This window comes from Lysinibacillus sp. COL-1 (genome assembly GCF_059814265.1).
In genome coordinates, this window is sequence record NZ_JCAWSJ010000004.1 from 2,417,076 (window position 1) to 2,474,746 (window position 57,671).

52 protein-coding genes, 2 pseudogenes and 1 riboswitch (1 of these 55 only partly in view) are annotated in these 57,671 nt (G+C 37.2%); of the genes and pseudogenes, 18 read left to right on the forward strand and 36 right to left on the reverse strand.

All coding sequences use genetic code 11. The features are described from left to right. Nucleotides 1-141, reverse strand: the 5' portion of a protein-coding gene (locus tag AC6BKE_RS20395; RefSeq protein WP_329808646.1) for a hypothetical protein. Its footprint begins 57 nt before the window's first position; 141 of the gene's 198 nt are visible here — the first part of the coding sequence; its start codon is at nt 139-141; its stop codon lies beyond the left edge, outside the window. 282 nt (nt 142-423) lie between these two features. Between AC6BKE_RS20395 and AC6BKE_RS20400 the strand changes: the two genes are divergently transcribed. The 4 genes from AC6BKE_RS20400 to AC6BKE_RS20415 all read left to right on the forward strand — a co-directional run bounded on the left by AC6BKE_RS20400 (nt 424) and on the right by AC6BKE_RS20415 (nt 3,960). Further along, the gene (locus AC6BKE_RS20400; RefSeq protein WP_340811328.1) at nt 424-1,617 is read left to right on the forward strand and encodes a Ger(x)C family spore germination protein; all 1,194 of its coding nucleotides are present in this window, start codon (nt 424-426) and stop codon (nt 1,615-1,617) included. A 306-nt stretch (nt 1,618-1,923) separates the two neighbouring features. Beyond that, nucleotides 1,924-2,790: an AraC family transcriptional regulator gene (locus AC6BKE_RS20405; RefSeq protein ID WP_036117097.1), complete on the forward strand. Its 867-nt coding sequence runs from the start codon at nt 1,924-1,926 to the stop codon at nt 2,788-2,790. A 15-nt stretch (nt 2,791-2,805) separates the two neighbouring features. After that, nucleotides 2,806-3,387, forward strand: a complete 582-nt coding sequence (locus AC6BKE_RS20410) for a GNAT family N-acetyltransferase (RefSeq protein ID WP_036117099.1) — start codon at nt 2,806-2,808, stop codon at nt 3,385-3,387. A gap of 141 nt (nt 3,388-3,528) precedes the next feature. Continuing rightward, complete coding sequence (locus AC6BKE_RS20415; protein ID WP_036117101.1) at nt 3,529-3,960, forward strand: hypothetical protein; 432 nt, start codon at nt 3,529-3,531, stop codon at nt 3,958-3,960. Between the two features lie 97 nt (nt 3,961-4,057). On the opposite strand, the gene AC6BKE_RS20420 is transcribed toward AC6BKE_RS20415, so the two are convergent. Continuing rightward, the gene (locus AC6BKE_RS20420; protein ID WP_340811331.1) at nt 4,058-4,903 is read right to left on the reverse strand and encodes an alpha/beta fold hydrolase; all 846 of its coding nucleotides are present in this window, start codon (nt 4,901-4,903) and stop codon (nt 4,058-4,060) included. Nucleotides 4,904-5,494: 591 nt separating this feature from the next. On the opposite strand from AC6BKE_RS20420, the gene AC6BKE_RS20425 reads away from it, so the two are divergent. Continuing rightward, nucleotides 5,495-5,980 carry a tetratricopeptide repeat protein gene (locus AC6BKE_RS20425; RefSeq protein ID WP_058843653.1) on the forward strand — a complete coding sequence of 162 codons (486 nt, stop codon included), beginning with the start codon at nt 5,495-5,497 and terminating at the stop codon, nt 5,978-5,980. Nucleotides 5,981-6,013: 33 nt separating this feature from the next. On the opposite strand, the gene AC6BKE_RS20430 is transcribed toward AC6BKE_RS20425, so the two are convergent. The 5 genes from AC6BKE_RS20430 to AC6BKE_RS20450 form a co-directional block, all read right to left on the reverse strand. After that, nucleotides 6,014-6,232: a DUF3955 domain-containing protein gene (locus AC6BKE_RS20430; RefSeq protein WP_036117114.1), complete on the reverse strand. Its 219-nt coding sequence runs from the start codon at nt 6,230-6,232 to the stop codon at nt 6,014-6,016. A 350-nt stretch (nt 6,233-6,582) separates the two neighbouring features. Next, a complete protein-coding gene (locus AC6BKE_RS20435) occupies nt 6,583-7,626 on the reverse strand; it encodes a phosphotransferase family protein (RefSeq protein ID WP_330493274.1) in 1,044 nt (347 codons plus the stop codon). A 12-nt stretch (nt 7,627-7,638) separates the two neighbouring features. Beyond that, nucleotides 7,639-8,415 carry an SDR family oxidoreductase gene (locus AC6BKE_RS20440; protein ID WP_036117118.1) on the reverse strand — a complete coding sequence of 259 codons (777 nt, stop codon included), beginning with the start codon at nt 8,413-8,415 and terminating at the stop codon, nt 7,639-7,641. Next, entirely contained in the window at nt 8,412-9,647 is a 1,236-nt protein-coding gene (locus AC6BKE_RS20445) for an acyl-CoA dehydrogenase family protein (protein ID WP_271910085.1), read from the reverse strand. The genes AC6BKE_RS20440 and AC6BKE_RS20445 overlap by 4 nt, the downstream gene beginning before the upstream one ends. A gap of 684 nt (nt 9,648-10,331) precedes the next feature. After that, on the reverse strand, nt 10,332-11,225 hold the full coding sequence (locus tag AC6BKE_RS20450; RefSeq protein WP_101966727.1) for a LysR family transcriptional regulator: 894 nt from the start codon (nt 11,223-11,225) through the stop codon (nt 10,332-10,334). Between the two features lie 140 nt (nt 11,226-11,365). On the opposite strand from AC6BKE_RS20450, the gene hutG reads away from it, so the two are divergent. Together hutG and gltS are read left to right on the forward strand one after the other, a co-directional pair. Further along, nucleotides 11,366-12,331 (forward strand): formimidoylglutamase, encoded by a 966-nt coding sequence (gene hutG / locus AC6BKE_RS20455; protein WP_101966728.1) that lies wholly within the window; start codon nt 11,366-11,368, stop codon nt 12,329-12,331. Then, nucleotides 12,328-13,512: a sodium/glutamate symporter gene (gene gltS, locus AC6BKE_RS20460; RefSeq protein WP_058843652.1), complete on the forward strand. Its 1,185-nt coding sequence runs from the start codon at nt 12,328-12,330 to the stop codon at nt 13,510-13,512. The genes hutG and gltS overlap by 4 nt, the downstream gene beginning before the upstream one ends. Nucleotides 13,513-13,563: 51 nt before the next feature. Here the strand turns inward: gltS and AC6BKE_RS20465 are convergent, their stop codons facing one another. From AC6BKE_RS20465 to AC6BKE_RS20480, 4 genes and pseudogenes are all read right to left on the reverse strand, one after another. Beyond that, complete coding sequence (locus AC6BKE_RS20465) at nt 13,564-14,826, reverse strand: polysaccharide deacetylase family protein (RefSeq protein WP_499857877.1); 1,263 nt, start codon at nt 14,824-14,826, stop codon at nt 13,564-13,566. A gap of 474 nt (nt 14,827-15,300) precedes the next feature. Beyond that, nucleotides 15,301-16,137 (reverse strand): D-alanyl-D-alanine carboxypeptidase family protein, encoded by an 837-nt coding sequence (locus AC6BKE_RS20470; protein WP_499857878.1) that lies wholly within the window; start codon nt 16,135-16,137, stop codon nt 15,301-15,303. 88 nt (nt 16,138-16,225) lie between these two features. Continuing rightward, a pseudogene (locus AC6BKE_RS20475) lies at nt 16,226-16,489 on the reverse strand (histidine phosphatase family protein); the annotation flags it as partial. Between the two features lie 188 nt (nt 16,490-16,677). Then, nucleotides 16,678-18,366: an AAA family ATPase gene (locus tag AC6BKE_RS20480; protein WP_089932690.1), complete on the reverse strand. Its 1,689-nt coding sequence runs from the start codon at nt 18,364-18,366 to the stop codon at nt 16,678-16,680. A 93-nt stretch (nt 18,367-18,459) separates the two neighbouring features. Here AC6BKE_RS20480 and AC6BKE_RS20485 point away from each other — a divergent pair, with 93 nt between their 5' ends. Next, a complete protein-coding gene (locus AC6BKE_RS20485; RefSeq protein WP_036117138.1) occupies nt 18,460-18,891 on the forward strand; it encodes a hypothetical protein in 432 nt (143 codons plus the stop codon). Nucleotides 18,892-18,924: 33 nt separating this feature from the next. Here the strand turns inward: AC6BKE_RS20485 and AC6BKE_RS20490 are convergent, their stop codons facing one another. The 4 genes from AC6BKE_RS20490 to AC6BKE_RS20505 all read right to left on the reverse strand — a co-directional run bounded on the left by AC6BKE_RS20490 (nt 18,925) and on the right by AC6BKE_RS20505 (nt 21,811). Then, nucleotides 18,925-19,851: a helix-turn-helix transcriptional regulator gene (locus tag AC6BKE_RS20490; protein ID WP_499857880.1), complete on the reverse strand. Its 927-nt coding sequence runs from the start codon at nt 19,849-19,851 to the stop codon at nt 18,925-18,927. Nucleotides 19,852-20,558: 707 nt separating this feature from the next. Beyond that, the gene (locus AC6BKE_RS20495) at nt 20,559-20,873 is read right to left on the reverse strand and encodes a YbjQ family protein (RefSeq protein ID WP_036117142.1); all 315 of its coding nucleotides are present in this window, start codon (nt 20,871-20,873) and stop codon (nt 20,559-20,561) included. Between the two features lie 2 nt (nt 20,874-20,875). Continuing rightward, entirely contained in the window at nt 20,876-21,364 is a 489-nt protein-coding gene (locus AC6BKE_RS20500; protein WP_330493271.1) for a nucleoside 2-deoxyribosyltransferase, read from the reverse strand. A 12-nt stretch (nt 21,365-21,376) separates the two neighbouring features. Further along, nucleotides 21,377-21,811, reverse strand: a complete 435-nt coding sequence (locus AC6BKE_RS20505; RefSeq protein WP_499857882.1) for a GNAT family N-acetyltransferase — start codon at nt 21,809-21,811, stop codon at nt 21,377-21,379. Between the two features lie 192 nt (nt 21,812-22,003). Here AC6BKE_RS20505 and AC6BKE_RS20510 point away from each other — a divergent pair, with 192 nt between their 5' ends. Together AC6BKE_RS20510 and AC6BKE_RS20515 are read left to right on the forward strand one after the other, a co-directional pair. Then, nucleotides 22,004-23,170 carry an immunity 26/phosphotriesterase HocA family protein gene (locus AC6BKE_RS20510; protein WP_499857883.1) on the forward strand — a complete coding sequence of 389 codons (1,167 nt, stop codon included), beginning with the start codon at nt 22,004-22,006 and terminating at the stop codon, nt 23,168-23,170. Nucleotides 23,171-23,283: 113 nt separating this feature from the next. Further along, entirely contained in the window at nt 23,284-24,318 is a 1,035-nt protein-coding gene (locus AC6BKE_RS20515; RefSeq protein ID WP_089932684.1) for a YdcF family protein, read from the forward strand. 61 nt (nt 24,319-24,379) lie between these two features. On the opposite strand, the gene AC6BKE_RS20520 is transcribed toward AC6BKE_RS20515, so the two are convergent. The 9 genes from AC6BKE_RS20520 to AC6BKE_RS20560 all read right to left on the reverse strand — a co-directional run bounded on the left by AC6BKE_RS20520 (nt 24,380) and on the right by AC6BKE_RS20560 (nt 33,127). Beyond that, nucleotides 24,380-24,847: a hypothetical protein gene (locus tag AC6BKE_RS20520; RefSeq protein ID WP_036116918.1), complete on the reverse strand. Its 468-nt coding sequence runs from the start codon at nt 24,845-24,847 to the stop codon at nt 24,380-24,382. A gap of 19 nt (nt 24,848-24,866) precedes the next feature. After that, nucleotides 24,867-25,334 (reverse strand): DUF4259 domain-containing protein, encoded by a 468-nt coding sequence (locus AC6BKE_RS20525; RefSeq protein ID WP_036116920.1) that lies wholly within the window; start codon nt 25,332-25,334, stop codon nt 24,867-24,869. A gap of 223 nt (nt 25,335-25,557) precedes the next feature. Beyond that, a complete protein-coding gene (locus tag AC6BKE_RS20530) occupies nt 25,558-26,358 on the reverse strand; it encodes a hypothetical protein (RefSeq protein WP_036116923.1) in 801 nt (266 codons plus the stop codon). Between the two features lie 13 nt (nt 26,359-26,371). Next, on the reverse strand, nt 26,372-27,076 hold the full coding sequence (locus tag AC6BKE_RS20535; protein WP_036116926.1) for a DUF4274 domain-containing protein: 705 nt from the start codon (nt 27,074-27,076) through the stop codon (nt 26,372-26,374). A 15-nt stretch (nt 27,077-27,091) separates the two neighbouring features. Next, a complete protein-coding gene (locus AC6BKE_RS20540) occupies nt 27,092-28,753 on the reverse strand; it encodes a DUF6138 family protein (RefSeq protein WP_499857885.1) in 1,662 nt (553 codons plus the stop codon). Between the two features lie 68 nt (nt 28,754-28,821). Beyond that, nucleotides 28,822-29,883 carry a suppressor of fused domain protein gene (locus tag AC6BKE_RS20545; RefSeq protein WP_036116930.1) on the reverse strand — a complete coding sequence of 354 codons (1,062 nt, stop codon included), beginning with the start codon at nt 29,881-29,883 and terminating at the stop codon, nt 28,822-28,824. Nucleotides 29,884-30,160: 277 nt separating this feature from the next. Beyond that, complete coding sequence (locus tag AC6BKE_RS20550; RefSeq protein WP_036116978.1) at nt 30,161-30,709, reverse strand: hypothetical protein; 549 nt, start codon at nt 30,707-30,709, stop codon at nt 30,161-30,163. Nucleotides 30,710-31,498: 789 nt separating this feature from the next. After that, complete coding sequence (locus AC6BKE_RS20555; protein ID WP_342543931.1) at nt 31,499-32,026, reverse strand: hypothetical protein; 528 nt, start codon at nt 32,024-32,026, stop codon at nt 31,499-31,501. A 915-nt stretch (nt 32,027-32,941) separates the two neighbouring features. Further along, entirely contained in the window at nt 32,942-33,127 is a 186-nt protein-coding gene (locus AC6BKE_RS20560) for a hypothetical protein (RefSeq protein WP_051891556.1), read from the reverse strand. Nucleotides 33,128-33,455: 328 nt separating this feature from the next. Here AC6BKE_RS20560 and AC6BKE_RS20565 point away from each other — a divergent pair, with 328 nt between their 5' ends. After that, nucleotides 33,456-33,917, forward strand: coding sequence for a MarR family transcriptional regulator (locus AC6BKE_RS20565; RefSeq protein WP_340809130.1), 462 nt, complete (start codon nt 33,456-33,458; stop codon nt 33,915-33,917). Nucleotides 33,918-33,938: 21 nt separating this feature from the next. Further along, nucleotides 33,939-35,120 carry an MFS transporter gene (locus tag AC6BKE_RS20570; RefSeq protein WP_340809131.1) on the forward strand — a complete coding sequence of 394 codons (1,182 nt, stop codon included), beginning with the start codon at nt 33,939-33,941 and terminating at the stop codon, nt 35,118-35,120. Nucleotides 35,121-35,457: 337 nt separating this feature from the next. On the opposite strand, the gene AC6BKE_RS20575 is transcribed toward AC6BKE_RS20570, so the two are convergent. Both AC6BKE_RS20575 and AC6BKE_RS20580 read right to left on the reverse strand, forming a co-directional pair. Continuing rightward, on the reverse strand, nt 35,458-37,230 hold the full coding sequence (locus AC6BKE_RS20575) for an oleate hydratase (RefSeq protein WP_036116942.1): 1,773 nt from the start codon (nt 37,228-37,230) through the stop codon (nt 35,458-35,460). 1,138 nt (nt 37,231-38,368) lie between these two features. Then, nucleotides 38,369-38,842 carry a peptide-methionine (S)-S-oxide reductase gene (locus tag AC6BKE_RS20580; RefSeq protein ID WP_036116946.1) on the reverse strand — a complete coding sequence of 158 codons (474 nt, stop codon included), beginning with the start codon at nt 38,840-38,842 and terminating at the stop codon, nt 38,369-38,371. Between the two features lie 760 nt (nt 38,843-39,602). Here AC6BKE_RS20580 and AC6BKE_RS20585 point away from each other — a divergent pair. Continuing rightward, a complete protein-coding gene (locus AC6BKE_RS20585; RefSeq protein ID WP_271910102.1) occupies nt 39,603-39,821 on the forward strand; it encodes a hypothetical protein in 219 nt (72 codons plus the stop codon). A gap of 719 nt (nt 39,822-40,540) precedes the next feature. Then, complete coding sequence (locus AC6BKE_RS20590) at nt 40,541-41,017, forward strand: GNAT family N-acetyltransferase (RefSeq protein WP_271910103.1); 477 nt, start codon at nt 40,541-40,543, stop codon at nt 41,015-41,017. Between the two features lie 214 nt (nt 41,018-41,231). On the opposite strand, the gene AC6BKE_RS20595 is transcribed toward AC6BKE_RS20590, so the two are convergent. Continuing rightward, on the reverse strand, nt 41,232-41,495 hold the full coding sequence (locus AC6BKE_RS20595; protein WP_170829824.1) for a P-loop NTPase family protein: 264 nt from the start codon (nt 41,493-41,495) through the stop codon (nt 41,232-41,234). Between the two features lie 563 nt (nt 41,496-42,058). On the opposite strand from AC6BKE_RS20595, the pseudogene AC6BKE_RS20600 reads away from it, so the two are divergent. Continuing rightward, nucleotides 42,059-42,649 (forward strand): annotated as a pseudogene (locus tag AC6BKE_RS20600) (phosphotransferase enzyme family protein); the annotation flags it as partial. 163 nt (nt 42,650-42,812) lie between these two features. Here the strand turns inward: AC6BKE_RS20600 and AC6BKE_RS20605 are convergent. The 5 genes from AC6BKE_RS20605 to AC6BKE_RS20625 form a co-directional block, all read right to left on the reverse strand. Beyond that, nucleotides 42,813-43,163: a YhjD family protein gene (locus tag AC6BKE_RS20605; RefSeq protein ID WP_499857890.1), complete on the reverse strand. Its 351-nt coding sequence runs from the start codon at nt 43,161-43,163 to the stop codon at nt 42,813-42,815. Further along, a complete protein-coding gene (locus AC6BKE_RS20610; RefSeq protein WP_089932669.1) occupies nt 43,156-43,488 on the reverse strand; it encodes a YolD-like family protein in 333 nt (110 codons plus the stop codon). Before AC6BKE_RS20610 ends, AC6BKE_RS20605 begins: the two co-directional genes overlap by 8 nt. Before the next feature lie 13 nt (nt 43,489-43,501). Beyond that, nucleotides 43,502-44,761, reverse strand: a complete 1,260-nt coding sequence (locus tag AC6BKE_RS20615) for a Y-family DNA polymerase (RefSeq protein ID WP_499857892.1) — start codon at nt 44,759-44,761, stop codon at nt 43,502-43,504. Beyond that, the gene (locus tag AC6BKE_RS20620; RefSeq protein WP_036129126.1) at nt 44,758-44,979 is read right to left on the reverse strand and encodes a transcriptional regulator; all 222 of its coding nucleotides are present in this window, start codon (nt 44,977-44,979) and stop codon (nt 44,758-44,760) included. Before AC6BKE_RS20620 ends, AC6BKE_RS20615 begins: the two co-directional genes overlap by 4 nt. A gap of 491 nt (nt 44,980-45,470) precedes the next feature. Beyond that, nucleotides 45,471-49,688 carry a S8 family serine peptidase gene (locus AC6BKE_RS20625; protein WP_499857895.1) on the reverse strand — a complete coding sequence of 1,406 codons (4,218 nt, stop codon included), beginning with the start codon at nt 49,686-49,688 and terminating at the stop codon, nt 45,471-45,473. 1,039 nt (nt 49,689-50,727) lie between these two features. Between AC6BKE_RS20625 and AC6BKE_RS20630 the strand changes: the two genes are divergently transcribed. Then, nucleotides 50,728-51,390 (forward strand): cupin domain-containing protein, encoded by a 663-nt coding sequence (locus tag AC6BKE_RS20630; protein WP_340809825.1) that lies wholly within the window; start codon nt 50,728-50,730, stop codon nt 51,388-51,390. Between the two features lie 95 nt (nt 51,391-51,485). Beyond that, nucleotides 51,486-51,962, forward strand: coding sequence for a DUF3231 family protein (locus AC6BKE_RS20635; RefSeq protein ID WP_058844181.1), 477 nt, complete (start codon nt 51,486-51,488; stop codon nt 51,960-51,962). A gap of 45 nt (nt 51,963-52,007) precedes the next feature. On the opposite strand, the gene AC6BKE_RS20640 is transcribed toward AC6BKE_RS20635, so the two are convergent. Both AC6BKE_RS20640 and AC6BKE_RS20645 read right to left on the reverse strand, forming a co-directional pair. Continuing rightward, nucleotides 52,008-54,614, reverse strand: a complete 2,607-nt coding sequence (locus AC6BKE_RS20640; RefSeq protein ID WP_340809136.1) for a cation-translocating P-type ATPase — start codon at nt 54,612-54,614, stop codon at nt 52,008-52,010. Between the two features lie 231 nt (nt 54,615-54,845). Then, nucleotides 54,846-56,036: an MFS transporter gene (locus tag AC6BKE_RS20645; RefSeq protein ID WP_036129111.1), complete on the reverse strand. Its 1,191-nt coding sequence runs from the start codon at nt 56,034-56,036 to the stop codon at nt 54,846-54,848. A gap of 74 nt (nt 56,037-56,110) precedes the next feature. Further along, nucleotides 56,111-56,210: riboswitch (purine riboswitch) on the reverse strand. Between the two features lie 160 nt (nt 56,211-56,370). On the opposite strand from AC6BKE_RS20645, the gene AC6BKE_RS20650 reads away from it, so the two are divergent. Then, nucleotides 56,371-56,574: a hypothetical protein gene (locus tag AC6BKE_RS20650; protein WP_036129108.1), complete on the forward strand. Its 204-nt coding sequence runs from the start codon at nt 56,371-56,373 to the stop codon at nt 56,572-56,574. A 34-nt stretch (nt 56,575-56,608) separates the two neighbouring features. Here the strand turns inward: AC6BKE_RS20650 and lepB are convergent, their stop codons facing one another. Next, nucleotides 56,609-57,169 (reverse strand): signal peptidase I, encoded by a 561-nt coding sequence (gene lepB / locus AC6BKE_RS20655; protein WP_036129105.1) that lies wholly within the window; start codon nt 57,167-57,169, stop codon nt 56,609-56,611. Between the two features lie 233 nt (nt 57,170-57,402). After that, nucleotides 57,403-57,513 (reverse strand): hypothetical protein, encoded by a 111-nt coding sequence (locus AC6BKE_RS20660; protein ID WP_036129103.1) that lies wholly within the window; start codon nt 57,511-57,513, stop codon nt 57,403-57,405. Nucleotides 57,514-57,671: the final 158 nt, after the last annotated feature.

The following is a 57,671-nucleotide window of genomic DNA, read 5'->3' on the forward strand; positions in this document are numbered from 1 at the left end:
AGGGTCCACTAAAAATTGATAGGTCTCTTCGATTTTATGCAACATGAAATTAAAATATTTACCGACCCCAAAATGTATCTCTGGAAAACGTAATGGCTGGTGTTCCTTCGCTTTTACTAAACAAATGACGGTATTTTTCATGATAGCTGCCCCGTCTTCTATTATATAGAAGCTTAAATGACAATATGTCTTCATACCATTTTGCCGATATTTAGGGTTCTTTTATTAGGATAAAAATGATTTCTACACCTATTTCTACTTCCTTGATTGACATTTCCTCCATTTCCCCGCTTTTATACATACAGGTTCCCTTTCCATACTTTACTTTCCTCCAAAAAGAATCTCGTCGATATCGATTATTTTGCATGGCTTTTGCTTATCCTTAATAGTATCGGAAATGACTTAGCCCTTTTCCTAGAGGAGGTGCCCATCATCAAACACACACTATTTTTCATCCTACTGCTTAGCGTGATTCTTTTGCTAGGTGGCTGTTGGAATAAACGAGAGTTAAATGAATTAGCCATTGTTACGGCTGTTGGGGTCGATAAATCAGACGAGCTTGTTGAAATCTCCGTTCAAATCGTTAACCCTAGTCAAGTAGCCTCGAACAAAGCAACCAGCTTTCAAGTTCCTGTTTTCACCTATCACGCAAAGGGAAAATCCTTATTTGATGCCATTCGAAAATTAACAACGCTAACGCCAAGGAAGCCTTATTATGCACATGCTCAGATCATTATTATTGGAGAGGAAATGGCTAAAGAAGGAATGAATAGCATTTTGGATTTATTTCAAAGAGATGCTGAGGGTCGGAGCGAATTTAACATTATCGTTACCCAAGAATCGACTGCACAAGAAATTTTAAGTGTTTTAACACCGCTAGAGGATGTTCCTGCCAGTAAAATGTTTAAATCCTTAAAGGTTTCAGAAGCTGCATGGGGAACGACAGAATCTGTAATTTTAGATGATTTAGTCCAATCTTTAGGTGGTATTGATCATAGTGCCGTATTACCTTCTATTCAAATACTCGGAGATGCGGATATTGGAAAATCTATTAGCAATATAGAAAAAATTGAGAGCCCTGTACAATTACAATATGGTGGAATGGCCGTTTTTAAAAATTATAAGCTAATTGGCTTTTTAACCGAACAAGAAAGCAGAGATTATAATTTTTTAAACAATCATATAAAAAGTACGTTTGAAAATATTGCCTGCCCAGAGCAAGGAAAAATATCGACAGAAATTATCAACTCTTCAACAAAAGTGACGGGCCATTTTCAAAATGACAGCCCTTCCATTACGATTCAACTTGATATTGACCAAAACATAGCTGAGGTAGGTTGTCATCTGGATTTAACGAAACCTGAAACTATCGATACATTAAATAAAGAGACGAGTAGACAAATTAAAGAGAGCTTAGAACGCACGCTTCATACGATCCAAAAAACCTATCAAGCCGACATTTTAAAATTTAGTGAAGTGCTACACCGAGAGGACTACCATGCATGGAATCGAATAAAAAAAGACTGGCCAACCCTTTATCCCGAGCTAACTGTTCGTATTAAGGTCGATGTTCATACAAAAGGAATCGGGACTGCTACAAAATTAAAACTAAATTAAGCAACCAAAAATGACCAGACTCTTTTTCAGAGTGCTGGTCATTTCCATTAACAGCCGCTTCAAATGTAATGAGTGACGTTTCTTGATTAGGTTGTTTTAAGATACGTGTAATTCGCTGAACATATTATGCCAAAGAAAAATGGGAACATAGAGCTAACTATCATTATCTTGTAAATTTGAATTGAACGTTTAATTCAATATTTCTATTGATTTCATGTTGATGACCATTTAATGTACAAATTAGCACAAATTATCAAAAAATACTTTCGCTGAAACAGTACTATTAAGTCGAGAAAGGATGATGGTATGGATTATTTTGAAAGAATACAAAACGCCATAGAGTTTATTGAGGACAATCTACAGGAAAAGTTAACGATCACAGCTATTTCTTCCCAATCTTACTTTTCTGCATTTCATTTCCAACGACTTTTTCAAGCTATTACAGGATTTTCGGTACAGCAGTATATTCGCAACAGAAGGCTTTCTGAAGCGGCCTCTCTATTAGTAACTACTCCCAAGAACATACTGGAAATTGCGATCAACTTTCAATATGGTTCTCAAGAGGCGTTTACACGAGCATTCGTTCAATATTTTGGCGTCACACCTGCTAAGTACCGAAAAGAAGCCAACTCCATACCACTTCTAACCAAAATGAACTTTTTGGATTATAAACTGGAAGGAGAACTCCCTATGCAGCGACCAGAAATACTTCAATTACCTAAAAAATGTATCACTGGCTATGAATACAAAACGTCCTTACAAAACGATCAGTATTATGCAGACATCCCAAGCTTTTATTTAGATTTTGGCCAACAGCAGTATTATGAGCGAATCTCACATAAGGTAGCCCCTAATATGGCATATGGCATTTCTACAGGTTTTCAAGAGGATGGTCAATTTTCCTTTATTGTAGGAGAGGAAGTTCATTGCTTTGAGGAGCAATTAGAGAAAGGCTTCGTTCACCTTGAAATTCCTGCTGGTAAATATGCGGAATTCACATTGAATAGCACTGCGGAAGGAATTCAAAATACAAGACGTTACATTTACGGAGTATGGCTACCAAACTCTAATTATGAGCGAGATGCAGGCCCTGATTTTGAAATAACCGATGTCATGCAATCTATCTATCCACATGATATGAAGATGACAATATACATTCCCATTAAAGAATAAAAAGGAGCAACATCAATGATTATTGAAAAAGTATTTAAACAATTCCCAATCTTACATTCAACAACTTTGGAATTAAAAAAAATAGAAGAATCCCATTTACAAGAATTATTTGCCATTTATGATAATGACAAAGTATTTGAGTACTGCGGAATCATCCCAAAACACAACTTACAAACTGTTCAAAAAATGATTGCTCATTTTGAACGAGATTATTCGAAGAAAAGCAGAATTAAATGGGGTATTTTCGAAAAATCACAAAGTGAAAAACTAGTAGGTATTATCGAAGCAATGGACTTTAATCAAAAAGTAGATATGGTAACAATTGGTTACTATTTAGCTGAGACATCTTGGGGCAAAGGCATCGCTACAGAGGCAGTCGAAATCATTGTGAAATTTTTATTAGAGGATGTAAATGTTAATCGAATTCAAGCTGAGGTCATGCCGTTAAATGAGCCTTCGAAAAAAGTCCTGCTAAAAAATGGCTTTTTAAAAGAGGGTCTATTGAGACAAGCTTCATTATGGTCTGGTAAAGGAGTTGTCGATTTAGAAATATATAGTTTATTGCAAGGCGATTGCAAACATGATCTGCAAAGCTAGACTCTACTTGTGAGTCTAGTCTTTTCTTTTATTCTACAAACAATTGGACATTTTACCATCTCCCAAATGCTCTTTGACATAGATTAGAAATAGGTGCCTCGTGCTAGCAAGACATTCAAACCATAAAGGAGCGTTTAAGGAATGGATGAAAACAGATCTTTAACACGAATGAATTGGGAGTTTAATAATTATCATAAGTTTGCTAAATGCTATTGTGCCTCAAAGAATTTTTGCTCAGGTTACTATTCTGACATCGATCATCATGTGGATGAGGAAGAGTCATATACAATCAAATACTATAATAGCCCCCAATATGAAAAAACATATAAGAAGAAGGAGCAAGCCAAAAAGCAGTGTGACAGTTGTATTTGCCATCATTTAGAATATTTTAAACTTGGAACTTTAGTCGATGTATACCTCTCGAACGGCTGTCAATTTTTAAGTATTTACTTTATCTATCTTGATTCGCAAAGTTGCTGTGGGTATTTCCTTCAAATAGATGATCAAGCCGTTCCTGTGATGATTGACTGTCGACAAATTGATGCGATACGCAAAGCTTGTTCTGCAAGCTAATACTTTGGCTCTTCCCTTTTGGGAGTAGCCTTTTTTATGGTTAAAGAAAGGAAAAAGGCTGGTTATTTGCTATAAAAGCATCACCAGCCAAAAATAACTATCCTTCGTTTATCCATGCAATTAATTGTTCATCAAAATATTCAGGTTCTTCCAGCATAGGATTATGACCACTTTTTTCAAAAATAACTTTCTTTACATGAGGAGTACACTCCATTGCATCCCATAATGATACAGGCGCAACTAAATAATCATACCTACCTAGACCGACAAAAATCGGCATGTTTAAGTGATATATTTGCTGTAAAAGGTTCTGCTCAGCAAAAGCTACACCCCAAAGATAATCAATGATTTCCATATTTGGATACACGCCATCCCATGTAGAGGTAGCGTTGAATGTGTAATCATAAAAGCTATGTGCACCCATCCGAATACACATATGAACAAAACGTCGTTCAGGTTCTCTCTTTAGATCCTGTTCCAATAAAGCAATATCCTGCTGAAATTGATGTTTACGCTTCGCACTTGCATATGCCTCAAAATAAGACAAACTTTGTTGCTGTCTCTTTTGGCTATTCGTTGTTGCTGTATTTAATAGGATCATTTTTTGAACATGCTGAGGGTAGGCTTTGGCATACGCCACCGCCATAAATGCATGCCCCGAATGCCCTGCAATAATTAAGTCATCTAGCTTTAGGATTTGTCTTGCATGCTCTATATCCTCCACTATTTTATCCAATGTATAATCAGCTTGTTTAAATGCACGAGTTGGCTTGCCAAATCCTCGATGATCTAAAAAAATAAGCTGAAAATGTTGGGAAAAGTTTTCAGAGAACAAACGCGGATAATAAACACTGCTACCCACCACCAAAATCGGCTGACCTTGCCCTTTTATACAATAATTTAATTCAAATCCATCACAAATTATTTTTTGATAAGTCATCATCTTAATCCTCTTTTCTTGTTTTGTTTAATCACTTCCTTTCCTCTTGATGTTCCCGTGTCTTTTCCATTGAACGCTCTAGCATTCTATCACCTCATGAATGTTACTATGACATAAACAATACCATTCCTACAGGTTTCTAGCAATTCGAGATCATGTATAATAAACAAAAGGATCAGCATTCCTTAGTAGGCACTCCAGCTAGCCAAGAAGATCAGCAGCAACCTCATGTACAATTTCATGCTGATTATGTAACATTCATTGAAATATTTGGGGGTGCCTATGCTGGAATAGCAGTTCATGCTTTTTCTAATGGCTCTAGTATTGGAAACGAAACCTTTGTCGATTTAACTAACCCTGGATTTTCGTCACCAATACAAAGATGTTCTATCTCCAAACATTCTAGACACTAGCTATGTCTTTTCAATGGATGGTGAGGGCAATCCCATTTTTATCGATTCATCAGGTAAGGTTTTCATTTGTTATCATGATTCGGGAGAAATGAGGCTATTAGTAGATTCATTCGAATTGTTGATTGAAGATTATTTTCGCGAATGGTAATTTATTATAAAATATAACGAGAGGGTTAATAATATGGATAAACAAATAGCACATCTTATCACATTGAGAAAAAACGGACAGCTTGAGGAAGCAAATCAATTGATGGTGGGACTAGTCAAGGAACATCCTGAAAATGCTTACTATCAATTTCAATGTGCCTGGACCTTTGATTCTTTAGGAAAAGAAAAGGAGGCAGTCCCCCATTATGAAAAAGCGATTAAATTAGGACTGGAACCAGATGTTTTAATAGATGCTTATCTTGGTTTAGGTAGCACTTATCGGACATTAGGGCAATATGAGCAAGCCGAACAAATCTTTATACAAGCCATTCACGAATTCCCTGAAGCCGAGCATGTCAAGGTCTTCTATGCCATGACACTTTACAATCTTGGCAACCATGTAAAATCGATGGAGACATTACTTCAGACATTATTACGTACAACCAATCATCAGGGCATTCAAGATTATAAAAAAGCTATTCACTATTACAGCGATAAACTTGATCAAATATGGTCGTAAAAAACAGGCTCCTATTTAGGGCCTGTTTTAGCATTATTTTGCGACATTCATATTTTTTATTTTTGAAAAAAGGGCCATAAATAAGAATGTCAGTATGCCACTAAAGAAAAATAGATAGCTTAATGGAATGAAAAAGAAATTCTTCTCCACGATCGTTCCATCCGCTAATATTTCATCACCAATAATCCCCTTTATAAATAAACATAAAACCCCAAGTACCATTGGAATTGTAGCTAGTAAATATTTTTTCATTGTTGCTTCCTCCATCTATTTGTTTAAATTTGTATTTGATCAATTATCAAACACCTATTCACTATTGTTATAATAGCTTTATACACATTCTAAGTCAACAATTATTTATCGATAAACAATAAAATATTGTTGTTTTATATAAAATCCTTTTTTTCGCAAAAAGAAGGCATATGTGATAAAATAAGAACATACATTCCATCTCTCTTAATTTTTTTACGTGTGTTGTTTTGGCTATTAAGAAGGGTTGGTGCGAGTAGCTATAAATAATTATATTTTATAATGTCGGATAATCTGTTATTGAGAGCAATAAAAAAACAGTTACTTAGTAAAAAGTAACCGTTTTTTAGAATTTATATCGATTTAGAAGCCTGTTGTATGAGTGCAGCGACCATTTTATCCAACTGAGCAAAGCGGTCGTCCTGTGTTTGCCCCTTAGCATAACGATAATAAATTTGCTGACAAATAACGGCTAATTTGAAATAAGCAAATGTACAGTAATAATGAATAGTCGAAACATCTCGCCCACTTTTCTCCGCATATCGTTCAATAAACTGTTGTCGCGTATAAAAGCCTGGTAAAATGGTTACTGGTGGTTCTCCCAGTGCATATAACAACATTTTCGGGTCATCCGCATGCATCCAGTAGCTCATTGCTACACCGACATCGGCTAATGGGTCCCCTACCGTCGTCATTTCCCAATCAAAAAGGCCAATCATTTCGGCATAGTCCTCAGAAAACATCGCATTATTTAATTTATAGTCATAATGAATAATGGTTGCCTCATTATTGGAAGGAATATGATTTTTTAACCACTCTGTCAAAATAGCTACTTCCGCATGCTCTGCTGTTTTGGCCTTTTCATAGCGCTCTATCCAGCCATGAACTTGTCGTTCCATAAATCCATCAGGCTTCACCATATCCTTTAACGCTGTGTCTTGGTAGGGAATGGCATGAAGCGCCACTAAAGAGTCTACCATCATTTCGGACAACTGACGGGCTAGCTCCTCTGTTGGCTCTGTCCCATTTGGAAAATGCGTATCGAGAACAATACCTTTTTTGCGCTCCATTAAAAAGAAGTCGCTACCAATAACATCTCGATCCTCTACATAGACATATGGCTTTGGAACCGCTGTTAAAAACGGATGCAATGCTGATAAAATTGTAAATTCACGCTTCATATCATGTGCTTTCTTGGCTACTGGTCCAAGCGGTGGACGACGAAGAACGACTTCGAAATCAGCTATTTTTAAACAATACGTTAAATTGGAATGCCCTGCACTAAATTGCGAAATTTCAAGTTCACCCTGTGGTAGCTCAGGAAAATAGCTTGCCAAAAAGGCATGTAATTTGTCCACATCTAAACGCTCACTTGCCCTTACTTGCATCGTATCCATTTTATTCCCTCCCTAAATGATAGAGCTCATGCCCCCATCTACAACAATGACATCACCTGTTACATAGTCTGAAGCTGGTGCTGCTAAAAATAACGCCACACCTTTCAAATCATTTTCTGAGCCTAAACGTTTTAACGGTGTAACGTCCATCAAATAGTCCTGTCCTCGTTCAATTAAAACATTGGACATTTTCGTTGGGAAAAATCCAGGTGCTATCGCATTGACATTGACACCGTGTGGTCCCCATTTAACAGCTAAATCCTTCGTTAAGGTTATAACGGCCCCTTTACTCGCATTATAGGCAATGGTATCCATAAAGGCGGGAAGTGTGCCCCCAAGTCCTGCGATGGAAGCAATATTAATAATTTTGCCGCTTTTCTGCTCCAGCATAATTTTGCCCACTGCTTGGCTCATCAAAAAGGTCCCGTTGACATTGACATCAAATACTTTTTGCCAGGCTTCATAGGGCATATCAATGGCAGGTGTCCCCCATGAAGCACCACTATTATTGACTAAAATATCTATTTTACCGAATGTAGTAATCGTTTTAGCCACCACATTAGCAATATCCTCTGGTTTTGTGACATCACAGGCTAGTGCTAATGTTTGAACACCTAGCTTTTCAAGTGCTATGGCAATCTCCTCACACGCTTCCACTTTTCTTGAGCATAAGACGACATTGGCCCCAGCCTCTGCAAATCCTTGAGCAATTTGCGCTCCGAGTCCCCGTCCCCCACCTGTCACTATCGCTGTTTTACCTTTTAAGCTAAATAACTCTAGGACCGTCATTTCATCAGCTCCTCTTGTTTTTTCGCATGCTTTTTCAATTCTAATTTAGCAATGGTATTACGATGTACTTCATCAGGACCATCTGCTAAACGTAATGTTCGTGAGTTTGCCCATTGTGCAGCAAGCGTCGTATCTGGCCCAACACCAGCCGCACCAAATGCTTGGATGGCTCGGTCAATAACCCTTAGTGCCATATTTGGTGCCACTACCTTAATCATAGCAATTTCAGCTTTAGCCTCTTTATTGCCTACTGTGTCCATCATATAGGCCGCTTTCAATGTTAAAAGTCTTGCTTGCTCAATATCCATACGAGATTCAGCAATACGCTCACGCATTACTCCTTGATCTGCCAACGGTCGATGAAACGCCTGTCGCTCCTGAACACGCACACACATTTCCTCCAATGCGCGCTCCGCAGCACCGATGAGACGCATACAGTGATGAATTCTTCCCGGTCCTAGTCGACCTTGAGCAATGGCAAACCCTTTTCCTTCTCCCCATAAAATATTGTCCACTGGTACACGTACATTGGTAAAGGTAACTTCACCATGTCCTTCTGGTGCATGATCGTAGCCAAAAGCAGTCAGCATACGCTCTACTTTTACCCCTGGTGTATCCATCGGTACGAGAATCATAGACTGTTGCTCATGGATAGGGGCATTTGTATCCTTATGTTTACCCATAAAAATGGCCACTTTACAGCGAGGATCCCCAGCACCTGTCGTCCACCATTTATGGCCATTTAAAATGTATTCATCGCCATCTCGCTCAATGCTCGCCTCTATATTGGTAGCATCACTAGATGCAACAGCGGGCTCCGTCATCGCAAAGCATGACCGTATTTCTCCTCGTAACAATGGTTCAAGCCATTGCTTTTTTTGTTGTGCTGAGCCATAACGTACAAGCACTTCCATATTTCCAGTATCTGGTGCATTACAATTAAACACTTCTGGTGCCAGTAGTGAACGTCCCATAATTTCACATAAAGGGGCGTATTCTAAATTGCTTAATCCTGCTCCATATTCACTATCTGGCAAAAATAAATTCCACAATCCCGCCTGTTGTGCCTTCTGTTTCAATTCCTCCATAATGGGTGGAATCGCTCCCCAACGATCCTCCATAGCCTCTACCTGCGCTGCATAAACAGCCTCATTTGGATAAATGTATTGCTCCATAAAATTCGTTAGCTTGTCCTGTAACTTCACAACTTTTTCACTATAAGAAAAATTCATTGGAAGATACCCCCTTTGCTTGAACTTTAAAAATGAATGAAAATTCATTTTCATCGTGTTGAAAAACAAAACCATCCATAGCATTTTTGTGAAAGGTGAAAATGGATTTCCGTTGCAGGCTACTTGCTTTCCTGTCGGCGAGCGCCGAGCCGCTTCCGCTCCGTTTAGAGGCTCGCCTGTCTCACTATCCCCCTTCCACTCCAATTCATATAAATGTTTCTTTTTAGCAAGGTTTTCAACTAAAGTGAAGTTATTCACTACCCTTTATGGAGATGTGTTGTCACTTACCACTTCTTCACATTGAAAATAAAGGGCTCTTTTGTTCACTACGGCTCGTATGAAAGAGAAGGAAAAGACACTTTTACCACATGGTTGATTGGATTGGAGTGGAGTGGAGCTAGCGTCACTAACGTCACAGGTGAGACCCTAGAGAGAACGCAGTGAGTGAAGCGGCTCATCGGACGCCCCCCTGGAAAGGACGCTGGCGGAACGGAAATCACCCCCTCGCCTTGCCAAAAAGTCTTTTTCTGCTATTGCCATGATCTTATTTCAACAACATAAAATGAATGAATATTCATTTTCATTCTTACATTAAATGTTACCGCTATTTTTCTAGTAAAGCAATGTTCTATTATGAATTTTCTAATAAAACAGAAAAAACATGACTTAAGGATTGCTTGCAAGTTATAGCATCTTATTTTCAAAAGAATGCAAAATATCTTTCAATAATTGTCGGATAGCCAATGGTAAATGACGATTTTTTAAAGATACTAAATAAACATTGCGACTTAAATTTGCACCTTCAATCTCTTTTTTTACAATGGTTTTGGCTGTTGGTCCTTGCAAATAGTTTTCAGGTAATATCGTTATCCCTAACTGTTCACGCACTAGTGAGACAGCCGTTTCAAAACGTTCGATTTCAAATTGTATGTTGATGTTTTTCCCAGCCTTTTCAAACATCGTTAAAATATCGTGTCTTGTTTGAAAGCCCTCGGTACTAATAATAAATGGCTCTTCACTAATATCCGAGATGGTTAAAGTCTCTTTCCTGGCTAACGGATGGTGTAAGGGTAACACTGCAACCAACCTCTCTTCATATAAGGTTTGGACTTCCAACTCTGGATCATCCATTAACTGATTCGTTATGATTAAATGGGTTTTATAGCTTTTTAACGATTTCTTCACACGTTTACTGCCTAAAATATCGACTAAATGAATCTTCATTTGTGGATAATCCTTTTTATAGTTAGCGATTACTTTAGGCAACCAATGCTTGATCGATTCCATAACACCAATGGTGATGTCCCTCGTGCCATGAACAATGACTTCATCCATTTCAATTTTCAATACTTCCATATTTTTCACAATAACTTTTGCCCGTTCAAAAAGTAGCTCTCCAGCTTCTGTTAATTGCAGATTTCTAGTATTTCTCTCCAATAAGGGGGAACCAATCTCTTGTTCTAATTTTTTGATAGCATTACTTAAGGAAGGCTGCGAAATATGCAGTCTTTCTGCGGCTTTCGAGAAATTCCTTTGTTCTGAAACAGCAATAAAATAGTGTAGTTGTTTAATATCCACTTATATAATCCTCCTTCATTTATAGTTAAAAGCTATAAGTTAATATTAATTATATATTAGTAATTATAATTATGTGAATATATAATGAATTACAACAATACTTTTTCTACAATAATTTTAACAATGGGGTGAATAGGATTATGTACACACTGACAGATCAAAAACAATGGAAAGGCCGTATAGATTCAACGACAAATACAAGCAGTTTTCGTTTACATCAACAAGTAAAAAGATTAGCGATTAATGATGTAAGCGCTTCAGATAAGAAAAGGGCTGCACTCGTTGGTTTTATTTGCGATGAAGGGGTACGTCGAAATCAAGGTCGTCTAGGAGCAGCCAATGGACCGAACGCACTACGGGAAGGACTAGCTAGTTTACCGTGGACATTTGAAGATGATCAACAAATCATTGATGTTGGCAACATCGTTTGTCTTAATCATAATTTAGAGGAAGCGCAGCGTGAGCTTGGTGAAATTGTCGGAACAGTATTGCAAAAAAAATGTCCATGTATTGTGCTTGGCGGCGGTCATGAAACACTTTATGGCCATTATTTAGGTGTTCGCTCAGCATTATCAAAGGATGCTAAAATCGGCATTATTAATATAGATGCTCATTTTGATTTACGACCATACGATGAACAGCCTTCTTCTGGTACTATGTTCCGTCAAATTTTAGAACAGGATCCATATGCTGATTATTTTGTTGTCGGTATTCAACGCTATGGCAATACAAGAGAACTATTCGAAAAAGCGGATGAATTACAGGTAAAGTATGTGTTTGAAGATCACATGACAGTAGCCAACCAACAGCAATTATTGGATGAGCTACAACACTATATGGATCAACATGATTATGTTCTTTTAACCTTATGTATGGATGTCTTGAATGCAGCGTTTGCTCCAGGTGTAAGTGCACCTTCACCGTTTGGGCTTGACCCATCAACGGTACGCACGATCCTACAAAAAGTCACTGCACATCCTCATACACATTCATTTGATGTTTGTGAGGTCAATCCGTTATTAGATGAAAATGGACGAACGGTTAAATTAGGTGCTTATTTTGTGTATGAAGCACTGAACAACTTACTTAGGGGGCAAGGCTCATGATCGAAATTAATCAAATAACAACGGTGTTTTTAGCCGTCGCACTCTTTGCATTGGGAAGCTTTCTTATTAATAAAATTGGATTTTTAAAGCGATTTTGTATTCCAGCTCCAGTGGTAGGTGGTTTATTGTTCGCTGCTCTCGCTACCATCTTAAAAACAACTGGTGTTCTAGAAATATCGCTCGATACGTCCTTGCAAAGCTTATTTATGATTACGTTCTTCACAACGATAGGCTTAGGGGCAAGCTTTAAATTAGTGAGACTCGGAGGAAAATTATTAGTTATTTATTGGCTAGCCTGTGGCTTCCTTGCTTTAATGCAAAATGTCATTGGGGTATCACTTGCCTCCCTCATGGGGATTCATCCTTTAATCGGAATGATGGCTGGTGCTGTTTCCATGGAAGGTGGTCATGGGGCTGCTGCCGCATTTGGACAAACATTAGAAGATTTGGGCATTTCCTCAGCCATGACGATTGGGGCTGCTGCCGCAACTTGTGGTCTAGTTGCTGGTGGATTAATTGGTGGTCCGATTGTCAAATATTTAGTCGGTAAATACAATTTAACACCTGATGAACAAGAAGCTGAAGCAGTCGAATATGAAAATAAACACGAACAAATTACATCTGACTCGTTCTTTACACAAGTCTTATTGATTACGTTCAGCATGGCTGTCGGCACATATGTTGGGACATTATTCTCAGAAGCAACAGGCTTCGTCCTACCAGGCTATGTAGGCGCAATGTTTGTGGCTGTATTAGTACGTAATATTATGGATAAAGTTAAACCTCAAGCAATTAATATGAAAAGCATTTCATTAATTGGGGATGTAACATTAGGCGTGTTCCTTTCAATGGCATTAATGAGTATCAAATTATGGGAAATTGCTGATTTAGCGCTACCATTATTCATCATCGTTTTTGTGCAAGTATTCTTTATTGTCGTATTTAGTATCTTCGTTTTGTTTAAGCTACTCGGCAAAAACTACGATGCAGCTGTGATGGTAGCTGGTTTTGCAGGACATGGTTTAGGGGCAACGCCAAATGCTATGGCAAATATGTCAGCTGTTGTGCAACGCTTCGGACCTTCTCAAAAAGCCTTTCTTGTTGTACCAATTGTCGGCGCCTTTTTAATCGACGTGTTTGGGATTCCTATTATTATTACAACCATTAATTTATTTAAATAAAAGGAGCTGTGCAGTGGTCTCTAGAAGACAATTGCACAGCTTTTCTATTATTTATTGTAATATCTCACTCACTGTAACAAATTCATAGCCTTGTTTCTGTAAATAAAGAATGACATTTTCTAAACCATTCGCTGTCGTTTGATGAATATCATGCATTAAAATGATACTGCCATCTTTTACAGAGGCTTTCACATACGCTAAAATTTTATCCGCATTATGATGTTTCCAATCTAGTGTATCAATCGACCATAAAATCGAAGGGATCGTCATGAACGAGCGCACTTGATCATTTGTCGCCCCATACGGTGGACGGAAAACGGTTGGGTATTGGCCAATGGCTGTATAAATCGCATTACTTGTGCCATTGACTTCTTGTTTAACCTCCGCTATGGATAAAGCCGTTAATTTTTTGTGATTCAAGGTATGGTTGCCAATTTCATGCCCAGCCTCATAGACTTGCTTGACGATAGCAGCATTTCTTGACACATTTTTTCCTACCATAAAGAATGTAGCCTTCGCATCGTATTTATTTAAAGTCGCCAATATTTGCGGTGTTACCTTGGCGTTAGGCCCATCATCAAATGTTAAAGCTACACGTTTTTTAGCACCCTTCACTACTGGCACACCTTTATTATACACTTTATTATCGGTTAGCTGAATATTGGCTAGCTCAGAAGCTTTGACATACCCTTTTTGGTCGCCCGCTTCTACATAGGCCCAGCCTGCAAGCGTTATGTAATACTGGACAGCTGTATTATTGGCAAGTGTACCAAGAACTTCTCCATGCGGGCTAGCAGTTAAACGTAATTCAGCACCAGCCACAGCGTTGATTCGTTTCTTCGTTGGAACAGGTTTTTTTAAAGCATTTGTTGCCACATATCCTATATCCTGCCCATATTGGACGAAAGACCAGCCTCCAGGTGCTGTGCCATACACATAAATCATGCGTCCTTCATAAAGCGATCCTGCCTGCTGTGCATTTTGGCTTGGCGCAGTAAATAGCGTCGCACCACCCTTTTGAATGACTAAATAGCCGACAGATTTCAACTTGACTAAAACATCAGATGGCACAAAGCCTGCCTGCTCTAGCGTTTGAATATGTGTCCACCCTTTGCTTGCTTGCGTCACTGTGACAAAATGCCCCTTCGCCAGTTCCCCCATCTCATTGCTAGTTGTGGAAGGCTTTTCATAAATGACCGTATCCTTCATCACTTTTTGAATTACCACTGGCCCTTCAGCACTTGCTGACAATTGCCCAGCAAATAAACACATCATCAATGTCAACACGATTGCATAGGGTAAAAATTTTGTCATTGTTCTTCACCGTCCTTAGATGTCTTCCCATGTCATTTGCTAAAAAAATGCTAAGAATTAACTATCATTATAGAGTAACCATTCAGACCAGAAAATAGTAGTAATCGACTAGATTCCATCTTCCAAGACCCTTCACATCTGTATAATATTAACCTTACTACATTTCTCCTTCCCTTTTTTCTATAAAACTATGCGTAGATTATGATAATGACATGTTGAGCCCTCCTTTTTGTGGAGTGATTGAGTGGCTCGCTCCTATTTTGGAGCGAATTCCCCAGAGCTTCCCCAACCATGAGAGCATCTTCCCCGCATCAATAAGCAAAGGGCTACAAAAAGTAATCGTTTTGCTTGATCCAGGAGAGACTTCCCTCAAAAATGGATTACCTAGCACCATCACAAAACAAGAAATGTCTCCCTTTCAAATAAGACGTTGGAAACGATGAAAAAGTTGAGATGTTTTCATCTTTTTTCCACTTACAGGGCATCATAGGCAGTTAAAGCATCTTCGATATGAGGGGGTGGCGTCCAAACATAGGTCGGGGCATTGGTTGTAATGAAAAGAAATGATTTTCCTTCTTTTTCGATAATGGACGCCAGACAGAGCCCTGCTTCTGGTGTATATCCTGTTTTCCCTCCTAGTATGGGGCCATCTACACTAGGCACTTTTGTAAACAACGAGTTTGTGATAATTAATTCATTAGGCACATGGGTTGTATAGCTTTTCGAGGTAAATATTTGATAAAAGATAGGGTTTTCTAACGCGTAGCGTAGAAGCTTACTGATATCCCGCACGCTAGATACATGTGCCTCATCATGTAGGCCACTGGTATTAACAAAATGTGTATCATGCATGCCTAATTCCTGCGCCTTGTTATTCATCAAAGTGACGAATTTGTCCTCACTGCCTGCGATAGCATCTGCAAGAGTTCCTGTTGCATCGGCACCTGAGGCAAGGAGTGTGCCATATAATAAATCCTCCATTGTAACAAAGTCTCCTGCTTGAAAGCCTGCCATCGAAGCATTTTGGGCCGTATAGTTGGCAATCGTTTGAGGTTCTACAATTGTTTGCCTTTGTAAATCCTCTGTCATCTCTATGGCAACGATGGCTGTCATAATCTTGGTTAAGGAAGCTGGATAAATAATAGCATCTGCATTTTTTTCGTATAATACTTCGCCTTGTTCATTGAGCAATAAAGCATTATGACTATGTAATGATGGCAGTTCTAGCTGAGCGCGTTCATATATTTTGTTTGTATAATAAAATAAGAAAACCACGATACAAATACAACAACATAACATCCATTTTTTCATAAAAAAACGCCTCCTACACATTATAATAGGTGGCATTTCTGAATATTCCTTGAGAACAATGTGATGAACTCAAATATCTTTATATGTACTAATCATCTTCGATATTAGAACAAATTCTTGAGATTTCTTTATTGGTTAACTTGAATAATACATCTTGAGAAACCTCTAACTTGAGTGCCTCTTCTTTATTAAGTCCTGCATAGACACCCTGTAAAATTCGGCCAGTCGGACCATGCGAGACAGTAATCACTTTTGGGAATTGTTGAATCCCGTCAAGCCAAGATGTTAGTCTGCGCACAACAGTCTCATCACTTTCTCCATCCGGTGCACGAAAATACCAATTAAAGGCATCCGTGTTCGTTAACGATAGCGTATATTTTGTATTATATTACCATATCAAGCATAACTCATTAACTTTTATTGTTTTTATGGACATTTATATGATTATTTACTGTAACATGAATCGTTATTATCCGTGGTAAAATACAAGCACACACTAAAATAATGGCAAACCATTTTTTCATTCGTCTACTCCTTATCTTAAAAAGTGTTATCAAATAGCTTTTCTGATAGGCCCTGTAAAATATCTTGCTCCTCAAAAGTCATCAATTCTTCTTTCGAGATTGTTGCCTGTTGAATCAATCGGTTTGATTGGATCGTCACCAATTTTTCAAACAGGTTTCGAATATAGCGACCATTCGAGAAATTAGGAATTGTTTCAATTGGCATTTGGCGTAGCTGCACTTTCATATGTTGGGCAAATGCTTCTCCGAATTGATAATCATTCGTTTGACAAAGCATAGCAAAAATAGCAAAGAGTTCATCGGTGCTAAAATTATCGAACTGGACAAAATGATTAAAGCGAGATTTAAAGCCTGGATTCGCTTGTAAAAACTCCTCCATAAGCTCTGTATACCCAGCAACGATAATTACTAAGTCATCACGTAGATCCTCCATTGCTTTTAATAAACTGTCAATCGCTTCCTTACCAAATGCATCCTGTTTATCATGAATTAATGAGTAGGCTTCATCAATAAAGAGAACCCCACCCTTTGCTTTGTTAACAACTTCCTGAACCTTGAGTGCTGTTTGCCCTACATATCCAGCGACCAATCCTGCGCGATCTGTTTCAACAAAATGTCCGCTTGATAACACGCCAAGATGCTTGTAGATTTGGCCAATAATGCGTGCCACTGTTGTTTTACCTGTCCCTGGATTGCCTGAGAAAACAAGATGATACGTAATTGGAAAGCTTGTTAATCCATGATCGACACGCAGGCTTTGGATTTTAATGAAGTTTATTAAATTATGTAATTCTTTTTTTGCGTTCGGCAATCCTACAAGACTGTCCAATTGCTTTTGTAGTTTAGTAATCTCCTGTTCGATTTCAGGTGTAATGCGCAATCGTTCATCATTGATAAATTCACCACTGTAAATGATTTTGCCATCTTCATTAAAATAATCGCCTCGTCCATGTTTTTTGCCATGAACCAATTCCCCTCTATAGGAAGCCTGTCCATTGGCATAATAAAGCGTTCCATGCCCTGTCATCTTATCTTCTTTAAACTGTCCTTCCGCTTCCAGCATACCCTGCCTAGAAAAAACTTTCCCTTTGCCATGTTTCAGATCTTCAAAGAAATGACCCTCATAGTGGCATGTTGTGACACCACGGGCAAGCTCTTCAGCCGTTGGTGATTCTGTCGGATAATAGAGCTTACCAGCCCCTTGCATATGATGCCAAATAAAATCACCCTCATATTGTAAAAACCCATTTGGATAATACTGCTTGCCTTTTCCTTTTTTCATGCCATGTACAAAATCACCCTCATACTGTGGCTGATTTAAATGAGGATATTGTGCCCGCAATGCTTGATAAGGAGCCGTCACATCCTCTTCATAATATAAGATGCCATAGCCATCCATTAAATCATTGCGAAAATGACCCTCATAATGCTTTTGACCATCCTTATATAAAATGCCATGACCCTGTTTTTTATTTTGAATGAATTCTCCCTGATAAATAAGTTGCCCTTTTAAATACATGATGCCATTGCCTTGCTTCATATGATTGACGAATTCCCCCTCGAATAAGAGCTCGCCATCTTGATCAAAAAGCATGCCTTTCCCATCATAGATATCATGGCCAAAATCATTTTTTTTGACGCCGCCTCGATACATAATAGTTCTATCTGGATAAAATAGTTCTTTTTCTGCATAATTATATGTCATTTTATTGCCTTCCTTTATCATTTCAGTATATGCTCAATTATAGCGTGGAAAAGAATACATATGTGCGAATTTTTAGAATTTAAGGAGACGAGTATGAAAAAAAGATACAAACTACTTCTAGGCATTTTACTACCATTACTTATTCTGTATATCTCAACGATGCTACTAACAAGGGACACCGATTTTACAACAGAGGTAACAGAGCGTCTCGATTTGAAGGAAATTCATGAAATTGAAGTCATTCGTTCTTCGGATGAAAAAACGATCATGCTTACAAATAAAGCAGAAATCGACCAAATAATGCAGCCATTAAAAGACCTGCCATTAAAAAAAGTATGGTTTGCTAAATCCGATTTTAAAGAAGCTTATTGGCTGACGTTATCGATCAATGATGACAGGGAAATCGGTTTACGTATAGATGATAATCACCATTTATTCGTTTATTTATATGAAGAAAATTATATGAAAGATTACAAGCTCAATCATGATGTCGATTTGACATTCATTGAACAACTTTTTCAGTAATAGTAAAACCCGTGCTTAAAATTGCGCGGGTTTTTAAATACAATGATAATTTTGCTGCATTGCCTGTATAGTTTCTATCATCTCTTCTCTCAGCTCGATTGGCTCCAATATCTCTAGATCTGCTCCCTGACTTAAAAACCACATATTGATGTCGTTTCCAAACACATTTGCTTCAAATAAGTAGGCATGATCATTTTGCGATACGAGCTTGGCTGTCGGAAATCGATTGAAAACAGTTTGGGGGTACTTTCCTCTATAGAGAAATCGTATAGGCTCACTAACATCAATCAATGGCTGATCCTTGTGGAGCTCACCTATTTGAAATGTTTTATCCTGTTCACGAAGATGCTGAATACGATCCATTCGGTAAACAGTTGGACTATCTTGATTATCTGCTAGAACATAAAAATAGGGTGCTGAAAAGATCACAGCTAGAGGCTTCACCATCTTTTCGGTGGAGATACTTTCTCCCTCAGCTACATAATCAATTGTCATGACCTTGTTCTTTTGAATGGCTTCTGAAATGCTCCAAATGAATGGTACTAAGGATTGGTTATGTTGTACATCTACCTCTACCGATTTTTCCTTTAATAGTATTTGAGCATCCTGATTTGCTGCCACAATAGAAATAAGCTTCTCCAACAGTTCATTCATCTCAGTCTTACTAAATGCTCTTGATTGAATTAGTATTTTAATAATAACTAATACTTGTTCTTTAGATAAACGATGATGATCTGTTTGTATTAGTTTATATACTTTTTCTGTACGGACATATTGTAAGCGGCAATTGAGTTTAACCTTTCTCAGATATGTACGAATTTCGTCGATATCCCGTTGTATGGTTTTTTCACCAACCTGATGTGTCAATGCTTCCTGCTTCTTGTTGATTCCTTGGCCATCCATCAATCGATCAAATATCGAAAGAACACGATAGCCTTTGCTTTGTTGTGAATCTACCATATATCCCACTCTTTCTTCTATCATGCCCAACAGATTCTAAGTTGGGCATCATTAACCTTTACTACCATAACCATTATACCTTATCTGTATAATAGGTATTATACGCATCTTATAATAAAACATCATTAAAGCAGCACAATAGACTGTATTTCTAACATAATTAACTAAAATTTTACAATAAATTCGATAAACGCAGCATTTTTGCAATAAAATAAAGTAAAGCCATTGATTTCCGCTACAGGCGCAGTCAAGCTATTTCCCTCCGCTTCGCTTTCGCACAGAAAACATCCTCTCAGTCCAGAATCTCAACTTCCGCTTCTCCCGCAGAAGTCAGCGCTCTTCATTCCATCAGCTTCTAGATAAAGAACTCCAACTACATATGTTGATGAAAAGCAAGCGTTTGAGGTGACCAAGCCTATTATAATGTACAGAAAGTAAGAACTCATTCAACTTCCTATTTGGGAATTCTATGTGAAGGAAGCTGAACATTTACGATAGTTCTATAACATCAAACAAATCAAAGAAACCATTGAGCATGGTTTTACGGATGCGATGGGTAACTTTAAGTGGTCTAAAAAAATGTTCATGCAAGCGCTCCTTTGGTAATAGTTTACCAAATATTGAATATGAAAGAGAGAAAAAAATGACAAAAGCCATCGAGAGCATATCAAACTTCTCGATGGCTTCTATCCCCCAGTCTGAAACTGTTATTTAAATCTCACAGCCGTTCCATATACCAACACTTCTGATGTGCCATCCATTACAGATGAAGTCGCATAACGGACACCCACAATGGCATCTGCTCCCATTTGTTGGGCTTCCTCTATCATTGCCTGTGTGGCGATTTCACGAGAACGCACAAGCATCTCAGCATACTCTTTCATCTCGCCACCCACAATATTACGAAGACCAGCTATCATGTCTCGACCGATGTTTCTTGATTGAACAGAATTTCCTCGCACTAGTCCTAAAGTGTCGATAATGTCTTTTCCTGCTATCACGTCTGATGTAGCTAACAGCATGATTATGCCTCCTCGTTGTTCAATTTTTGTACGGCTTCCACAGCCTCTTCAATGGAAGACGTTATAACGCCATTACGTTTAATTAACCCCACAACAAATAGATTACGATAAACGAACTGATTCTCTAGCCCATCTCGGATTAGCGCCTCTATTTTTTGCATATTGTCTCGTCCTTGCTGACGAACATCTGTCAGTACACCAATAATAGGACGATTCAGCATAGAGAACGCACCAATTTCAGCGGCCACACCTGAATCAATTTCAACCCCATCCAATACAGCTATCAATACATCACTATTTTGCAGCATTTCTAAATCTGCGTGGGCAATGGCTAAGCTATCTGCATAGGCTGATTTATCATTGATAGCATCGTTTTCCTGTGGTACGTATAAAGCGATGTCTGGCACGGCCTCCCGAATAGCTGCTGCCAATTGCTCATTGACGAAGCGATCTCCTAAAGAAAATAATCCGTTTGCTAAATATGCTTTCATGTTTAAAACTCCTTAATCGAATGTTTTTTCAAATATAATTTTATGTCTTCCTTTTTCATCAAGAAATGTTGAAACCATATCAAAGCCATGTTTGAGATTGGTAATGAGCATGGCTTTGCGTGTATTTCTACCATATGTACGAACTTTTTGAAATCCTACTTCCTGAATAGCCGCATGCTGCGCCTTCATTAATTGACTAGCAATACCTCGCTCCCGCATTGTCACATGAACACCACCCAACCAACTATAAAAAACACCATCTGGATGTGGATAGCCCAGTTTAAAGCCGAATAGCGCCTCATCTTCAACTGCCAATAAACAAAGAAGACCTTCTTTCTTTTCTAGCTTTTCGACTGGCAGTTTGGCACCGTCAAAGACGTGAGCATGAATTTCCTGTAATGCCTCAAGCCAAGCATAGGGTATGCCTTCAATCGTCAAAATATGCATGTTCATCACCTCTGTCTGTCATTATAACAGTTCTATAGCCTGATGAAAAAGGCGGCCTTCTGCTCCGAAAGCAATCGTTGCTATCACATAAAAGCAACTATTTTAACCATTTTTCACCCATCCTATTTTCGTCATCCGTCAAATTCAGTATACTTGACCCACATAACAAACATACGTAAGGAGGAAGTCTTATTGACATTATTTACTAGTTGGCTAACAAATTCACTACGCCCTTATTTCGGTCTACATATGCTAGAAAATCATTGGGACACACATCAAATTCGAGAAGATTACTTTATTTGCTTCGAGGGGGATGTGATTAAAAAAAGAATTTTCGTTAATGAGCATAGCTACCAGGAAGCTGATGTGGACATTTTAACACGTAATCGTGAAATGATTGTCCCACAAACCGCACGTGGAAAGGAAAAGAAATTAAATTACACAACGATTTCTGCCGTGAAAGCAACAGGTGTTATTTTTTCTGCTGGTCTAGGCAATGAACACCAGCCATCAAGCTATATTACAGCTCGCAATGCAAAAACATATTATCAGCTTCCGCTTACAGGTTTTGAGCATTTAACGACTAAGTCGGCGATCATGGATTGGCTACTGCAATTTCCGACTCAGCTTCCTACAGATTACGCAGACAAGCTAAAAAAGCTGACAAAGATGAAAAGTTTACGTTATAAGGCTATACCAGGCGATATTTTTCGTGTAGAGATTGATCTATTCGTCAACGGCTATGTGCTGGTTATTGGCGATTTACGGCAAATGCAAAAAGATCAGTTATTTGCAGAAGATAGTATTTGGCATAATGTGATGACTATGCCTTTATTTATTCGCCCTTATCTGTTGACCACGACAGAGCGTTTGCCTTCTCTTGAGGAAATTACCGCTGCTCCATTAGCTTCCCAAACACAAATCGTCATGGACGACTATTTTATGAGGGGCTGCTATGAAAAACTTGGTCATAAAACGTTAACAGAAGACGATATTTTATTCCCTCTAGGTTACGGACAGACTCTCCACTATGGGAAGGAGCCTCGTTACCGTCTTTCATGGGGCACAGGAACGATTAGCAAGCCAGCATCTATCACTACATTTCAAACAGGCAATCGTTTTACAAACCATGGTGTCTCTGCAGGCGTTGCAACTGATTGGTTGAAATCAGAGGAAGAAAATGTATCTAGATCACTGGCTCATCCGTACTATCATAAAGAACATCAACAGGCATTCGCTGAATTTGGCTTACCAGCAGATATTACTTATGATGAATTTAATCGTCAAACTGGCGGATTAACGCGTCATGAATATCTTCATTATCTCCATAAATCCGAAAATCGCTCACACAAAAAATAGAGGTAGTATCGTCAGGCTCCCTCTTGTCATTTTGTCGATGGTTGATTTCGCCCAATTATGACTTATAATATAAAGATATCATCAACCACTCCATCACTAGAGGTGCATTTTGTATGTATTTTGGCATTATTCCACTCATTCTTTTTGTCATTTTTCTCATTTCTTATTTAAAAGACCCAAGAAAAATGATCAATGGACTATTATTTAATCTATTTATTTGTTCTTTTCTGTTATTCTGCGTCATCGCATCTTTAGCATCTGACCATTACTTTTTAAGGCTCATTGTTATTATCCCTTTTATTGCCCTATTTATCTTGATTCCTTTTGGCATTCTTGCCTTAATGTTTGGTTTATTTTTAAATGCGAGAGTATTGATGAAGCGAGAAGGTCGACGTTTGGCCAATTCTTTAACATTACTGGTCGCCATAGGCATATTGCTATTTATCCTATTACCAATTATCTATCCAGCGAGTGTGTTTTCAATCCACCTCCAACCGATCTTCGGTGGGATCTCGCTGATCACGTTTTATTTCTTTATCCATTTATCTAATTTTTTGTCCGCCTATTTTCTTTATCAATTCAATCGACCAAAGCTGAATCAAGATTTTATCATCGTGCTAGGAAGTGGCTTGATCAATGACAAAGTACCGCCGCTGTTAGCTAGTAGAATTCAAAAAGCAATGGATTTCTACCATAAGCAAGCAGCTGTTACTACGCCACCGACCATTATTTTCTCTGGTGGACAAGGTCCTGACGAGAATCTACCTGAAGCTGAAGCAATGCAACGATATGCGATTGAAAAAGGCATTCCAATTGAGCATACTTTACAGGAGAACCGCTCTGTCAATACCTATCAAAATATGTTATTTTCTAAACAACTGATGGATGATCGGAAACAAGGTAAGGACTATAACAGTATTTTTACGACGAATAACTTCCACCTATTTCGCGCTGGTATTTATGCAAGACTTGCGGGCTTGAATAGTCAAGGCATAGGATCAAAGACAGCCTTTTATTATTGGCCAAATGCCATGATTCGTGAGTATGTGGCGATTGTTGTGATGGGACGAAAACGACATATGAAAATGATTGGACCTATTGTTGGCATTTCCATCATCTTATCTTTATTTAGTTTTTTCTTTGTATAATGTCTTTCATATGGATTCGCGCACTTTCTATAGGAAGTGTCACGAATCCTTTTATGATTGGTCACACCATATAGTTCTTCATTTTTTGCTCAAATACCGTCTCGTAGTAGTATTTACGAGGATAGCTTTGTTCCTGCAGTACCTGATAGAGAATAGATTGACCTTCCTCGTAGCGAATGCCCTCATCACAATTGTCAAATAGTTTCCGAGATAACTGTCTTACTAGACAAACATCCTTCGCTGCCACCCTCCAACCAAATCGAATTAAATCCTGCTGATCTAGTGGATCACGATAAGTATCAAGTACAATACAGGCATGCGGCAGATGCTTATTAGCAAATACTAAAACATGCCCTGTATGAATGGACTGATCAAAAAAACGTTCGTAAATTTCTTTTATTGGCACTTGGATATTAAGCACATCCATAATGGCTTGCAATGTTGGCTGAGGAATATAATGATCATTTTCCTCATCTGGATAGTCAAGCAATTCCATGATGGAAGCCATTATCCAAAAATCATAGGTCACTTCCAATGACCTCCCTTTTTTATTGCTGCAAACAGCTGATTTCTTGTTCAATCCTTTGTATAAGATAGGCTAGATTCGACTGCCATTCTAACCAACTCTCGGACTCTCTCCATAGTTCTGTCATTTCTCTCCCTCCATGCTGATCAGGCTTTTCATCTTGAATGTCCTTTAGATACTGTAAAATAAATGTCAAAGAGTCTTCATTTGCTGTCCAGTGCACTTGTACATTCTTACTTTCGTAACCATAAATTTGACCTGTATCAAGATATTGGCAATAAAGCTCTGCCAGTGCCATAGCGCTAATATCGTAGAAAAAATCGATATCCTCAAAGTTGTCTCCAAAAAAGCCTTTATTTTTCATCATCTGGACAATGCTCCACAAGGTAATCTGACTCGATTCTTTGTGATGCTTCATAAAATCTTGTAAAAAGCCCACTACATCCAAACCTTCGTCACTTTCCAATGCTTTGTATCCCCATGCACCCATTTCCCTACACTTCTCCCTTCATCTATCTAATTAAAGCTTTTCGCAACCATTTGTATTTAAAATTAGCACACCATCAGCGCACATTACTAGGGGGCGTCTCCCAATGAACATGTCAACAGCAAACGATCAAATTAGAAGCATGCTAGAGCTCGTTCCATATGGTTGCGCTATCAGGATTGTCTAACAGAATATTGTCTTATGAGTTGGCGTAGCTAGTCCAAATTTACAGATAGGAGCCAAAGTAAAACTGCATCTTATCTTGCGAATAGCCATCTTGTCCTCTCCAGGTAGCCATTGACATAAAATCCGTTCCACGTCCACGCTCCTTGCGATAATCATCCTGTGATACTAGTAAACCAGCATAGCCCCAGATTTCCATCACAGCATCTCGTTCATATTGATTGGACTTAAATACATCCTTCCAGCGCTTCTCAAGCTGTCTAGCTGCATCCGTCTCATTACAGGATTCTATTGCCGCTATCATCTGTTTTACTATCATTATATCTTCCTCACACACCGTAAACGTCTCTTGTTCTTTCACTAAACATTCTAAATCTAGCAAACAATATAAGAGCCAATTGAGACGAACACCTCCCCACTTCATTCGTTCAAAATTAAGCACATTTAAATCTTCATTTACATATTCTTCATTTGACATGATTTTCTGCTCATTACAGTACCCACAGCCACTATAGGATACTAATGTAACAGGTCGCTCATGATACGTGTGGATTAGTAGGTCATGGGTAAGAGCCCAGCTGGATAAGGCACTGCGCAAATATACTTTACGCGTCGATAAGCTATGCAAAAATGCTGTCACCACAAGCTCCTTTGTTACACCTTCTTCATGAAGATGTCGTAACCTCTGTACACATTCATCATGAGTAATGGTTAATCGGTCAAACATCAAGCCCTTACTTTTGGCATACTGAAAATCTTCTTCTGTATAAGTATATCCGCCTGACCGCCATCTACCTGATTGCCAATAGGTTTGCATTAAAATTTTTTTTGCTTTCTGATCCATTGCACATTCCTCACTATCTATCACAGAATTTCAACTTTTCCTGTAGTATTTCTGCCATCTCTTTCCATGGTCGTTTCCAATAGGAGCTCGCTAGTTCTTCTTCTGTTTGTTCTAGCCAATACTCGCCTTCCATCAGTTCAAACATGTCCATCATGGTTATAGGTGCACATACTGGATTGGCTAACGCTGCAAGCATGGGCTCTGGTCCATCATCCCAATTATAGCCATTCACAATGGCATGCAAAATGACAGCTGATGACACCTTACTTATTTCATGGCACATTGTATCAAGGGATTCCTCATATAAAATGGACTCCACTTGCAGCTGTTCTGCTGCCTGCAAGGTCAGTCGAATGGCTCCAGGCGTATCCAGCAATAAATCCGCAATCCCTCTATGGTCTCTTGCTGCATACCAAGCTGTAGCGGTAATCCCCTCAGGCGCCTGTAAATCTACACCCTCAGCAAGTAGTAATGAAAGTACCTCTGCTTGCTTAAATTTTACAGCCTTTTTAAGCGCCGTATCACCTAGCTTATCTCGTACCTCTAAATCAATATTTTGTGCCAATAGCAGCTTGATTGCTTCAAGTGGCATTCGATTTGTTAGGAAAAGCATTAACGGCGTTCTCCCACGTACATCCCGCTCATTGACATCCAGCTTGCTTACCGCCTCTCGCACGCGCTCAATATCCTTAGTTTTACACACCTTCGCCCATTCCATTTAACTGCCCTCCTTTCATAAATCCATCCATTGCAATAATTTCTGCAGCTCATTTTTCATCGGTGCTTCTTCTTGCTTTAGACGTTGTGCGATCTTCTTGGAACTACCAAATATTCGATATAAAATAAATGCACGCTGGTAGTCTTCTTTTTTCTCCAGTTCTTGCACAAGTGCCGTAAGTAAGTCTAACCCCTTGATGTCCATGCCCTTTAATGGCTTAGCCGATTCACTCCCACCTAATAGAATAGCTACGAACACAGGCATCACCTCCACTGCTAGGCCATGTACCTCCTGAAAAGCCTCGGCATAAGCATCCTGCACAGATTGATGCTCTGTATCCACTAGTGCCATGTAATGTTCAACGAGCGGGAAATAAGCCTTACTATAAAGACCTAAACCAAAGACCGCATAGGTGCCAGGCATCGCTGATTTTTCGCTCGGCTCGACATCCTGATACCATGCAAATTCCTCCATAGCAATCTGTGCATAATCCGCTACTAACGGAAAAAGGCTAGGATATTCAAGGCAATTGGCAAAAAACTGATGGAGCTTTGACTTGGCTAACTTTTTAACAGGAAGGTAATTTTTCACTTTGCTCTTGAAGGTTAGCTTATAGCCCTTTGGAAAACCTTCCTGCAACAGTTGAATGATATAATGAAGCGCTTCACGATAAGCCGCTTCCTCTTCAACTATTACTCGTATATCAATTGTTTGTAAAACATCATTTGCTTGCCCTTGGAACATCTCACGCTTCCGCATACTTTCAAAACGACCGCTTCCTTTTTGCAAATAATCAACAGCTTGCTGTGAGCCCAGCTGTTTGGCAAGCTCAAGATACTCTAAACGGGTAGCTGGCTCTTTTTGACCAATTTTCAATGCTACATAAAGAAAGAAATTTAGCCTTTCCTGCTCCAGTTGCTGTACCATATCCTCAGTTTTCAGCACCCACTCTTGGATATAATCCCCTGTTTGTTCAAAATAGTACGGTAAAAATTGTTTCTCTGCCCAGTGCTTAAACGCCATTGTATAATAATAAACCCATTGGTCTAGACGCTCTTTATTGGCACGATGTTTTACTTCTAGTTGACAAATAAGTGGTTCGATTTCACTGGCTGACTGATGAAAAAAATGCGGATTGACTAAATACTGTGCAAAGAAAAATTCATCATGATCACTTGGTCGTATAGGTAGCTCAGCCATTACCTTTGTTTCAATAAATGTGGCCAGCTTCTCTTTCACTAACGCTAGCTTATGATCATGGAGAAGCTTTTTCTGATAGCTAAGCATCGTCCCGTCATGCTCAAATTCAAGGACTACTTGAAAATGGTAATCAAAAAATCGGAAACCATATTGCTCGGATTGAAACAACGTCTCCATTTTTGTACAGAGAGCCGAAAAAAGCTCCTCTATCTGATTTACTTTGGTAAACTCCTGTATGTATGGACCTGCTTCTACCCTATAGGCACTATCACTCCAACTAAATGGCTCATAGACATCAATAAAGATATTGCCATTAGGACTTTTCCCTTTTTTCCAGGCAACTTTTAAATAATGAAAGACACCTGCTTGTAATTTACTTTGTTCTTTTAAGTCCATTATCCGTTTACTTTCTTGTTGATAAACAGCTGTGAGTTGTTCCCACACAGCTGCTAGAAAATGTTCTACACACTGTTGCAATGTCTCACCCTCCCTTTCTACTTTTAGAGAAAAATCTCCCGCTAAAAAGCCTTAGCGAGAGATCAATCTTATCCGATTGTTTTCACAACCGCTCCTTCTTGATTTTTAATATGTGTTTTCAAAATTTGAAAGCTTACACCTGCTAAAGAAGACACAGTGAATTGGCTTTCTTGTGGCACTAGCTTTTGACTTAATTCTTCTACCGCTGCCCTGTTCAATGAAATGGTAATTTCCTGTCCATCCTCACGATAGCCAACTTGGGAATCCGCTTTAAATTGGATTGTTATTTGTTGTCCGACTAAGCTTAGGTTTTTATCTTTTAAAATACGCCCACGTAGTAATTTACTAATGACCTCTGCCTGTTTCGCCCCGAGTTGAATAACATTGGACTGTTTGTTAAACCAACCTTTTTTCCCAATCTCCCAAGCGAGCTGGTCTACAAAAAGAAAACCCGTATTGGAGCCATCTTCCTCCATTCCGTGCTCAACTGCTGCGACAACTTCTTGATTTTGCAGGAGAGAATTACGTGTTAAATCCGTAATATAGCTTGGTATTTGCTCAATACCAGCCTCTAGCACCCCAAGTGTATTCCACGTCTGCATCGCTTCTAGCTCATCCTCTGAAATACCAACCATTTGAATAAACTCCATTTTTCCATTTGGTGTATTTATTTCAGCAAGCTGTGGATCATATGTGAAGGCGAGTGCGGTTAATTGCGTGTCAGCATCAAGACAGATGGGTCCATTTGCATCTAAATAATCCCCTGCTCTAAAAACATTGCCACTATTAAAGACATATCTGCCCATATTTTGCAGTAAATTTAAAGCCCAAGCAGGTGGCTCCTCTTCATTCTCGTTGCGTACTAAGCGAAATGTCAGCTCAAATCCATACCCACTATATTCTTGATTGTCAAATTCTTTTTCATATAATTCCGAGAAACCATATGTAACAAAATGCCAATGCGGAATCGGGGTTTCACTTTTATAGGCACTTATCCCATCTAAAGGATCTTGTCCTCCTAGCGAGTAGGGAATCATGGTTCCGTAATGCATTGGCTCCTGCTCACTATACACCTGTCTTAATGCCTGATCAATCGCATCCCAACCAACTGCTGTTAGTTCTTCACTCATCTATATATCCTCCTTGCTGATGATTCAATCGTTACACATACGTACCTAGTATTTATGATAGCAATTTTATGGTAGTACTTTAACAGGAATAGGACTTATTTTCAGCTTTCCAGCAATTAGGTGTATGGTCATCCTATATGAGGTAAATATTACTAATAAAAAATCAGCAGGCAATCTTCTATTTTACGAAAAAATAAAATGGAAGATTGCCTACCTGATTCAATATATTGATATTAATACGTAATGAAAGGCATTTATAGATTGGAGTATGTCTTCGTTAGCCATACAGCATAACTGGCTCACGAGTAGCTTGTAAATAGTCTGCTAGTTTTCCAGCAAACACTTTTTCTAAATATGGTAATTGTGCTAGGCAATGAGGCGTCATTAATGCTGGATTTTGATAGATTTTTAGACCACCCACTTTTAATAGCGTCGCTACAAATTGGGAACAAAAATAAGCACGCTCACGTCTCACTTCCTTTTGCATCACCACACCAAAAAGACCGATAAAATTATATTTATAGCGATCCCGATTCCAATACATATAGCGCACAATTTTCATCATCTCTAAATATTGATAATGGGATATCCGACAACGATAAATGACACAATCGGCAGACTCAAATAGGCCTCTTTCTGCATCCTCTCGTAAAAAGCCCCCACTTAACGGATTGTTTAATTGCCTTCGACCAAAGCTATACATCTCAGAAAGCCCCTCATCAAAGGCTATGGATGCATGATTCATCTCTTTGCCCGTATACATGCCTATCGCTTTCGATAGTAATGTCCCTGTTTTAGTTAATACTATGTAAATCGTATGTGCCATATCTTCACCTACTCCAATATTCTCTCTCCTACTACCAATACGTTTTAAATCTTCAAATGGTTTCGTGAATTTCCTTTTTTTAATAAGTATACACAACGAATCTTAAATATTTCCTTAGTAGAACCTGAAGTTTTTCTTAAGATTTAGTTTTATGGGGGTGTATTTAGAATTGAATAGGTACGTTGAAATCAAGATTTCTATGATTTTTTTACTACCTTTATTTATATGAATTTAATTGTATTCTTATGTGGGGTATATTTGGAATCTGGAGACTTAATGCGGTTGCGATTTCCTCTAAGTTGAGTTCATCTCCCTTACATAGAATGTTCGTTCGCACATACGATAGAATATGTATTAGCAAGATAAAATTTATGGAATTAATTAAACCAGGTACTCAATTTAACGAGAACCTGGTTTTTTAATATTTTCATATTTAAATTTAAAATACATATGTAGAATAACAGAAATTATTAATCCTGCTCCGCAAACTATGTAATTGAATGTAGATGATAATGAAAAGGTTTTTGAAACTATAAAAAAAACTACAAAATATAGTAATATAAAAATTGAAGCTATTTGCCTACCAGTACTCATAAAAATCACTTCCTAAAATTAATATCGTTCAAATTTCTAAATTAAAATTGAAATTTTTTTTCGTAAAATGACTATTCTTATCTTTTCCATAGTTAATTTTATAGATTTTGTATAAAACGGCTTTTGAATCTATTATTTTATTTTGATGAATCAGTTGAAAGGTCCAGGTACCTTCTAATAAATTAGGCGTAATTTTTAATCCTGCATAATAAATTCGTTCACCATTTTTTTATTCCTCATTAAGCACTCACAGTCCACAAAATGCAATTTTCCTTCTGGGTTAATTATTTGAAAAATAACCGCAGAGTCCTCGGTTATATTTTTTAAGTTTGCCGTATAACAAATTGCTGAATCTAAGGTTGAAAATACTTTTGTTTTATTTATTACTTCAAAAGTGTTATTATTCAAATCTTTTCCTGTACTCGAATTGTTTACAACCACTTTATTTATTGGCTGGGTTAATAAGTCTTCAATATACGAAAAATTCATCTCATCAATAACATGAATACGATAGCAGTTAGGATCACAAACCCAAAATTGATCATTAATAATAAAAGAAAAGTATTCAACCTTACTTAATATTGAATTTTGATATGTAGGAATTAACCAAAGTAGACCATTTTCACTAACTAATTCTATTTTATTTCTACCTATATCCTTATCCAAATAAACTAATAACACAGAATCCAATTTAGTTAGACTATTATAAATGATATTATACATTTTTATCCTCATTAACAATAAAATTATAAAAGTAGAAGCTGGGACAAAAGTGTTTAATCTAACAAAAATACCGAACTATTATTGAAACGCTAATGAAGTGTTTCAATAATAGTTCGGTTTTTCTAATTATCGTGTTAGTTAATTTAGAGATTATTCGGCTTTATGAAGGAATCATTTAGTTATGTCCTATCCTCTACCTCTCTAGAACTATTTAGAACCACGAATTACATCATTATAAATATTATTTACAGATCTAACTCCAAATTCTAAAAGCATACCAGTTCCGCCGCCTTTTCAGGCACCTTTAGCACCTGCTTTTGCAGCATTATTAATAGCTTTACCTGCTTTTGTATTATTTAATGCTTCTCCCATACTTCTACCAGTATTATAAGCATCTGAACGAACTGTTGCCATTTAAAAATCATCCTTTATTTTTAATTTAATACTATTAACTAACTATTTTTTTAAAACAAAATTATCAACAAATATTTATATTAGTAAAACATTACAGAACAGGTACATACTAATATGACATAAATAATTTTTTATCTAGCTATAGCTAAACTTAACTCGAGTAAACATTATCCTATCATTACCAACAACACCATTTCAAGGATGAATTGACGCCAAATTTCTGGCGTTCATAGTCTCATTTTATGGCGTGCATATACATTACACGCCAATTAAAGGAGGTGAAATTGGCGTGAATTGGCGTTTGTTTATTCCTTCATATGACAAAAGAAACAATTTTACTTAACCACAAGTAAACACTTGATTTTTTTACTTTTATAATTCTCATTTTAAAATGATATTTTCACAAAACTGTAATACTTTATTTCAGGATAGCTACTTCGCTGTTTTATAATAATTTTCAACCTTTCAAAGTCACCACCTGCCATAATGCCATTATCGAATTTATCCAACTGCTTCTTTAGTTATTGAATTTGTAAATTTTATAATGTCATCATTCTTTTTAATTAGTTCATTACGGTTACTCATAGTCATAGCATGGCTAATGCTTTGCAAGAAACTATTCCAACGATCTGCACTTAAAATTCGGGGAGCACAGTATTTACCGTTCCAGTTCTGATGCTTTTTCACTCGCTCAATACCCTATTGGAGTACTTAGTGTACAAAAAACTGGACTGGACAACTAGAAAATAATAGCTATTAAAAGTCACTCAGATACAGTGAACCATAAAGTCGAACTATAACTACAATGAATTTCTTCATTTTATTTTAGTTGACTGCACTACATCCAAGTTTCACTAGGCATAGCTACGGTCAAATCGCTAATATCACCCTTATTATTAACTGATTAACTATTAAATCACCTCGTTAAATATACCTGTTGACATAAATAAAAATAAAATATAAAATTTAAATCGTTAACCAGTTAACTAAAATAAAATAAGGCTAGGTGACACAAATGGAGAAAAAAAATGATGTTATAGAAGCTTTGCAACGATTAATTACAGAAAGAGAATCGGCTGACAGAAGAAGAAAAGGAATGAAAGTCAGTCAGGAGGAAGCAATTGTTTCAGATTGGACATTGACACAATTACACATTGTTGCAGCAATTAAAGAGAAAGGAAAGGCGAATAACATCACACTCTCAGAAACTTTAAATGTTTCGAAACCAGCGATTACAAAAGCAGTAAAAAAGCTATTAGAGCATAATATCCTTGAAAAAATGCAGCAAGAAGATAATAAAAAGGAAGTATATTATATGCTAACAAAATCAGGGGAGATGCTTGCGCTTATCCACCATCAATTACATGAGCAGGCAAAAAATCGTTACTTAAGTATCCTTAATGATTTTAACACTTCGGAATTAGAGACAATTATTCGATTTTTAAACGCTATTACCAAAAACATGAAGTCACATTAAAGCTGTAAAAGGAGAATGTATATGTCTCGACTAGCTCAAACGAAAATACTTGCATTGTATTTGTTAAGTATAAGCAGTTTCTTCGCTTCTTTAAATCAAAATATTTATACGCCTGTCATTCCACTCATTCGGGATTCATTTAGCGTATCTATTAATTGGGTGAATTTCACTGTCAGTAGCTTTATTTTTATCATAGCCATGGTTCAAATTTTTTTAGGTGCAGTAATAGATACCCAAAATCAAAAACGGTTGTTGATCTTTAGTTTCTTGTTAATTAGTATCTCAACCATCGTCTGTGCATTTACAACCAACTTTTTAGTATTTATGACCTTTAGGATTGTTCAAGCCATTGGAGCTGGTGTTATTCCCTTGGTTACGATAAATATGATTTCACACTTATTTGATGGCGAAGCAAGGGGAAGCGCAATGGGGACGTATCAAATACTACTTTCCCTGGCCCCAGCAGTTTCTCCAATAGTAGGTGGAATATTAGGCGAATATTATGGCTACCAAGGTATTTTTTTATGTCTATTTCTTATTGCAACCCTATTACTTGTGTTTATTATGCTGGCATTTCCTAACAACGGAAAAAGAAATAACGGTCAAGAAAATGCTAGTAGCTTTATCCAAATCTATCGAGCCATTTTTTTGAATCGTGTCGGTTTAATGACGATGACGGTAAGCTTTTTTGTCTTCTTTATTTACTTTGTCATTCTAGTATTTTTACCGATCTTGCTCCACGATCATTATCATATATCGTTACAAAACATTGGATTATTATACTTACCTTTAACTGTTAGTATGATTTTGGGGAGTGTTATCTTTAAAAAAATACAGAAGAAAGTGACGTTGAAAAAGCTATTTATCACTGTTTTATTTTTCCTCCCGTTGTTAATTATAGCTTTTGGTTTCCTACATACTCAATCAATTATCGTATTAAGTACCCTGTTATTTGTGTATGGCTTAGCAATTGGATTTGCCCCTCCACTATTTTCAACGATTATAAGTAATGAATATAGCGAATATAGAGGAGCTGCCTTAGGACTGTTTAATTTTATTCGCTATTCAGGTATGGCAATCGGTGGTATGTTTTCTGGATTAAGTCTTGTTCTGCCAAGTACCCTCCTCTTTGTTTTTTTGGGTGTTTTATTTTTTCTTATTTCGCTATTCCAGTATTCTAGTTTAAAGCATTGTACTATGTAATAAATATGGTTGCTAGTAGGTTGAGCTATCTTCAAAAATTGGCCGCTTCCCCCATAATTATTATGGTATAATAAACCAATAAGGAGGTTTTTATACAATTATGGAATTATTACTCGGCATTATCCCTGTTTTTCTGCTATTATTTTTTTATCTTGTCCCAGTTGTTTTCATTGTTTGGTTCTTACTTAAATTTATTAACTTACAAAAGGAACAAACTGAAATATTAAGAAATATTTCCGATAAGCTAAATAATTAAAAAAATAATAGACAAAGTCCGAATTTCGACTTTGTCTATTATTTTTTTGTGCTGATTCAAATTGTTAGGATGAGCTATTTTTTATATCAATTTACTTTCTTTTAGTAAATCATAAATGATTGTATCCTTTGTTTTATGAATACCTAATTTACCGATTTGTTTTAAGATAAATGGCGCATCTATATCTGTCAATTTTTTACCATCTAGTAAGCGAGCCGTTGACGCTAATAACGTACGAATATCAAAGGCAGAAGCAAATACTTCAGGAACCCCTCGGTCAATTGCTAATAATTGATAAACCGCCTCCATTGCTGTTCTTACTGAATATTCTGTTGTGAATACGGTATCTCTTTCAGTTTCACTAAAATTCCCTATAAAGGCTAGGTTTACAGATCCTTTTGGGACAACTAACGGACGATCGCCTATTGCTCTCGGCATAAAGTAAGATGTGATATATGGCATATAGCATGGGATTGTCTGACAAGAATTTTGCGCTAAATCTGGAATATCCTCAACAGGTACACCCATATGGTACAACCACTCTTGTGCTATCTCACTGCCACTACATTCCGTAATACTTTTTTTAATAAAATCCCCTGGTTTATTAGATAGTAAACCATAAATCCAAACAACTAATTGATCTTTTGGTTGATTTTTAAAATGAGGTTGTCGATTCAATGTATAGCTTAGCATCCAATTCGAATCTTTTGCTGTTACAATACCACCCGTAACGACCTTCCCCGCATATGGATCTCTTTTACTAATCTTTTCAATATAAGGTGCTACTCGATCATCTAATGTAGTGAGTGTTGCTGAAACAAACCAACTTTCTTTCGGCAAATTATCACAGAATTTTTCTGGTCTTCCAAACGCAGCATCTTGGGCAGCGATGTTTTTCCAAAGAGACCAGCTTCCTCCTAAGTCAGTTGTTTCAGGGGCTGGTGTGTTATTGTCTCCATACGTTGTACTTTCCGTAATACTACCATTTGTCACAAAAACCAATTCATTTTCGGTTAGCTCTATATTTTTTTTCTCACCATTTTGCTTTAACACTAATGTATGAGCTACCTTTTTATCTCCAACATTGTCAATTAGAACATTTTCGACAACCGTATTATATTGGAAATCAACATTATGTTTTTCTAAATAGTTGATCATCGGAAGTACTAGGGATTCATACTGGTTATACTTTGTAAATTTCAGTGCAGATAAATCTGGTAATCCACCAATATGATGGATAAAGCGCATAATGTAACGACGCATTTCCATAGCAGAATGCCATTTTTCAAAGGCAAACATCGTGGACCAATACAGCCAAAAATTCGATTCAAAAAATTCATCAGAGAAAACATCTGTAATTTTTTTATCCTCTAGCTTCTCTTCAGGCGTAAAGAATAATTTAATCATTTCTTCAGACGATTGATCGGATAATGTGAACTTTCCGTCATCCTCTAATCTTTGTCCTCGATTCTCCATTAATCTACATTTTGAATAATTAGGATCTTCTTTATTTAACCAATAAAATTCATCTAAAACCGAAGCATTTTCTATTTCTAATGATGGAATGGAACGGAATAAATCCCATAAGCATTCAAAGTGATCTTCCATTTCTCGACCACCACGAATAATAAACCCTCTTGTCGGATTTAAAATTCCGTCAAGACTACCGCCTGAAATATCTAACTCTTCAAGAATATGAATATTCTCACCTTTCATTTGGCCATCACGAATTAAAAAACATGCGGCTGAAAGTGAGGCAAGCCCCGAACCAATCAGATAGGCTGATTTTTCATCGACACCCTCGGGTTTTTTCGGACGTGCGAAAGCTTCATAATTACCATTACTGTAATACATAATATCGCCTCCATAATTATTATTCCAATATAGAATAACACTCATTGGCACCTAAATGGGAAAAAGAAAGATAAATTAACAAAAAATTCAAATTCGATAGCATGTCTCCTAAATGGATGCTCGTATCATTTGACATCACATCTTCTTGTATTTTTATAAATCATTTCAAAAAACCCTTTTTTAAAAAGGAATTATACAGTATCTACAAATTACATAGCTCCATCTCGATAAAGCATTTATACACTGTTCCATGCTCATTCATTATGCTATACCAGTGGGATAATTATACAATTTCCCGGTTGTTAAATTTGCATAATTATTATATTAAAAAATCTTTTTATAACTAAAAACACCTATTCACTGATCATTCTTTTTTCGAATCTCTCATTATCTCGTTTAAAATGACCTGTAATAGCTAATAATAATGGGACTTCTTTGATTTTAGCCTGCTACTTTCACTGACGCTACAATTTACATACATTACAAATAGAGGTGTTTAAATTGACTACATTCGGAAAATCTATATATATCACATTCATTATCGTTGTATTTTTATTATCAACAGGATGGGATTATTTTAAAAATGGGCATTGGGCGTTGCTTGAAAATCTTTTCTATTCGTTATGGGTGGCAAGCTTCTTATTCCTGACATCATTTATACTTAGAAATAAAAAAAATGACACAAAAAACCAAAGCTGATGGCGTTATTTAATAGGTTACCCATTAAAAATCACTCATGATATTGGCATGAGTGATTTTTTGATAAATCTATCTAGATGGATAACTCCAAGAAGCACATTGAATAAATGATAAATCTTGAAAACGTTTTTCTAAATTTGTTTGGAGGACGATGTTCAAAAACAAGTGTATATTGTTAATATCCAAATTAAGTACTTCTAATCTGCCCCTTTAGCACAGGAAGCGAGTGTACTAAATTGAACAATTGCTACCCGTTAGTTTAAGCAAATTTTATATTTCTCTTGAAAGAATTTTCCACCAAAGCATAAAGTATGCCTGCAATACCAAAAATAATAATAGAACTAATCATGCTAAAATTATATTCTTTTATAAAACGGGCATATAACGTGCACTATTAGTTTAAAAGAAAAAAAGAGCTGCCGATGCAACTCAATGTTCTTCAATACTTATACTTATTTAATATTTCTTTTGGAATATGACAATAATCATTTGGACATCTAGCTAACCTATCTTGATGTTCTTCTGCACTTCTTACATAGTTTGTAAGAGGTAATACTTCAACAACTATAAGATCGTAATCATTTCTCTCATCAAGAAACGCCTTCGCCTCTTGTAAGTGTTCAGGCTTTTCACTATATACTCCCGTTCTGTATTTCTCGCCAATATCCTGTCCTTGTTGATTCAAACTGTATGGATCAATGATTTCAAAAAAATATCCCATTAATTCCCTGATTGTGACAATGGTCGGATCAAATTCCGTTTTTACACATTCGGCGTACCCATCATAATCGCCCTCCAGTGTATGACCTGTGCCATTAGCTCTTCCTGCTTCTGTAAACGTAACTCCAGGTAAAGTTTTTATAAAAGCTTGTACTCCCCATAAACATCCACCTGCAAAATATACTATCTCCATACTGACTCTCCTTTTTATTTAAAAAAATTCATTTCAAGTAATATAGGAAGAACAAATGTAATTACTAAGTCTATTACACATTAAAATAATGACAAATTTTATTATGTCACATTATGGTCCGATTGTTGAACACAAGTCAAGCAACGCTCTTTAACTAACTGCGTCGTTAGTAAAAAAGCGTCTCTGTGTATGGTGGGAGATTATTAGACCAGCTATGGTAGGAGGCTGGTCGCGATTAACCTTTTTTACTTACAGTAATCATCAAAAGACATCATTACTTTAAAGAAAATTTTTCGTTTTTTCTAATTTACACACAGTGGTAATGTTTATAACCGTTTACACATACATTAATGGCGGGATAGCACCTTTAACATCGCCCCCAAGATGTTTTTGTACAATGCTATCCCTTTTGTATGCAATAAAGAATAGATCAACATATCACTACATTCTTCAGTAACATGGTTGCATTCATATTGTCTTAAATAGCCTTCTTCTTATAAAGTTGAATTTTATCAGTAACTTCCTTGCTGCTTTGTTTTCTTCTGTGAATAGTTTTTATCTTTACTTAAAAGAACCCCCTCTTGCTTTTTTATGTAAATCAATATTCCCACTGAAAATCAGAAACCCAATTATAACTCCTATTCCTTTAGGATAATGGCAATTTAACAAATAACAGAGGCTACGATTTAATGAAAGTCACTTTATAGGCAAGAACCTCTAGCCACCACCTTCATATATTATAATGAAAGGAGTGGCTATTGTGCCTTGGCAACATAAAATTGCTTACTTAATCGGTCAGCCTGTCGGTGTTTCTTTGACAAATGGTCAAGGTACTTCAGGTGTCCTCTGTGGTGTTTCAGATGGGAAACTACTTGTCCTTGAATATTTGTATCAAAGTCAATTCGCCTTAAAGCAATATGATTTTCATGTGATTCAAGATGTCAACGGCTTTCCCCCTTGTCAGCAGCCGTTATACTAAAAAACATCCGTCTAGGATGTTTTTTAGCTTCTATTCCTTTATAGAAGGCTAAGGAAACAACTCCCGCAGCCTTCTCTTAGGTTTTTCTAGCTTTTTTATATGGACTTATAATTAAAAGCTAGTGTCTGAGATAGATAACTATCTTCAACAACTAGCTCAGGCATACTAATAGTAATGTAAAGTTCTTTCAACTTTACGTTATACTCCTTTATGGTACTTGAGGTCACTTTCGTCCAAGTGACCTCCTTTTACACCTACCCTTTTGTTTGTTTCATCCTTTTACCCTATCAAACGGAATCATTGGCACATCGATACGACAAATTCGTTTTTGTAGGAAGGAGGGAAACAATGGGAATTAATTTAAACTTTTGGTCATTTATTTTTTCTTTAGGTTGTACCCTACTATTTTTTCTATCAGGCACATTGAAAAACTTTTTTGACACCTACCTTCATGTTCATCCATTGACATTGACACTACTTTTGTCCATTGTCTGTTTCTATCTTAGCCTTATGGGCATGAAAGATGTAAGAAATTTAACGACCTTGCTTCGGGGAATATTGACAATGGTTATCACACTTATTTTGATTATTAGTATTTCTTTCATTTTATTTTTCGGTCACTTATTAAGTTAAAAAGTCCCAACTTGCGTTATTTTTATACAAGCCTCCTTGACGAACATTTGTTCTATAGTTAGAATAATAAAAAAGGAGGCTTTTTTATGCAAACAACAACGAGCATTGAATTAGTACATTTCTCTGAAGACTATGTGGAGCAATTAAACAGCTTTGAACTACCTGAAGAACAACACCAGTTTACAGCCCTTCCAAAAGAAATTACGATTGAAAAGGTTGGACAATATCCTATTGTCATTTTAAGTAATCATGTGCCAGTTGGTTTTTTTGTTCTTCATGCAACGGATAGAGTAAAAGAATATTCCAGTAATCCCCAAGCAATGTTACTAACCGCTTTGTCTATCGATTATCAACAGCAAGGTAAAGGTTATGCTAAAAAGGCCATGTTTGCACTAGCTGATTTTGTCAAACAGGAATTTAAAGAATGTAACGAAGTGGTGTTAGTTGTCAATCATAAAAACACGGCTGCCCAGCATCTATATGCCAAAGTTGGCTTTGTGGACCACGGAGAAAGAAGAATAGGCCCTATTGGTGAGCAAATCGTTATGAACTTGCCGCTTTGAAGTAAATGTCACTCATTTGCATTGTTCAAATGAGTGACGTTGCTATTTTTATGGTCCTTTCCTTATAGAACTAACACTTCATCACAAATAATGTCTATAAAAGCCTAATCATGTGTAATGATAAAAACAAATTTATTTTGATTTGCCATGTGCTACACCCATTTTTGCCCCATCTAACCCGCTAGTAGGCTCATCCAGTGGTACAATTTGTGCATCAGCTACAGAATACTGCTGCTAGTGATGCAGGGTGTCTGTCCTTTAGTGGGACAAGCAAAAAATTTTCTAGTGCTTCGATCGCCTTGTTGCTTAGAGTCTCTGTTACTTGTCGGCCTAACATGATTTCATTCCCAACACTTGCCACATAAAGTGGATAATCTGGGTCCTGCATGACAAAATAGGTTAGCTTACTTCGCTTTGATGGTGATAACACTTTATCCTTTAAAAGAATTTGTCCTTTTTGCTGTCTGTATAGCCTCACTAATACCTTACAAAGCGTGGTTTTCCCTGCTCCATTTGAATGGTGCCTCCCCATTGTCCATAATTAGCCTGCTTCCGTATAGTTAACATAATATCGTTATGTTGTACGAATGCATGTGTGATGGTTTGTTGTAATTTTTCAAGCTCCCATTCAGCGCATTGCGACTATAAGGGAGGCCCAAGCTAACAGTCCACCCTACTCTGTTGGATGTCGCATCACGTCCCCACATATTTCTAACAGCACAACCGCAATGTATTTTTATGTGTGATAATCCTTCATCAGCATCTGGTCCTTCCCAAGGCTTAGCCCGCATTGCTCACTAATGGCTCACCCAATGTAGAAAACAATGCCTTATGCATGATAATAGTATTAATTCCCCAAAGCGCTTTGCTAATTCCGTTCCATCTGCATGGGCTACCCCCAACTGTTTGGATGCACATTGTATTTAAATTGTCTTCCATATGTTTGTAATTTAGTTAAATAACAGAGATTTTCCATATGGTATAATCAGGGAATATACAGTGTTTTTTATCATAATGACAATTTTGACAATGTCTAATGCACAAATTGGTCGTTTACATCGCCTATCAAAAACATTTGAAAATATAGAGACCGTTAAATACATTAACGATTGGTATGAGAATGAAGAATATGCTTTTCTGAAATATATCCCTAAAGAAGAAAATATAATTAGAGAAATTGCAGATGAGGTTTTATCCTCAATAAAGGATATTCCGAAAAAACAGTCAGATTATGGTTTGATACACGGTGATTTATGGTTAGAAAACATATTGGTAGATAGTCATAATAATTTTACGATGATTGATTTTCAAGATTGCGAAAAAAACTTCTATATATTTGATTTAGCTGTTCCAATCTATAGTGCGATGGAATATTCATTTGTAGGAAACAGTAATATTGTTGACTATGGTCGTTCTATATCTAACGCAATAATTGAAGGGTATCAGGAAGAAAATTCTATATCATCAGAGATGTTAGAAAAACTCCCTCTATTTATAAAATTAAAGGAAATTTTTGAATACAGTTTAATGCATATGTATTGGGACATAGAAAAATTAACTGAAGAACAAATACGAATAATGAACCATTTCAGGATAAGAATTGAGCATAAACACTCCCTTCTGAAAATTTAGGTGAATTTTGTCTATTCAACTAACAGAGCTTTAGTTGAATAAGGCTCATTTAATTAATCAAATAAAAATCTCATACTTAACTCCATTTTGATCAATATTTTTTCAAAATGGAGTGTTTTTACGTTTGCTGATAAATGAAGGAAAAATTTTCTTTAATCAATCTTTATTTTAAAGCTACATGTATATGATGCATCAACAATTTTTCCACCTGTGATTTCAGAGCTTGATTTGCATAACGAAGTACTACATCATTACCTGCAGTGGCAACTTGTACGTCACTAAAGTATTCATCTACTAGTTGCCAGCCTACTACTCGTATACGTTTTTGTGCAAGTTCTCCTTTGAGGTGAAAATATTCCTGTCTTAGATCCTTTAGCAATGAATCCATCATTGGAAGAAATACCGTTTTCATTTTAAACTGCTCCAATCTATAGTAGTCAACCTGTAATGATTTAACTGCTAGCTCTAACAAAAGATATTTATGCAGTAACTGTCTTTCGTTGGCTTTAATCATAATAATCAGCATCCAGTTGAGCTGATTGAATACTTTGAATTGGAATACGTTTCGTTATAAGTAGTGTTTCAAGTATGAGTTCATTAGTATTAATCGATTTAATTATTCCAGTCCATTGTGTGATTTTGTAGTCCTCCCACACTTCTAATTTTATGTGCAATTGCTGATTAAAAGCTTGATCAATTGCTTTTTGTAGTTCTTCCAGTTCCCACTCAGTCAATTCTCTTGGCTGTTCTGGATGCGCTTGTTTATACTCTCTAAGAAGCTCTAAATGCTCCGGCAACATCATCGACGCCCATTTAATATGACCTCTGTCTTGTATCATTAATAAATCACTCCTATGCCAAATGACCACCAACTAAGCGATCGCGCTTAATAGCCGTCCCAGCTTTTGTGAAAGAAACTGCTCTTAATATTGAAGTAGCTCCAAACCTGTTGCGTATTGCATCCATTGTAGGACCGAGTATTTGACGCTGTGGCTTACGATCATCGAATAAATCTAATTGGATACTATACTCTCTTTCCAGGTTGGATATTCGGACAGCTATTTGCCGAGTTGGTTCACCTGTAAAATATTTATCCAGTAATTCAATACAAGTTTTATACATCACAAGTGTTTCGCTTGTCGGTACTGCAATTGTTTTAGATCGATGGAATCCTTTGGTCATAGCGTTTCGACTATAAGAAAGACCAATACTAATTGTACGACCAACATAACCTGCATCCCGCGTTCGCTTCATTACGTCCTCACACATTTCAAGAAGTACTACAGAGATTTCTTTACGTGTATGGTAATCCCTCATCAACATTTGGCCCTTCCCAAAACTTAACGCTCCGTTTGTTATTAACGGCTCCCCTAATTTGGATAGATCTATTCCCCATGCATGGTAATAGAGTTGATTGCCCATTACACCAAAGCGCTTTTCTAATTCTTTTAAATCTGTGTTAGCCAAACCACCGACTGTTTGTATCCCCATAGCATTTAGATTTGCTTCCATCTGTTTACCGATCCCCCACATTTCAGAAAGGGGTTGAACTGGCCATAATTTTTTTGGAATATCTTCATATGTCCATTTAGCGAAACCTGTTTTCTTTGCTTCAAGGTCTAAAGCTAATTTGGCTATTAACATATTTGGTCCCATACCTACTGCACTAGGTATATTAAATTGGTCAAGAATAGCTCTTTGTATTTCCTTAGCCGTTTCCTCAGGTGAACCCCAAAGCTTTTCAGTGCCAGTTAAATCAACAAAACTTTCGTCCACACTATACACATGTATCGCATCAACTGGTACATAATTAGAGATTAATTTAGTAATCGTCATCGACATTTGAATAAAGAAACTCATTTTAGGCTCAAACAATTTAATGTCAGGATGTTTTGGTATCTCATAACGTCTACTTCCAGTTTTGATTTTAAATTTCTCTTTCATCAATGGTGATGCCGCAAGCACTACGCTACCTGGTTGGTCAAAATTTGCTACTACGGCAACTGGCGTTTTTAAAACATCTAGCCCATGTAACATCGCCACGATACTGGCATAAAAGCATCTCATATCGATACACATAATTGGTCTATTGGGCATACCCTCATAATTCATATAACTTCACGTCCCTTACTAACAAAAGGAATAACAGCTAGAACATTCCTAATCAAAAAAGTACGTTTTGCATGTCTTGTAAAACAAAACGCCTGGAATGAATCACCAACAATTTTAATGACTTTTACACGCCTTTTTGTTATGGAGCCATCTTTTGCTATATACATCATATTCACTAATTGTTTATGCTGCATAGCTTTAATCAGTTGTTCTCTCATCTTAGTTTCCTCCCATTGCCTCTCGTAATTTTTTGAAATGATTGTTATTTATTATTAGCACAATGATTTTCCCTTTTACCTATATTACGTAAGAACATTTGTTTGTATACATAATAGAACTAATGTTCTTACCTTGGCAATGTTCAATTTTTGGAAAAAGACCAAGTACTCAAATTTATCCCTGTCAAGTAGAAAGTTGTAAAAAACTAAGCAGCCATCTAGCATTGATATTCTATCAGTGCCAGTGAGCCCTTTTTGGAAATGTTGTATCATCTGTGATTAGGGAATAGGTAAAAAAATCTTGATCAAGAAGTGAACTATGAATGGGAGAAATAAAGAGGAACTGATTTATATCAAATATGGCAAGAAAATTCGAAAGAATATGTCACAGTTAGTTTAGTAGGAGATAATTTTTTAAAAGGGACTTCTTTATAAATAATAGTAAAAAGAGAAATTGCGAGGTGCAATTTCTCTTTTTACTTGAACTGAAATTAACTATAAATCATCCACGGTGACTTCATTATTATATGATTGCCATTTCCGTTTCCATTACCATTTCCGTTTCCGTTTCCGTTTCCATTTCCATTTCCATTTCCGTTTCCATTTCCGTTTCCATTTCCGTTTCCATTTCCGTTTCCGTTTCCATTTCCATTTCCGTTTCCGTTTCCATTTCCGTTTCCGTTTCCATTACCGTTTCCGTTTCCATTACCGTTTCCATTTCCATTACCGTTTCCGTTTCCATTACCGTTTCCGTTTCCATTTCCATTACCGTTTCCGTTTCCATTACCGTTTCCGTTTCCGTTTCCATTACCGTTTCCGTTTCCGTTTCCGTTTCCATTACCGTTTCCGTTTCCATTACCGTTTCCGTTTCCATTACCGTTTCCATTACCGTTTCCGTTTCCATTTCCGTTTCCATTTCCGTTTCCGTTTCCGTTTCCATTACCGTTTCCGTTTCCATTACCGTTTCCGTTTCCATTTCCGTTTCCGTTTCCATTTCCGTTTCCGTTTCCGTTTCCATTACCGTTTCCGTTTCCATTACCGTTTCCGTTTCCATTTCCATTTCCGTTTCCGTTTCCGTTTCCATTTCCATTTCCGTTTCCGTTTCCGTTGTCATCACCTTGCTTTACAAACACACCAAATGTTAGTGTGTGCTCACCATACGTTACCGTAATCGTCGTATTACCTTGACCTTTTCCTTTTACCACCCCTGCTTTTACAGTAGCTATTTTATCATTCGCTACTTCATAGGTTGCAAGCTTTGTAACATCTTTTTCTGTTGTTTTCCCATCAAAAGTAGTTACTTCAGTAATCTTCACGGCAACTTCCTTACCTATACTAGTTTCAACCTGAGATTGGTCAATTTCTAGTGTTACTACTTCTACAACAGGTGCTTTAACTGTAACATTTACAGTAACTTTATTATCACCATATGAAATAGTAATAGTAGTCGTGCCCTCACCTACTGCAGTGACTAATCCATTTGCTACTGTTGCAATGTTTTCATCTCCAACCACATAAGTAGCTTTTGTAGTTACATCTTCCTCTGTTGCATCACCTTTTGCAGGCGTTGACGTTTCTGTTACCGTCAGTTGTGCAGTTTCTCCAGCTTTTAGGTCTAGCTCAGTTGGATTTACAGAAAGTGCTGTTACTACTTCATTTTCATATATCTTTGCTTCACCAACATTTCCGGCAGCGTCAGTAATTTTTACTGATACAGCATTAGTTTCTGCTGTTACTGGGAATGTAAAGCTACCGTCTTGATTTAATTCAAAAGGAACTGGTGCTTGTACTTCACCATTTATCGTCGAAATATAGGAAGCTTTTAATTTATCATTTAAATTGTAATTTAAATCGTATAAATCTAACTCTTCATTGTAGTCGATATACTTATCTGTTACCTGTCCTGTAGCGACACCATCAGCTACTGAACCTGTAATTTCTGGTTTAGTCGTTTTCACGACAATTGGCCCAACATAATCGGAAACTGCTCCTGATGCTGCAAGACCAGTGAAGTCAATTGTATACAGGCCATCCGGAATCGTTGTGGCAGGTTCTGATCCCCATGGTTTGTACTGCCCACCAACATTTAGCGTATAAGAGCCTTTTCCTAGCGCAGTACCTGCATGTAGATAACCAATGTAGCCGTCTTCATATTCTCCACCTTCAGGATTCATAATATCCCAAAGCTCGATATAGTTAGTTGTTACGTCTCCAGTTAATGTGAATGAAAGTACAGCTGAATCTTTCACTCCATCGCCGTTAAAGGATAGGTCTGTTTCTGTAATCTTATAATCTTTAATTTCCGTTACTGCCTCGCCACCTAAGTCAGCTGCAAATGGTAATGAAATTTCTGTAGATCCTCCATTGATATAAATATACCCTAATATTTCAGAGCCATTTGGTGCCGTAGCTTGTGAAGCAGTTAATGTAATATTTAACACTTGCTCACCAACTAGATTAAATGTCGGCTGATCTACTGTAACAGTTGCATCACCAAATGTTTTTGTCACATCAATCGATACGTTATAATTGCCGCCGTTCCCTTTAATATCTTTTACTAAAACTTGTTTCGTTACAGAAATATCCTGATCTTTCAATGATTGTGGACCGAAAGTAACTGTCCCTTTCAAGTTTTCTGTAACTGCACCCGTACCATCCAAAATTGCGCTATCAAGTGCATAGGCAAGAATTTCTGGATGAGCTGCTGCATAAGCATTTACACGCCCTGCACCCTGAGAAAACACATCGTATTTTGTTGTATCTAAAACCTGTGCTGTATTAGAAAGCGCCACTTTTACATCGAACGCGTTCCAACTAGGATTTGCTTGTTTAACTAATGCAACAATACCTGCAATATGCGGTGTTGCCATAGATGTTCCTGTTTTACGACCATAAGCTTCCCCATAATCTGCATCAGGGAAATCTTTTTTATACATTGGAATCGTTGACATAATATTTGTTCCAGGTGCACTTACATCTGGTTTAATATCAAAGTTTGGTGTAGATGGTCCGCGCGAACTGGAAGAGTTTACCTCATCCCCCAGTGTCTTTGTGGAAGCGAATTTACTAAAACTTACTTTTCCAGTTCCGCCTGCTAATGCAGCGCGAATTGCATTACCATCCGTTTGAGACATGTCGAATGTTGGCAGAAATTCAAATGAATCACCAAGGAATGTGCCTGAAATGTCCGGTGCATTTGTTCCGCCAGCAAAGTTATGAATTATTGTTGCGACAGCTCCATTTGCCTTTGCATTCGCAATTTTATCAACAAATGCGATACCGCCACGGGAAATCAATGCCACTTTCCCTTCTACATCAATTCCTTCAAAGTCTTTTACTTCTCCGTTTCCAGGAACAGCAACTAGGTCAAATTCTCCTTGAAGCTGTTTTGCTACATCTTTCCCAAAAGTCGTTCCCATTAATGGAAGCTGTTTTGTTAAGTTGTAATTGCCAACTGTAACATTCACTTCCCCGTTATACATTGTTTCAGGATTTGTTGTGTTACCAACAGCAATGCCTAAACGAGCTGTTGCAGGAGTACCCATTGTTCCGCGATTTGGACCAGAGTTTCCTGTTGCAACTACTCCGATTGTTCCAGCCATCATTGCATTATTAATAGCAAAAGAACCAGCATCCGTTTCAGAATTGGCTCCCCCGCCAAGTGAAAGGTTGATAACGTCCATTTTTTCTTTTACAGCAGTTTCAATTGCTTTAACAATACCAGATGTAGCTCCACTTCCGTATGCTCCAAGAACACGGTAAGCATAAAGGTCTACTTTTGGCGCAATTCCTTTAATACCAAATTCGTTAGCGCCGATTGCTGCAATTGTTCCAGCAACATGTGTACCATGAGAAGTATAGAACGAGCTTCCTTTTTCATTAAATTCAGGTGTCCCGACTGGACGCTCTGAAGGTAATGTTTCCGATGCATCGTTATCTGCTCGAGGCTTCGTGTAAGTAGAGGAATTTGGAATAAAGTTTTTTCCGCCTTTATAAATTCCAGCGAATTCAGGGTGATCTGCATCAATACCAGTATCTAATACTGCTACTTTTATTCCTTGTCCTTCAATTCCTTCCTTCCAAAGCTGTTCGATACCAAGGAAAGAATTACTTGTATTCATTTGAGCTTCTACTGAATCTTTCTTCATAAGTTCCGATGATTTCATCGTATTATCTTCTGATGCGTAAACAATTGCATCAGGTTCAATTAATGTAATTCCATCAACTGTAAGCAGTTTTGGGAGATCCTTTGCCTTCACAGTTGCTGCGAAACCGTTTAAAACAGTATCAAATGTGTAACCTTGAGTCATCTCCACATTTTTAATAGCTAACTCTTTTTTAACTTCTGCTTGTTGTACTTTTACATTGGAACGAACTTCTTTTGCTTGGGCATTAGAGAATTTTCGGCCTTTGACTTCACTTATTCCTTGCTCTAATGCAACAGGCTTTTCGGATAAATGAACGATGACTGCAACCTTTTGATTGCCTGATACATTTTCTAAGCTTTCATGGAGGGTTGGACCATCTTTAGACAAGCTTAGCTGTTCAGCAATAGCCGCCTTTAGTTGAATTATACTTTCACTTTGACTATCTTGCTTGAATGGTTTCGATTCTTCAGCACTAGCACTCGACAATGGAACTAATAGAGAAAGCACCATAACGAAAACTAGAATACTACTTAAAAACTTCATAAACTTAAAATTTTTCAAATCTCATTTCCTCCTCTTCCTTTAATTGTCACACTTTTCAGTTTAGTGTGATATTTCCAATTTATCACAATGAAACTAATTCGAGAATCGGAATATTTAAATATTCTGAAATATTGATAATTTGTATCAATTTATGAAAAATAGATTAAATCTATTTTCCTAGTAATTGTATAAAAAAACAGAACTTTCAAACCATAAATAACTCACAGTAATTCATAATATTTCCAATTAACCCCATCAAGGCATCAGTGGCAGATACAGTCAGTGATGTAGTTGCTTATAGAAAATTAGGAGGGCTGTAAAAGGAGGGATTGGAAGGGTCGGTTTATATGTAATCTAGGAAATTAAAATAGCCAGCGACTGTTTTAAAAAGGCCGCCTGCTAATAGATTGTGGATCAAGTGCATCAGTTTTACAGTAATAAGAACGGTATTTTGTTTATCTAGATTCCTTCTATGCCCTATAAGAGCAGTGTAAATTTCATGATTGGATAGGTGAATCATAGAAGAGGTGTATAGGTAAAAAAAGAGCAGTTATAATATCCATAGAATACTATAACTACCCCATATAAAAACATTCCACATCAATATAAAAAATATCTTTTATGACCTTAGACTCTCGCTGTAAAATGGGCAGCATGGCTAAAATATTGTTTATAGGAAACGTACACCCCTCTTGCCTTGTAAAGTAAAAGATTCACCTGTTATGTTGATGATTTTTACACACCTTTTTGTAATGGCACCTGATTTCTCTATCTACATCATATGGACGATTTGGTGACGCTACCGATTCTTTCCTGTTGAACGCCCCTTTACAGCTCTGCATATGCCTTTTACACATTTACAATACTTTATATAAAAAGAACAAATATCTACTTTTCTTTACACGTACATACATTCTTAATTAGAGGTGGTAATTTTAGCTAATTTTTAAAAAGATACGTTCCGTAGCTGCTCTCTAGGCATCTGTGTAAGCCTATATGCTGTTGAAACATAATCTATGATGATGAATATCCCACTTTCATGAGAAAGGATGTAAGTATTAGCTCAAATATCGACTATACCTCTCCCTCTACAGAATTCACTTTTGATGTTAATAAAAGTACGCTTTTTAAAAAGGATTCACAAAATTACATTAATATTCTTAGTGTGGAACAATTAAATACAGTAGAAAATACATCTTTACTCGATATTTTTTTGAGTAAAGAAAATATCGTTGAGCCACACTACCATCAAAATGCCGCTGAGCTCGTCTATTGTATCGCTGGGGCAGCGACGGTTTCCATCTTGAATCCCTTTACAAAGAAAATACAAAACTATCCCATTAGACCTGGGCAAGTTGCCAATATACCGCAGGGCTGGTGGCATTATGAAATAGCAACAGAAGATAATACTCATTTACTTGCGATTTTTGATGCACCAACGCCAGAGGTCATTTTAGGTTCCGATATCTTGAAATTTTCACCAGCAAATATTATGGCGCATACGTATTGTTTAGATGAAGAACAATGGAAGAAAACAATTGCACCGATTGTTCCATCCACTTATATCGGACCACCAAAAGGCTGTCATCGTGTCCAGTCAGCAACCGATCAAACTCCGTCAAAACAAACAATACCGCAGCACTACATGAAGCCATGTCCATACCCTTATCCATATCGCTACCCTAATCCTCACATGTCTCCTTATGGCACCTATTATTAAAGGCTCGTTAGTAAACTTTTATTGTAAAAGATGAATAGAATGTCATTTCCTGTCCATCCTAATCTTAGATAAACTAAGAGTTAGGAAGTGCCATAATGATAAAGGACAATCTAGCATCGTTACAATTTAAGGAAATTTTCAAGCTTTGGTCACAGCTTGGTGTCAATCAAAGCTATATTGCTTCAAGCCATGCCTTTTTTAAGCATACACGTGATAAACATTTAAAAATCATGATCTTGGAGTTTATTCAATGTTTAAAAGAGGAAAATAAGCAGTTGACATTATTATTAAAGGAAAATGGCATGTTGGCACCCACTACAGCAATCGAGTACAGTAAGATGAAACTAACGGATCTTCGTGGAAAATCGGCTATTAATGATGGCGAAATTAGTGCTATTTTATCCATGAATATTGCCTCATCTTTAATTGCTGTAAGCCAAGCACTGGATTTGTCAGTAAAAAAGCTCCACTTAACTAAATATGGTGAACTTCATATGCGTTATGCACTATTAGGGGCAAAATTGATTGACCTCAGTAAGCGTAAAGGTTGGATAGTAGCACCTCAAAGCTAAAAAGAAGCATCCGTTTTATCTAACGGAAGCTTCTTTTTTGACCTACTATCGATTTCTCACGAACAGTAGCTTATACCATTGGTTCACTAGGAATGGTAATACCGATAAGCTATAAATAAAGCCTAGCTGAGCTGTCGTTAATGGAGCTACCTCAAAAACTATTGTGAGCATTGGCATAAACAAGACAATGTGTAAGCTAAATACACCGATGATAAAGGCAAGCCAAGTATATTTATTCGAAAATACGCCAATAGCAAAGATTGATTGTTTGGATCTGGAGTTAAAGCCATGCACTAATCTTGATAGGCATAATGTGGTAAAGGCCATTGTGCTGGCTGTTAACGTATCACCTGTCGATAAACCGATTTGAAACGCAATAATGGTGGAAATGGCGATTAATATACCTTCAAGCACTACTTGTGTTGTAAAGGCTTTATTTAATAAAGGAGTATGAATATTTCTAGGCTTGTCCTTCATTGTTTTCTTATTATTTGGCTCTAAACCGATTGCGATTGCTGGTAGACTATCTGTCAATAGATTGATGAATAATAGATGCACAGGTGCGAAAGGAACAGGTAAGCCTAAAACAGTGGCATATAACACGACAAAAATAGCACCCGCATTTCCTGATAATAAAAACAGAATGGCATTTTTAATATTCGTATAGATGCTACGACCATTAGCAATTGCCTTGACAATCGTCGAAAAATTATCATCAGTTAAAATCATGGACGAGGCATCTTTCGCAACTTCTGTGCCTGTCGCGCCCATTGCTACACCAATATCGGCTTGTTTCAGGGCTGGCCCATCATTGACACCATCCCCTGTCATGGCGACAACATGCCCTTTATCCTGCCAGGCTTTGACAATTCGAATTTTTTGTGCTGGTGTAACACGAGCATACACAGAATAATCATGTATTTTTTCTTGTAGCTCTTGATCGGTTAAACCTTCGAGTGCATGTCCTTCTATAGCTTCTGCTGGATTTTGTAAAATACCAATTTGTTGAGCGATAGCTGTTGCTGTAATTTTATGGTCCCCTGTAATCATGACGGGCTTAATACCTGCTTTTATACAGCTTTCCACAGCCTCTTTCGACTCTTTTCTTGGAGGGTCCATCATCGCTACTAAGCCAACAAAGATTAAATCTCGTTCAGCTCTTGTATCGACTTTTTGTAGAGGCAATACCTCCTTATAAGCAATAGCTAACACCCTTAAACCATTCATAGAAAAATCACGATTCACTGCTTCAATTTTCTGGCGATGCTGCGCAGTCATCTCAAAAATACCAGTTGTTGTTTTGATTCGTGTCACTTTTGGTAAAAGTACATCTAAAGCCCCTTTAGTAATCATGATAGGTTGCTTGTCCATCTGATTAACAGTACTCATGAGCTTTCTCGCTGAATCAAATGGAATTTCAGCCAGTCGAGGATATTGCTCGCGAACTGTCAATTCATCTAAACCATATTGTTTCCCTAATTTCACGAGGGCGATTTCTGTAGGGTCACCAATTTCTTTTTGCTCACGCTCGACAGCGTCACTACATAGAAGCGCTTTTACCATCAGCTCTTTTTCCACTGGGTTCGTTGGATTCAGCCAATCGTGTGGAATCTTTTTCTGGTCGACGAAAACTTCCTGTACGACCATTTTATTTTCGGTTAAGGTACCCGTTTTATCAGAGCAAATAACCGATACACTTCCTAAGCTTTCAACAGCATAAAGCTTGCGGATGATCGCATTTTCCTTCGCCATTTTCTGGGTGCCAAAAGCTAATACAATGGTCACAATGGAGCTCAATGCCTCTGGGATCGCTGCAACAGCAAGGGATACAGCAAACATAAAGGATTCCACTAAGGCCCTTCCTCGAATAAGGTCAATCGTAAAAATAGCTAAACAAATTAGGGTAATGCCTAGTGCTAATTTTTCACCGAATTGATCAAGACTAATTTGTAATGGTGTTTTCTTCTCCTTGGCCGTATCGAGTAAATTCGCAATTTTTCCGATTTCGGTCTGCATTCCGATCGCAGTAACCATCACGATGCCACGTCCATTAGTCACAAAGCTTCCTGAATACACCATATTTTTCTTATCCGCAATCGTTACATTATTTTTCCGAATAGGGTCCGTACTTTTTGCTACAGCAATCGATTCGCCTGTGAGCGAGCTTTCATTGATGTGTAAATTATGGCTTTCCAGTAGCCTGCCATCCGCATTGATGTAGTCGCCTGCCTCCAACATCAGAAGATCGCCTACCACAATTTCTTCAGAAGAAATCTCCACTAGTTGATGATTACGCATGACTTTGGCAATCGGAGAGGTCAATGCTTTCAGATTATCTAGTGACTGCTCTGCCTTCACATGCTGCACCGTGCCTAAAATAGCATTTAAAATGACCACGATCATAATCACAATGGTGCTTCCCACTTCTCCTAGTAGAAAGGAAACGAAGGCCGCAACGAGTAAAATAATGACCAATAAATCTTTAAATTGACCCATGAAAACAGCCCATGTACTTGTTCTTTTCCCTTCCTCTAATACATTATAGCCATAGATTTGTTGTCTTTTTTTGACGTCATCATCGGTCAAGCCTTGTGTGGTGACGTTCAATATTTTCATGACTTCAGCAGATGATTGTTGATGATATTCAGTCATTGGGTTCTCCTTCCATTTACAAGATTTGAAGGTTTCCTTTAAAAAGTAGTATTTACACTTAAATCTCAAACTCCTCAAGTCTGTAAATTCATTAACTACAACAATCTATTCCATAGAGAATTGGAGTATGCTAAGAAACCATAGAGAATTTAATTTTTGAAACGATTCGAAAATAGATTCAAAAAAAGGTATTGGGATGGCTTTCCCAATACCTTACAGGCAGTTGTTCTATTACGAGTTATGATGTGCTGATGAATAATCTACGTGCTGCTCCTGACCAAGAGGTGCTCTTTTGATAGAGAAGATGGCACAAGCTAATGCACAGAGAACTAGAATCGTACCAAAGCTTGCTAAGTGCATAACGGACCCTGTCCAAGCAAACATGGCGCCTCCTACTGCTGATCCGATGGAGATCCCGATTTGCAGGGCAGCTGTATTTAAGCTTTGCTGAATATCAGATGATTGAGGATCTGCCTGAATTAAATAATTTTGTAATGGTGGTGTCAAAGCCCAGCTCAACGCCCCCCATAAAACCGTAAATACTAAAAACAGTGGCAGGGCAATAACTGTATAAGGAATAGTAAATAACACAATGGCAAAGGCAGAGACGATTAAAATAATAGCCTTGCTTGTGCCAATTTTATCACTCACCCAGCCTCCTATAGCGTTCCCGCTAACAGAGGCAATACCGAAAATTAAGTAGCAAATACTAATCCATGAGGCACTCAGATCAAATGCTTCTACTAAAAATGGTGTTAAATAAGCGTAGAGCATGTAATGACCCGCTAACATAAACAGCGTAGTTAACTGTGCAGTTAGGATTTTCAAATTCGCCAATGATTTGATTTGTGCCTTCAGTGGCACTACTTCTCCGATTGGCATTTTTTCAAGCAATAAGGCAATTAAAACCATTGAAATCGTTGACAGGATACTAATACCTAAAAATACAGCACGCCAGCCAAACGCTTCTGTAATAAAAATACCCATTGGCACACCGATTACAAGCGCGGAACTTACGCCCATAAAAACAAGCCCTAATGCTTTGGCACGGTGGCGAGGCTCTACGATTTTAGTAGTAATCGTTAATGATAATACGATGACTAACGCTGTACTCATCGCTGTGAAAATACGAGCAATTAGCACAATGATGAACGTTGTACTAAAGAAGGTCATTAGATTCCCTAACGTGAAAATAAATAAAGAAATAAGGAATAAGCGCTTCCGTTCCACCTTGGCTGTCAAGGATAGTAGGACTGGCGCAGAAATCGCATAAACCAGTGCAAAAATTGTGATTAATTGTCCTGCTGTTGCTAATGATACATGTAAATCCTCTGCAATATTTGGCAGGATTCCACCAACAATTAATTCAACTAAGCCTACTGCGAAGGTTGTCACTGCAAGAATATAAACTCTCCAATTCATCGTAATCTCCCTTTCATTACACTTCCATTTTTGTAGGAGATTTTTTTTAAACATAATAAAAAAATCCTGACTACAAAAATGAAGCAAAGTTTTGTAGTCAGGATTTTATGGTTCCTGGTAGAGACCCTCAATCCATATTATTGAGGTTATACAGATCAAATATTTACTTTAGCTATAGTAGCACATCAAAATTTCATTGACAATAGATTTTTTTCATAGAATGAACGCCATCATAAAACCGTGGAATCGAGAGAAAATTTTGAATTTCTGCTTATATTTCGACGAATTTGACCATACATATTAACATACAATAACTATTTTAAGAGGTGATTGTTTGCGCATAGTAGGATTTGTTTGCTATTTTTTAATACTATTTTATGGCGTAGAATTAGTAGTAGAAGAGTTCACGATTGAAGAACCAGCAATCCATTCTCCAGCAAAAAGTAGGCCGTCGCCCATTAAAGAAACTGTTGAAAATTCAAGAATTTGTGTCTATTATCCCACGTATAAAAGCTGTACAGATTTACCCCAAAATTAAAAAGAGGCTACTCAAGGGAGTGACCTCTTTTTCATCATTTTGAACCAATATGAAAATGGCTAAATGGATATAGTATTAATTTTGATTCACCGTAAACTGCATCCTCGGAAATTAAACCATAATGGCGACTATCACTACTTTTTAGGCGATTGTCACCAAGCACAAAAAACATTCCCTTTGGCACTTCTTGTTCATTCACTAATTGTTCCAACGTAAAGTTTTCCGTAATGCGTAATTGATTAGGATCCTCTGTTTGGCGATTGACATAATCTTCTTTGTACGCTTTGCCATTGACATACAATACATCATCTTTCATTTCGACTTTATCTCCTGGAAGACCAATTACACGTTTAATATATAACTCATCCTCTACAGGTGATTGGAAAACAATTTGATCGAAACGTTCGATTTTACTTGTTTTACTTACAATAATAATATCCTTATCATGATACGTCGGATACATCGATGCTCCCTGCACTTTGATCGGCGCAAATAAAAATTGCTTACAGCCAAAAACGACAACTGCTGTAATGACAATAATTTTAATGTAGGATAGTATTTCTTTTTTAAAATTAGATGTTTTTTCCTCTTGCATGCTCATTCCCCGATACTGTTTTTTTATATAGTATAACATTTTCTCTATACTATTGACGAATGAATCACATAAATAGTTTCCAATTTATCGACTAAGCTTTCGTATAATTGCGTCCAGATTTTTTCATGCTGACGAGTAAAAATGAACCTGTGATACCTGCTGAAATAACATAAAAAATAGACAAGGCTACAAGGTAGCATTGTCTAAAAATGAACGTTTTAGTTGTTTGGTCATTATGAATGGTTAGATAGTGTAGTAGAGTGACGCTGCTCGTTTAATAAATCTGCTGCTAATACGATACCTACTGGTAATGCAAATGCTAATAAAATTGTGCCTATAATCATCACAATCACTCCTTTAACCATTTCTAATGTCAGTATACACTTAATTTTCTGATATCTCAAGAAATATTGAAAAATGATTGATGAAGCCATAAAAAAATCATTCAACTAGGCATGCGCCCTACCTGAATGATTTTTTATCTCTTACATAAACAATTTTA

Coding starts and splice junctions, on each gene's coding strand:
- AC6BKE_RS20610 (WP_089932669.1), bottom strand. CDS start 43,488: ATGATACAAGACAGAGGTCATATTAAATGGGCGTCGATGATGTTGCCG.
- AC6BKE_RS20590 (WP_271910103.1), top strand. CDS start 40,541: ATGCAAACAACAACGAGCATTGAATTAGTACATTTCTCTGAAGACTAT.
- AC6BKE_RS20660 (WP_036129103.1), bottom strand. CDS start 57,513: ATGATTATAGGCACAATTTTATTAGCATTTGCATTACCAGTAGGTATC.
- AC6BKE_RS20525 (WP_036116920.1), bottom strand. CDS start 25,334: ATGGGTGCATGGGGATACAAAGCATTGGAAAGTGACGAAGGTTTGGAT.
- AC6BKE_RS20420 (WP_340811331.1), bottom strand. CDS start 4,903: ATGATGACTTATCAAAAAATAATTTGTGATGGATTTGAATTAAATTAT.
- AC6BKE_RS20515 (WP_089932684.1), top strand. CDS start 23,284: ATGTATTTTGGCATTATTCCACTCATTCTTTTTGTCATTTTTCTCATT.
- AC6BKE_RS20530 (WP_036116923.1), bottom strand. CDS start 26,358: ATGGATCAGAAAGCAAAAAAAATTTTAATGCAAACCTATTGGCAATCA.
- AC6BKE_RS20605 (WP_499857890.1), bottom strand. CDS start 43,163: ATGATTAAAGCCAACGAAAGACAGTTACTGCATAAATATCTTTTGTTA.
- AC6BKE_RS20570 (WP_340809131.1), top strand. CDS start 33,939: ATGTCTCGACTAGCTCAAACGAAAATACTTGCATTGTATTTGTTAAGT.
- AC6BKE_RS20440 (WP_036117118.1), bottom strand. CDS start 8,415: ATGACGGTCCTAGAGTTATTTAGCTTAAAAGGTAAAACAGCGATAGTG.
- AC6BKE_RS20580 (WP_036116946.1), bottom strand. CDS start 38,842: ATGGAGATAGTATATTTTGCAGGTGGATGTTTATGGGGAGTACAAGCT.
- AC6BKE_RS20620 (WP_036129126.1), bottom strand. CDS start 44,979: ATGAGAGAACAACTGATTAAAGCTATGCAGCATAAACAATTAGTGAAT.
- AC6BKE_RS20555 (WP_342543931.1), bottom strand. CDS start 32,026: ATGTATAATATCATTTATAATAGTCTAACTAAATTGGATTCTGTGTTA.
- AC6BKE_RS20505 (WP_499857882.1), bottom strand. CDS start 21,811: ATGCATATTTTGACGATTGAAGGCATACCCTATGCTTGGCTTGAGGCA.
- AC6BKE_RS20615 (WP_499857892.1), bottom strand. CDS start 44,761: ATGAATTATGAGGGTATGCCCAATAGACCAATTATGTGTATCGATATG.
- AC6BKE_RS20485 (WP_036117138.1), top strand. CDS start 18,460: ATGAAAAAAAGATACAAACTACTTCTAGGCATTTTACTACCATTACTT.
- AC6BKE_RS20640 (WP_340809136.1), bottom strand. CDS start 54,614: ATGACTGAATATCATCAACAATCATCTGCTGAAGTCATGAAAATATTG.
- hutG (WP_101966728.1), top strand. CDS start 11,366: ATGTACACACTGACAGATCAAAAACAATGGAAAGGCCGTATAGATTCA.
- AC6BKE_RS20465 (WP_499857877.1), bottom strand. CDS start 14,826: ATGACAAAATTTTTACCCTATGCAATCGTGTTGACATTGATGATGTGT.
- AC6BKE_RS20480 (WP_089932690.1), bottom strand. CDS start 18,366: ATGACATATAATTATGCAGAAAAAGAACTATTTTATCCAGATAGAACT.
- AC6BKE_RS20545 (WP_036116930.1), bottom strand. CDS start 29,883: ATGAGTGAAGAACTAACAGCAGTTGGTTGGGATGCGATTGATCAGGCA.
- AC6BKE_RS20535 (WP_036116926.1), bottom strand. CDS start 27,076: ATGGAATGGGCGAAGGTGTGTAAAACTAAGGATATTGAGCGCGTGCGA.
- AC6BKE_RS20635 (WP_058844181.1), top strand. CDS start 51,486: ATGATAAAGGACAATCTAGCATCGTTACAATTTAAGGAAATTTTCAAG.
- AC6BKE_RS20490 (WP_499857880.1), bottom strand. CDS start 19,851: ATGGTAGATTCACAACAAAGCAAAGGCTATCGTGTTCTTTCGATATTT.
- AC6BKE_RS20410 (WP_036117099.1), top strand. CDS start 2,806: ATGATTATTGAAAAAGTATTTAAACAATTCCCAATCTTACATTCAACA.
- AC6BKE_RS20415 (WP_036117101.1), top strand. CDS start 3,529: ATGGATGAAAACAGATCTTTAACACGAATGAATTGGGAGTTTAATAAT.
- AC6BKE_RS20645 (WP_036129111.1), bottom strand. CDS start 56,036: ATGAATTGGAGAGTTTATATTCTTGCAGTGACAACCTTCGCAGTAGGC.
- AC6BKE_RS20430 (WP_036117114.1), bottom strand. CDS start 6,232: ATGAAAAAATATTTACTAGCTACAATTCCAATGGTACTTGGGGTTTTA.
- AC6BKE_RS20575 (WP_036116942.1), bottom strand. CDS start 37,230: ATGTATTACAGTAATGGTAATTATGAAGCTTTCGCACGTCCGAAAAAA.
- AC6BKE_RS20550 (WP_036116978.1), bottom strand. CDS start 30,709: ATGGCACATACGATTTACATAGTATTAACTAAAACAGGGACATTACTA.
- AC6BKE_RS20495 (WP_036117142.1), bottom strand. CDS start 20,873: ATGCTGTTAGCTACATCAGACGTGATAGCAGGAAAAGACATTATCGAC.
- AC6BKE_RS20565 (WP_340809130.1), top strand. CDS start 33,456: ATGGAGAAAAAAAATGATGTTATAGAAGCTTTGCAACGATTAATTACA.
- AC6BKE_RS20445 (WP_271910085.1), bottom strand. CDS start 9,647: ATGAATTTTTCTTATAGTGAAAAAGTTGTGAAGTTACAGGACAAGCTA.
- AC6BKE_RS20425 (WP_058843653.1), top strand. CDS start 5,495: ATGGATAAACAAATAGCACATCTTATCACATTGAGAAAAAACGGACAG.
- gltS (WP_058843652.1), top strand. CDS start 12,328: ATGATCGAAATTAATCAAATAACAACGGTGTTTTTAGCCGTCGCACTC.
- lepB (WP_036129105.1), bottom strand. CDS start 57,169: ATGCAAGAGGAAAAAACATCTAATTTTAAAAAAGAAATACTATCCTAC.
- AC6BKE_RS20470 (WP_499857878.1), bottom strand. CDS start 16,137: ATGAAAAAATGGATGTTATGTTGTTGTATTTGTATCGTGGTTTTCTTA.
- AC6BKE_RS20500 (WP_330493271.1), bottom strand. CDS start 21,364: ATGAAAGCATATTTAGCAAACGGATTATTTTCTTTAGGAGATCGCTTC.
- AC6BKE_RS20405 (WP_036117097.1), top strand. CDS start 1,924: ATGGATTATTTTGAAAGAATACAAAACGCCATAGAGTTTATTGAGGAC.
- AC6BKE_RS20435 (WP_330493274.1), bottom strand. CDS start 7,626: ATGGATACGATGCAAGTAAGGGCAAGTGAGCGTTTAGATGTGGACAAA.